The sequence below is a fragment of the Kitasatospora sp. NPDC057015 genome, assembly GCF_042673745.1.
Taxonomy (GTDB): Bacteria; Actinomycetota; Actinomycetes; order Streptomycetales; family Streptomycetaceae; genus Kitasatospora.
This window is the reverse complement of record NZ_JBHUSG010000010.1, coordinates 118319-175989: the sequence shown is the minus strand read 5'-3', so window position 1 is coordinate 175989 and position 57671 is coordinate 118319. Positions and strand designations below refer to the sequence as shown.

Genomic DNA, 57671 nt, shown 5'->3' with positions numbered 1-57671 from the left:
GGTCATCGGGCCGGTGCTGGTGCGCACCACCAGGTGGGTGGCCCGGCCGGCGACCACCACCACCCGCAGGTCGGCCGCCCGGCCCCGCTGCGGGGACTTCGGGATCCACTGCTCCACGTGCAGCCCGTCCGGAGCCAGCCGGTCCACGATCGCCGCGACCCGCTCCTCCTCCCGGTAGCGGCGCACCCGCAGGGAGTTGTGCAGTTCGTCGCCCTGCCAGGACACCGAGGTGGTGGCGCAGAGCCGCCCGCGCGGGCCGAACTCCAGCGCCAGCACCCCGGAGGCGGAGGAGGCGTGGGCCGGCTTCACGAAGACCCGGCGCAGCCCGGCCGCGGCCAGCCGCCCGGTGAGGTCCGCCCAGCCGGCGACGGGCCCGGCGCCCTGGTCGAGGGCGGCCGGCACGGGTACGCCCGCACCGGCCAGCAGCCGGTGCGTGGCCCGCTTGTCGAACATCACCGCGGTCTCCGCCGGATCGCTCAGCAGCGCGGCTCCGGGCGTCGCCCGGACGGCCCGCGCCACCCCGTCGAGCGCGGCGGTGAATCCGGCGTACCAGGCGGCCGTGCCCTCCACCCGGGTCGGCGCGTACCCGCGGCCCAGGGCGGCACCGCGCAGCAGCGCGTCCACCGCCTCGTCCTCGCCCGGCGAGTCGACCCGCAGCAGGGTGCCCGGCTCGATCCGGTACGCGCCGCGCAGCACGTCCAGCCAGGGCAGCACGGCGGGCTCGGGCAGCCCGGCGGCCCGCGCGGCGGCGCCGAACAGCGCCACCCGCCGGTGGCCGGGGTTGCCCAGCACGGTGAGCCGGGGCAGGGCCGCGGACGCCGTCACGGCCGCTGCCCGTCCGCCGTCCGTCCGCGGGCGCGGTGAGCGGTCACTCGCCGTTGGCGACGTAGGGGGAGTCGTCGCCCGACCCGTGCGGCTCCGAGAGGTCGACCGCCACGCCGGCCGCCCCCAGGGTGTCCAGCAGGCGCTGCTGCATCTGCTCGCCGAGGTAGTGGTGGTGCAGGTCGAGCGTGGCCAGGTGGGTCAGCGGCTGGCCGGAGAGCAGGGCGGCCGCGCCCTGGTCGGTGAGGGTGCCGAGGGCGAGGCTCAGCCCGGTCAGGCGGGCCACCACGGGTGCGCCGGCCAGGGCGCCGGCCAGCTCGTCCGCCAGCTGGCTGTTCTCCAGGCCGAGGTGGCGCAGCGCCGGCAGCCGGGTGCCGTCGAGCAGGGGTGCGAGGTCGTCGAGGGTGGTGTCCGCGCCGTACCACTCGGTGCCGAGCCAGAGTTCGAGCCGCTCCAGGGCGGGCAGCTCGCAGGCGGCGACCGCCTGGGCGACGGTGCCGGAGAGGCCGCCGGCCTCGAAGCGCAGGGCGCGCAGGTGCTCGTGCCGCACCGGCCGCAGGTACGGCGGCGCCAGCTCGCCGTACGTCGAGTACGCGCCGCGGACGACCAGTTCCTCCAGCAGCGGGTACGCCTCCAGCAGCGGGGTGAGGTCGGCCGGCTGGATCCAGGAGATCTCGTTCTCCTCGTAGGTCACCTCGCCGAGGAACACGCCGCGCAGGGCGGGCAGTCGCGGCGCGGAGCGCACGATCAGGGCGAGCGCCTCGGTGAGCGGCATCATCGAGTCGTCGCCCCACCAGGACCCGACGACCAGGGCCCGGACGGCGGTGCCGTCGACCGCCGCGAGGAAGGACTCCCACAGCTGCTCGAAGGTGTCGCTCGCGTCGTAGTCCAGGTGGAGCCGCCAGGCCACCTCACCGGCTGCGGGCAGCTGTTCGCCGTCGGCGAGCGCGCCCTCCAGGTTGAACACGGGCAGGCCGTGGAACTCCTCGATGTGCTTGCCGATGGCCATGGCGCTTCTCCTCAGGCGATGGGGGGCAGGGCCCCTGTCTACCAGCCCGCACCGACAGGGCCGACGGGCGGCCCGCCGGTCGGCCCCCGGGCGGGGCGGGTGCGCGGCGCCGCCCGCCGTGGAGGGGGTCCGGACGGTCCGTCGGTCCGCCCGTCGGGGCCGATGTCGGACCCGGGTCGTAGCGTCTGCCGCGTCGTCAGGACGCCGGCCCCGACAGCGGTGCGCCGGATCCGTGGAGCAGTCGTTCGAGGAGGCGCCGTGTACCGGCAGGGTGATGTGCTGATCGTCCCGGTGGAGGAGGCGGCGGTGCCGGCGCGGACGGCCGGGCTGCCCCGGCAGCCGCGGGACGCCCGCGGCCGGCTGGTGCTGGCCCTGGGCGAGGTGACCGGCCACGCGCACGCCGTGGTCGGGCCCGGTGAGCTGCGCCGCGAGCCCGGCCCCTTCGCCGCCGCCTGGCTGCACCTGCCGGAGGGCGGTCGGGTGGTGCACGAGGAGCACGCCGCGATCCCGCTCCCCAGGGGCTGGTACCGGGTGGTGCGCCAGCGCGAGTACACGCCCGGCGCCGTCCGGGTCGTGGCCGACTGATCCACCCCCCGCAGTGCAGCAGGTCCGCCCCGGAGGAAGCAGGAGACAGTGATGACCCAGCAGGCCTGGCAGACGCCGATCCACCCGACCGACAGCGGTGACGACACCGGGTGGTCCGCCGCCCCCGACACCGTCCCCGACAGTGCCCCCGTCGCCGCCCTCGACAGCGTGCGCACGGCCGCCGTGACCGCCGACTGGCGCCGGGTCGCCGCCGCCACCGCGCCCGCCGCCGCGGCGCCGGCGGACGGTGCGGCGGCGGAGGCGGGGGTCCGGGCGGCGTACCGGTCGGCCGGGCTCGCCGAGCCCGCCGTCGTCGTCCGGCTGGACTCGCCCCTGCAGGCGCTCGCCGCCGCCCTGCTCCTCGACGGCGGCGCGGCGGCGGTGCTGGCCGGCCCGGGCGCAGCCCGGGCCGCTCCGCTGCTGGCGGAGGCCGGTGCGCGACTGGCCGCCGCCGGGGTCGCGGCGGTGGCCGGAGCGGGCGGGCCGAGCGTGCGCGAGAGCGTGCGCACGGCGTCCTGGGAGCGGGCCCGCCGCCGGGTGCACGAGCGGCTCGGCGGCCCGGGCTGGGCCGCGCTCTGGGCGCTGACCGGCGGCTACCTGTGGCCGCAGACCCAGGACCTGGTCGGGCGGATCCGCGGTGTGCTGGGTGAGCGGCTGGCGCCGCAGGCCCGGGAGTGGGTGGGCCGCGCCGAGGAGGTACGGGCCGCCGACGCGGTCTCGGCCGTGCGGCAGACGCTGCTCGACGCCGTGCTCGGCCAGCACGACGCGCCCTGGCTGGCGGTCTTCGACGCGGCCGGTCCCGGCCTGGACGGCGAGTTCGCCGAGCTGTCCGGGCTCGCCGCCGTCGCCCGCAGCGCGGGCTGGTGGTGGCCCTACGAGCGGGTCGCGCTGGTCGGCGCCCGCCCGACCGAGCTGCACCGGGACGAGGCCGGCCGGCTGGACCGCGCGGACGGTCCCGCCCTCGCCCACGCCGACGGCTTCACCCTGCACGCCTGGCGCGGCATGCCGGTGCCGGCGGACTTCCTGGCCGGGCTGGGCGGCCTGACCGCCGAGCGGATCCGCACGGAGGAGAACGCCGAGCTGCGCCGGGTGATGCTGGAGCACTACGGCTACGACCGCTACCTCGCCGACTCCGGCGCCGAACCGCTGCACCGGGACGGGACGGGCGTGCTCTGGCGGATCCAGCTGCCCGACGACGAGCCCGTGGTCATGGTGGAGGTCGTCAACGCCACGGCCGAGCCGGACGGCACCTTCCGCACCTACTGGCTGCGGGTGCCGCCGACCACCCGGACGGCGCGGGCCGGCGTGGCGTGGACCTTCGGAGTCGCCGAGCAGGACTACCGGCCGCAGCGGGAGACCTGAGCCCGGCGCCGACCACCCGGCCCGGCACCCGCGGACCCGTCGACGGCCCTGTCGGCGATCCTGCCGGCGGCGCTGTCAACCGTACGGGCGACTGATTCACGGGCCCGGGCGCTTGGAGGAATTGATAGGAATTCGCCGACCCCGGCGGTCTGGTTCGCAGCCGCCGGCAGTTGATATACCTCGGATGCATAGACCGGGTGAGCTGTGCGGCCTGCCCGGTGACATGCGATGAACCAGGTGGTGACGGTCATATGAAGCTCCTCCGTGTCGGCCTCCCCGGCGCTGAGCGCCCGGTCGTACTGGGCCCGGACGGCACCGCGTACGACCTCTCGGGCCGGACGCCCGACATCGACGGCGCGTTCCTCGCCGGGCTCGACCCCGCCGAACTCGCCCGGGCGGTGGCCGGGGGCGAGCTGCCGGTGACCGACATCGCCGGGCAGCGGGTCGGGGCGCCGCTGACCCGCCCCGGCAAGGTCGTGGGTATCGGACTCAACTACCGCGACCACGCCCTTGAAGCGGGTGCGCAGATCCCCACCGAACCGGTGGTGTTCCTCAAGCCGGGCAACACCGTGGTCGGCGCCTACGACGAGGTGCTGGTGCCCCGCGGCAGCGAGAAGACCGACTACGAGGCCGAACTGGCCGTCGTGGTCGGGCGGACCGCCCGCTACCTGGAGACCCACCGGGACGCGGCGGCCGTCATCGCGGGCTACACGGTGGCGAACGACGTCACCGAGCGGGCCTTCCAGTTCGAACGCGGCGGGCAGTGGGACAAGGGCAAGTCGGCCGAGACCTTCACACCGCTCGGGCCCTGGCTGGTGACCGCCGAGGAGGTGGCGGACCCGCAGGGGCTGCCCGTCCGGACCTGGGTGAACGGCGACCTCCGGCAGAACGGCTCCACCGCCGAGATGATCTTCCCGGTGCTGGAGATCGTGCGATACCTCAGCCACTTCATGGTGCTGGAGCCCGGCGACGTGATCGTCACCGGCACCCCGGCCGGCGTCACGCTCGGCCACCCGGGCACGCCGTTCCTGCAGCCCGGTGACGTCGTCGAGATCGAGATCGACGGTCTCGGCCGCCAGCGGCAGGTGCTCGGCAAGGCCTGACCGGCCCGCCCACCGCCCGACCCCGCAGGCCCGATCCGGGCCTCATCCGGTCCCGCACCGGGCTTCATCCGGGCCTGATCCGGCACCGACCAGCCGGCCCCGCACCGCGCGGACACCCGGCCGCTCCACGACCCCGACCCCGGGCACGGGGGTCGGGGCCACACCCGGGCACCCCGTACCCGGCCCGACCGCTCGGACCCGCCCACCCGCGCCGGGACCGCGTCCCCGTGGTCCGGCCCCGCCGGCCTCAGCGCGCCGCCGCTCCCGTCCCGGCCGCCTCCACCGGGTCGGCCACTCCGTCGGCCACTCCGTCGGCCGCCCCGTCGGCCGTCCCGGGCGACAGCAGCGCCCGCAGCCGTCCGGCCAGCTCCGCCGCCGGGCCGTTCGCCCCCTCCCGCGCCAGGATCCCGGCCAGCACCATCGCGGTCTGCGGATCGTGCAGCGCCGAGGCGGCGCTCATCGCCACGAACTCGTCCACCAGCCAGTCCCGCAGCTCCGCCGGCGGGATCTGCCGGCCCTCGTCCAGCCAGGTCAGCGAGGCGCCCTCGACGACCGCGATCCAGGACCGGACCAGCATGGTCAGCCGGGGCCCGGCCTGCCGCACGCCCAGGTGCCGCAGCGTCCGGCGCAGCGCCGTCCGCCGGACCTCGTCCACGATCGCCGAGGTCCGCGCCGTCTCCACCACCGAGCCGCCGCGCAGCAGCGCCCCGTACCCGGCGTCGTGTTCGGCGACGAACGCGAAGTAGTGGTCGAGCACGGCCGCCAGCTGCTGCGTCGGCGTGCCCTCCTTGGGCACCGTGAACCGGCTGGTCAGCTCCTCCGCCGCGGTGCGCAGCGCGGCCTCGTACAACTGCTGCTTGCCGCCGGCGAAGTAGCGGTAGACCAGCGGGCGGGAGGCGCCGGCGGCCTCGGCGACGTCGTCGAGGGTGACCTCCTCGGGCGGCCGGGACGCGAACAGCTCCAGGGCGACGGCGATGAGCTGCTCGCGGCGCTGCGCCACCGGCAGCCGTCGGTAGCCGGCGCGCCGGGGGCGGGCTCCGGCGGGGGAGGGTTCGGGCGCTGAGCTGGCTTCCATGGCGGCCAGCGTAGTGGCGGACGGCGCGATCCGGCCCTGTCCGGAGGGGTCGCTCTCGATCACCCGGCACGCGCCGGGCGCCGCCGTGCCGAGTTGCGCCCGGCGGCACCCGAGCCTGCCCGAAGAGGCTTGCATTCGGGCCGCGCTGCGAAAGGATGTGCGGATGGTTGAAGAACTGATCAACGCTCACGAAGGCGGCACCACCCCCCGCCGCATCGCGGACGCCCACGTCCAGGCCCTCGCCGAGCTCGACCCGCAGACCGCGGTCTACCTCGGCCTCAACTCCGACGACGACAGACTCCCGGACTACTCCCCGGCGGGCGCTGCGGCGATCGCCGACCTCGCCCGCCGCACGCTGGCCGAACTCGACGCCGCCGAGGCCGCCGGCGCCGCGCACGACGACGCCGAGCGCCGCTGCGCCCGGCTGCTGCGCGAGCGCCTGACGGCCGAACTCGCCGTGCACGACGCGGGCGAGAGCTACCGCGCGGTGCGCAACCTCGGCTCGCCCGTGCACGACATGCGGGACATCTTCACGCTGATGGCCACCGACACCGAGCAGGACTGGGAGCTGATCGGCCGCCGGATGGCCCGCGTCCCGGTGGCGCTCGCCCAGTACCGCGGGACGCTGGAGGAGGGGATCGAGCGGGGTCTGCTGTCCGGCCCCCGCCAGGTCACCACGGTGGTCGGCCAGTTCGGCGAGTGGCTCGACTCGCAGACCCCCGGCGGCTGGTTCGGCGAGTTCGTCCAGGACGCACCCCAGACGCAGCGCGCCACGCTGACGGGGATCGCGGTGGCGGCGGCCGGCGCGCTGGCGGACCTGCGCGACTGGCTGCGCGACGTCTACGCGCCGGCCGCCGCCGACGCGCCGGACACCGCCGGCCGCGAGCGCTACGCCCGCTGGGTCCGCTACTGGACCGGCTCCGAGCTCGACCTGGACGAGGCGTACGGCTGGGCCTGGGAGCAGTTCCACGACCTGGAGGCCCAGATGCGGGCCGAGGCGGAGAAGGTGCGCCCCGGCTCGACGCCGATGCAGGCGATGAAGTGGCTGGAGTCGGACGGGCCCTCGATCAAGGGCGAGGAGGCGGCCCGGGAGTACCTCCAGGGCCTGATGGACCAGGCGATCGCCGACCTCCAGGGCACCCACTTCGACCTGGCCGAGCCGGTCACCCGGGTCGAGTCCCGGCTGGCCCCGCCCGGCAGCGCCGCGGCGCCGTACTACACCGCGCCGTCGCTGGACTTCACCCGCCCGGGCCGGACCTGGCTGCCGACGCTGGGCCGCGAGTCGTTCCCGGTCTGGGACCTGGTCTCCACCTGGTACCACGAGGGCGTTCCCGGCCACCACCTGCAGCTCGCCCAGTGGAACTACGTCGCGGACCGGCTCTCCACCTACCAGGTCAGCCTGGGCGGCGTGAGCGCCAACCTGGAGGGCTGGGCGCTGTACGCCGAGCGCCTGATGGACGAGCTCGGTTACCTGACCGACCCCGGCCACCGGCTCGGCTACCTGAACGCGCAGATGATGCGGGCGCTGCGGGTGATCGTCGACATCGGCATGCACGTGGGCCTGGACTTCCCGGCCGACTCGCCGTACCGGCCGGGCGAGCCGGTGCTGCCGGCGCACGCCCGGGAGTTCTTCGGGCTGTACTGCGGCCTGCCGGCGGAGTTCCTGGACAGCGAGCTGGTCCGCTACCTGGGCCTGCCGGGCCAGGCGATCGGCTACAAGCTCGGTGAGCGGGCCTGGCTGCGCGGGCGGGCGGCGGCGAAGGCGGCGCACGAGGCGCGCGGCGAGGTGTTCGACCTCAAGGCCTGGCACATGGCGGCGCTCTCCCAGGGGTCGCTGGGCCTGGACGACCTGGTCGCGGAGCTCACGGCCCTGTAGGCGGTCGGCGGTGGGGGCCCGTCGGCGGGATCGCGGCGGGGGGCTCCCACCCTGCGCCGCCCCGCCCGGGTCCGCCCCTGCCGGGTCTGCTCCGGCCGGGACCGCCCCGGCCGGGACCGCCCCGGCCGGGTACGCCTCGGGCCCCGGTCGCGGCTCCGTCCGGAGGACGAGGACGGGGGTTTAGCACTCCTGGGCCTTAAGTCCCATTTCAGTACATTTGAGCACATTTTTCCTTGCCAATCGGTCCTCCGAGAGTTTGGCTGGAAGGCGACTGCGTGCCCTCTCCGAACCCTCCGGAAGGCTCTCCCAGTGTCTTCGCAACCTCCCATCGACGGTCGACCGGCGGACTCCCGCCGGTGGTGGGCGCTGGCCGTCATAGCCATCGCCCAGCTGATGATCGTCCTCGACATCACCATCGTGAACATCGCACTCCCGTCGGCCCAGGCCGACCTGGGAATCAGCGACGCGGACCGGCAGTGGGTCATCACGGCCTACACGCTGGCCTTCGGCGGACTGCTCCTGCTCGGCGGCCGGCTCGGTGACCTCTTCGGCCGAAAACGGGTCTTCGTCATCGGTCTGCTCGGCTTCGCCGCGGCCTCCGCCCTCGGCGGCGGGGCCCAGGGTCCGACCATGCTCTTCGCGGCCCGCGCCCTCCAGGGAGCCTTCGGCGCCCTGCTCGCGCCGTCCGCGCTGGGCCTGCTCTCCACCACGTTCTCCGATCCCAGGGAGCGCAGCACGGCGTTCGGCATCTTCGGTGCCATCGCCGGCGGCGGCGCCGCGATCGGCCTGATCTCCGGTGGCCTGCTGACCGAGTACCTGAACTGGCGCTGGTGCCTGTTCGTCAACACACCGATCGCCATCGTGACCGCGATCGGCGCCTTCTACCTCCTCACCGCCGACCACATCGCCAAGGGCCGCCGGGTGAAACTGGACCTGCCGGGCGCCCTGCTGGGCTGCGGCGGTCTGCTGGCCATCGTCTACGGCACCTCCGAGGCCGTGACGCGGGGCTGGGGCGACTGGCTCGTCCTCGGCTCGCTGTGCCTGGGCGTCCTGATGCTGCTGCTCTTCGTAGTGGTGGAGAAGCGCACCCCGCACGCGCTGCTGCCGCTGCACATCGTCGCCGAGCGCAACCGTGGCGGCGGGGCCCTGTCGGTGGGCCTGGCCATGATCGGGATGTTCGGCGTCTTCCTGTTCCTGACCTACTACCTCCAGATCATCAAGGGGTACTCGCCGGTGATGACCGGCGTCGCGTTCCTGCCGATGACCGGAGCGATCGTGCTGAGCTCGACCGGCATCGCCGCGCGGCTGATGACCAGGGTGCCGTCCCGCAACCTGATCGCCACCGGTCTGCTGCTGGCCGCCGGCGGCCTGGCCGTACTGACCCAGATCACCGTCACCAGCGCCTTCGCGGCCACCGTGCTGCCGGGCGAGCTGCTGCTCGGCTTCGGCATGGGCATGGTGTTCATGCCCTCGATGAGCCTGGCCACCCTCAACGTCGCACCCCGTGAGACGGGCGCGGCGGCGGCCACCATCAACTCGGCCCAGCAGGTGGGCGGCTCCTTCGGTACGGCGCTGCTGAACACCATCGCGGCCAGTGTCACGGCGACCTACATCGCCTCCCGGGCGGCCGCGGACCCACTGGTCCAGGCGCAGGGCGCGGTGCACGGCTACGCCGTGGCCACCACGGTCGCGATGGTCATCCTGCTGGCCGCCGCCCTGATCGCGTTCCTGATGATCAACCACCGGCCGGCGCCGGGCGAGGCCGCCGGCGGAGCTCCCGTCGGAGCGGAGGCCGCGGCGGGCGCCGAGGCGGCAGCCGGCCGCCAGTCGCAGCCGGACTCGAAGGTCGCCCGTGCGGCAGGGCCGGAGCCGGCCCGGTCGCGCGCGGACGCCCCGGCGGCCGACTCCCCGACGGCGGGCTCCCGACGGCCCGACGCCCTGAACCCCGACCCGCTCAGATCGGAATCCTGAGACCGGACCGCACCACCGAGGCCCGCGGGCCCGGGGCGAGAGCCCCGGGCCCGTTCGGTGCCGTCGTCCCGGTGCCCTCGTCCCGGTGCCGTCGTTCGGTGCGGCGGTTTCGGTGTCCTCGTTCGGCGCCGTCGTTCGGTGCCCAGAGCGCTGACCGAGCGCTGACCAAGCGCTGACCGAGCCCGGATCGCGCGTGGACCGGCGGGTCCGTCCGGAGCGCCCACCCCGGTCGATTGAAAGTTGCAGAAAGATATTGCATGCGCTTCCTCCGGCTGCTTGACTCCTGCTGCGGATCAGCCGCGCGCACCAGCCGAGCATCCGATCAACAGCCGAAGGGGCCACCACCGTGCCTGAGTTCGACCTTCTCGTCGTCGGCGGAACCGGCGTCGACACCATCGTCAGGGTCGACCGGCTGGAGGTCCCGGACGGCGACTCGGTGTACGCCCCGCCGATCCGCGACTACGTCGCCCACACCGGCAACGGCGTGGCCCTCGGCGCCCACCGGCTCGGGCTGCGCACCGACTTCATCGACTTCCTCGGCGACGACCCGCAGGCCGAGCTGATCCTGGCCGAGTACGCCCGCCGCGGCCTGCCGTTCAGCCACCTCCAGTCCCCGTACGGGACGCCGCGCGCGGTCAACCTGGTGGACGCCGCCGGCCGGCGCTTCTCCTTCTACGACGGCCGCCACCCCGCCGACCTGCGCCTGCCGAGCGACTTCTACCTGCCGCACCTCCGGCGCGCCCGGCACGTCCACCTCTCGATCACCGGCCCCAACCGCGACATGTACGAGGACATCCGCCGGCTGGGCCTCAGCAGTTCCACCGACCTGCACGACTGGGACGGCCGCAACCCGCACCACCTCCACTACGCGGTCAACTCCGACCTGGTCTTCCTGTCCGTGGCGGGCTGCCGGGGCCGGCACGAGGAGGTCATGCGGCGGATCCTCGCCGAGGGCCGGGCCCGGCTGGTCGTCGCCACCGACGGCGCCGACGGCTGCCACCTGCTGACCCGCGACGAGCCCGCGCCGGTCCGGCACTTCCCCGCCGTCCCGCCGGCCGCGCCGGTGGTCGACACCAACGGCGCCGGGGACGCCTTCGTGACCGGCTTCCTGCACGCCTGGTTCGCCGGCCGGCCCGCCGAGGAGGCGGTGGTGAGCGGCGCGATCGCCGGCGCGTACGCCTGCACGAGCGCCGGCACCCACACCGACTTCATCTCCGCGCCGGACCTCGCGGAGGGCCTCGCCGGCGCCCTGAAGGGCCGCTGAGCGGCGGTTGTCCCGCGGGCGGCGGCCCGGGGCCGGAATTCTCATCGGACTCCCAGCGCAGCATCACAGCCCTCCCAGCTCGGCCCGGCACAGTCGGACGGTAAGCGAACCGACGGGCAGGACCGGGGGCAGGAGTGGGGCACCGGATGGGACAGCACCGGGCCGGGCAGCACGCCCGCCGCACACCGCGCCGGCGCGTCCTGCGGCCGGCCCTGGCGACCGCCTGCGCCGCGCTGGCCGTCGCCGCCGTCCTGGCCGGCGCCCACACCCTGACCTCGCGCGCCACCGCCGCGGCCCCGGGCGCGAGTCCGGGGGAGGTGGCGCTCACCGCCTCCGCCGCGCCGGCGGCGGGGGCGTCGGCGGTCGCCTCCCCGACCGGTACCCCGACCGGCACTCCGGCGGTGGCCCCGGCGACCGCCGAGCCGTCGCCCGCGCCGGCCCCGACGACTTCGACGACCACGGCGGCCGTCGAGCAGGGCGCCACCCGGGAGGCCCCCGCCGACGCCGACTCGGCCATGGTGGGCGCGCTGTTCCGGGGCACGGTGGCGGCCGGCCGGCACTTCTGCACCGCCAGCGTCGTGCACAGCCCCACCGGGAACCTGCTGCTCACGGCCGCCCACTGCCTGAGCGGCTCGGCCACCATGACGTTCGTACCCGGCTACCGCAACGGATCGGCCCCGTACGGCAGTTGGAAGGTGACCGCCGTCCACACCACCAGCGGCTGGGACAGCAGCCGGGACCAGGACGAGGACTTCGCGATCCTGGAGGTCGCCACCGACCACGGGCGTCGGATCGAGGACGTGGTCGGCGCCCACCCGCTGGGCACCGGCGAGGACTTCACCGCCCAGGTCCGCCTCTTCGGCTACCCCGACTCCCGCGAGAGCCCGATCACCTGCGTGAACGCCACCTCCCGCGAGGACACCTACCAGCGCGCCGTCGACTGCCCGTCCTACACCGGGGGCACCAGCGGCGGCCCGTGGATCAGCACCGCGACCGGCGCGGTGATCGGGCTGATCGGCGGCTACCAGGAGGGCGGCGACACCGCGGACACCTCGTACAGCGCCCTCTTCGACCACACGGTCGAGAATCTCTACGCCACGGCGGTCGCCGAGGCGGGCTGACGGACCGGCACGGGTGCGGGTGCGGCCGTCGACCCGCGGATCCTGATCCCCTAGGGTCCGGTACATGACAGCCTCGCTGAACGACGCCGTACGCAAGCTCCTGGACGCGCCGAACTCCGCGGTCCTCGCCACCCTGAACCCGGACGGCGCCCCGCAGACCTCGGTGGTCTGGGTCGGCCGCGAGGGGGACGACCTGGTCGTCTCCACCGCCGCCGGGCGCCGCAAGGAGAAGAACATCCGCCGCGACCCCCGGGTCAGCCTCACCGTCTACGACCCCGCGAACCCGGACGTCTACGCCGAGGTCCGCGGCACCGCCACCGTGACCGAGGACGAGGGACGCCGGCTCGCCGCGGCGCTCGCCGACCAGTACGAGGGCCCGGGCGCCGGGCAGGAGTACCTCGACCTGCCGGCCACACAGGTCCGCCTGGTCATCCGGATCACCCCGGCACGCGTCCTCGGCAGCGCCGCGACCTGAGGCCCGATCGGTGCCGGGGCGGCCGCGCCCCGGCACCTACGGCAACCGGCGTGCCGTCAGACGCACTTCGACCCGCGGTCGACCAGCACCACCGCACCGACCTTCTCGGCGGCCACGGTGAACTCGTACACCCAGCCCTGCGGCCCGCCGGCCGGCATCCGGTAGCGGCCGTCGCCGGTGAGTTCCAGGCCGCGCGCCGTGTAGGCCTGCTTGAGCTCCTCGACGGTGGAGCCGGCGCCGATCCCCTCGGCCGTCCGGGCGTCCGCCGGGGCGACCAGCTCGTGCAGTCCGCCCTTGCCGAAGGAGGCGCCGCCGGCGGCCGCGAAGGCCTTGTCCCGCGCCTCGCGCGCCGCCGCCACTTCGACCACGGCCCGGGCCGCGTCGGCCATCGCCCCGGCGGCCTCCGCCTGGCGGGCGGCGTCGTCGGCGGACTCCCGGGCCGAGGCGCCGGGCCCCGCCCGACCACTGTCCGCCTTCGCGGCGGCGGCGTCGGCCTTGGCGTCCAGGTCCTTGAGCTTGGCCTCGGCCGCCGTCTCGGCGGCCATCCTGACCGGGTCGGGCGCGGGCCCGCCCCGGTAGGAGAAGTCGACGCAGCCGCCCAGCGTGGACACCGGGGCGGCCGCCAGCTCGCCGCCGGCCAGCGCCGCCTCCTTGGCCGTGCCCGGGGCCAGCCCGCGGTACCCGGCGGCGCCGAACACCTCCGGCGCCTTGCCGGCCTTCGACTGCCCGGCGCCGCCCACCGCGGCGGGGCCCGCGGCCCCACCGCTGGAACAACCCACCGCGCCCGCCCCGACCAGTGCCACCGCGAGACCCAGGCCGATCATCCGCCCGGCCCCGCCGCCGGACATCCGTCCCGATACTGCCGTCATCACTGCTTCCCCCCACCGCATGCCGACGGGCCGGCACCCGCCGCCCGTTTCAAGATCATTATCCATGCCGGCAACACCACCGGGCCGGCCGGGGCAGCGGGCGGGCCGCGCGAACAGGCGCGCCGACCCGGCCACTTCGGGGCGGCGGCTCCGTTGGCCAGTCGGGTCCCGAGTCACCCGTACTGCCCCGGACATGGCGAAGGCCCACCTTCGCGGCAACTCACTGCTCGGCTGGGCCTCTTCAGTACTTCTCGCGAAGTGCCCCCGGTAGGATTCGAACCTGCGCACCCACCTCCGGAGGGCGGCGAGTGGGGACTGGGCGTGACCTGGGCCGATCCGGCATCTGAGAACAGCGACCACTTGGCTCGCGCGGTGCCTTGGTCATCTCTTGCTGACCGCAAGATCTGGTGCGCATCTGGCGCGAGCTGGAGCAACCAGTTTGGAAGACGGCTGCCCCGGATATGGCTGACCTGGCGACTCGCTGACCTGAGGGGGAGTGGGGTTTCGCCGTCAACCTCGTGTCTCCTGCCCTCTCAGCCCTGGTCGAACGGTGCAGAAGGCACGGGACAAGCCGAGGAGTTCCGGCGGGCCCTATGCCGGTGGCCCATGTGGGATCGCGCAGGCACGTGGGCTGCGAGCATGCCCAGAGGAGCCTCCCGATGGCAGGCAGCGCGGGTCTGGCCACTGTCACACCGTCACACTAGTGTTCGAGCATGACGGAAATTGAAGAACGCCCATGCCGTGCACCCCCAAGGATCTACGCTTCCGGTGGGAGGTGTGCCTATGGTGGCGGCAAGCGGGGCAAGCGGCACGAAAATGCCACGCCAGAGGCACATTGAGGCCGTAAACCCCAAAACAGTCACTGACATGATGGAGCTGCTTCAGCTCGGGTACGTGACCAGCGTGGCTGCTACGGCTGGGTGCACGATTGAGCGCGTGACTGCTGACCTGTGGGGCATGGATGTGGCCTTCGTGAGGCCGCCAGCCACGCCTCTTGAGGAGGAGGTGATGCTCCTTGCTCAGCTCAAGTGCACCACTCAGACCACTCCCGACCCTGCGAAGGAAACGTTCAGCTACCAGTTCACGAAGCGCCAGTACTTCGATCATCTAGTCAAGCCGCGCCGTAACTTCAAGTCAGTCCTAATCGTTATGACCGCACCGGCGGTGCAGGCGGACTGGACGGAGGCTACGCATGGCGGACTACTGACTCGCCGCGCCTGCTACTGGAAGCACTTGGAAGGCTTGAAAGCCGAGGAAAGTGTTCAGAAGCCTAGCGTCAGAATTTCGACCAGCGACATCTTCGACGCGCAAACCCTGATTAAGCTTATGGACCGAGTTGATAGGGGTGATCCGCTTCATGGCTGAGCCATCTGTCTCCGCTTTGGCGGATCGGGTCAACCCGGAGAAGCTTGCCGTCCTGTTGGAGGACTCGGGTTGGACGCTTGCGGGTGGGCGCCGGGGTATTTATCTTCGGCTCGCGCCACCTGGCGACAATCCGATCTGGGCCCGGGCTGCCAGCCTTCTTCTCCCGCTGGATCAGGAAGATCCGGACTATCCAGAAATAATGGGCGCCGCGCTTGATCAGATCGCACAGAATCACGATTTCTGGGCGCGGGTTGTCTTTCCGAAGCTGGCTGTCAATAGTTCTGATGAGTTCCGATTCCGGCGTGAATCTGCTGCGCCAAGTGGACTCATTGATTGGCGAAGCGGTGAGCGACTGATCGAGTCAGCTCGCCGCGCCATGGTAGCGGGCGCAAAGTACTACATGGGTCCAGGGCGGCATTTCGTAAATCGACACGGCCGATTTGCAAGTCGCTATCTCGATCAAGTTCTTATGGGTCAGACAGCTCCCGGCAGCTACATCGTCACGGCCTTCGTCCCACCGGCTGGTTACGTCCCCTTGAAGTCGGAGCCAGAGCCTGCATTTGAGGGATTGGGTTCAGTCTCATCACGCTCTGTGAGCGAAGCTGTCGTCAAAGCTGTTGAGGCAACCCTTGAAGCTGTCGAGCATTTTAGGAATACAGGAGCCCTCTCTGGCTTCCTGGACGGCGTGCAGAATGGCGTCTCGTATGAGATGACAAATGCACTTCTTGGGATGGCATCGATGTCAGATGGCGCCGATATCACCGTCGATTGGGACCCGGCTGTTCCGGTCGACGGCTCAGCGTCACTTCGCTATGAGCTGCAAGGTTCCGATGCTGAGGTTCTGAGTAAAGCTGCACAGCAGCTTTCGGAGGATGACGGGCCGCAGAACGTGACTGTAATCGGACGTGTGCACCTATTGGCAAAGAAGCAAGCAGGAAGTCCGGGAGTTTTCGGTGTGGAGTCAATTGGCTCTGGATCTCCGAAGAAGGTGCGCGTCAGGCTGGCTGACGAAGAGGACTATCATGCTGCCATCCGTGCACATGAGGAAGATCTTGGGATTCAAGTCAGTGGGCGGTTGGAAAAGGAAGGAAATCTTAGCTGGCTCTACAATGCTACCGTGATGCGGATTATTGGCCCTATTGAGGACTTGGAGTCCAAGAAGCGGTCAAGGAAGCGTCGGGCGCAAAAGGGCGAGCCGGGTCTGTTTGACTTGTCAGAGTGATTGTTCCTACTTGCTTGGCAAGATTCAAAGGGCGGCGGAGCGGTTTTGGTCGGTGTCCTGTCCGGGTTGGGCTGAGCACGATCGGGAGGCCGTCAGCTTGCCCGCGATCTCGGGCAGGTCTTGGACCTGGCCGCAATGTGCCCGAGTGGCCCCCGATCCTGCTCGACTCGGGTCCTAACCCGGACAGGTGCGTAAAACCTCGGAGCTGCCCTTCCTCAGCCATGGCAGGTTGGTACTGTGCCCTCGACGTAGCCGCGCAGGGCGTCCGCGTGTTCGGCAGTGCCGGCGCTCTCGGCGTCCATGGCTCCTCGCAGGGCTGCACCGACCAGGGCCTCGCGGTCGTCGGTGACCGCCACCGGGCCCCGCTCGTCGGCGTGCTCCAGGACGAGAGTGGAGTCGGCCAGCACCAGGTACTCGACGACCTCGTCCGCGAGCCGCACGGCGACGACCGTGGCCGACGGGGTGCCCGGGTGGGTGAGGTCGCAGGTGTCGGCGTGCAGCTCGGCGGTCAGCGTGATCGCGTCGGCGAGGCAGTCGGTCAGCGCGCGGTCTGGCTGGTTGGTGACGGCGGCGAGCAGGCTGACGCCGAGTCGGGAGACGTACCAGGCGACTCGATGGACGCAGCCGCACGCCGATCCGGCGGGCGTGCCGGCGCCGTCGAGCAGGACGACGGCGTTCGGACCGGCGACTGTGAAGTCCTCGTCGGGACAATCCGGTTCGGTAGTTCGTCGCTCTTCAGCGGCGTGACATCGACCTGGAGAAGGGCATCGTGCGGGTCCGTCGCCCGTCGTGCCCAGGCCGAACCCCAGACCGGCACTCTCAAGATCAAGAAGCCGAAGAGTGAGGCCGGGGTGCGACCGGTGGCCTTCCCCGACTCGATTCTGGCTGAGCTCGCCGAGCACCCGCGCTGGTTCTGCGAGGACGGTCCCACCGGCCTGGGCTTCGGCGGTCCCCCGCGGCGGGAGGCTGCGGTGCGGCGGTTTCCACAACGTGTGGACAACCATGCGGCGCAGGTCCGGTGCCGACGGCATCCGATTCCATGATCTTCGGCACACCGGGAACACCCTCGCGGCCGACATGGGCGCCAGTACGCCGGAACTGATGCACCGTATGGGGCACTCCACGACGGACGCGGCGCTCAGGTACCAGCACATGCGCGGGGGCGGCGGTCCGGCAGGCCCTGGGGAGGTGGCGGAAGCGTGCCGGTAAGCCCAGGCCCGCGGGGGAGCCGGACCCGTCTGGCGCGCAACTGGCACGGGCCCATCCGGCCCCGGAGCATGACGAAGGCCCAGGTTGACGGATGAAATCCGCTGACCTGGGCCTCTTCAGCACTTCTCGCGAAGTGCCCCCGGTAGGATTCGAACCTACGCACCCGCCTCCGGAGGGCGGTGCTCTATCCCCTGAGCTACGGGGGCCTGCTCCTCGTCGCGACCTTGCTGCGACGTGGAGAACATTACCAGGCCGTCGGCTCTGTCCGTGCACGGGTTTTGACGGCCGCGTCGCGGTCGGTCCCCGCGGGGGCGACGGAAGTGGGCAAAGCCCGGACGTGGTGGTGGGCGCGCGGCTACCCTCGGTGAGGTGTCTGGAGTGTCCGGGCGGGTCCTCGTGGTGGACGACAGCGAGGTGATCCGCCAGCTGATCAGAGTCAACCTGGAGCTTGAGGGCTTCGAGGTGGTGACTGCCGCCGACGGTGCCGAATGCCTGGAGGTCGTCCGCCGGGTGGACCCGGACGTGGTGACGCTCGACGTGATGATGCCGCGCCTGGACGGGCTGAAGACGGCCGCCCGGTTGCGCGCGGCGCCGCTCACCAGTCGGCTGCCGATCGCGATCGTCAGCGCCTGCACCCCGGCGGACCTGGACCGGGGTGAGTCGGTGGGCGTGGACGGCTACCTGGGCAAGCCCTTCGACCCGGCGGACCTGGTGGCCCTGGTGCACCGGCTGATGACGCTGCGCGAGGTGGGCGAGCGGGCGGCCGGTTTCGCCTACGGCTTCGGCGACGGTCCGGGCGGTCCGGGCGGGCCGGCTGGTCCGGGGGGTGGCGGCCCACTGGGAGGCCCCGGTGAATTCCGCTCTCAGCGAACAGAGCGGGGTTGACGGCCGGCGCCGTCGGCGCCGTGATTCTCAACGGCGTGCCGGTCGGGTGCCCGTGGGGCGGTTGAGGGCCGGCCGGCCCCCGCGTCTCAACGGGTAAACCGGGTGGCGGGCGGGCACCCCGTCTCGCCTACGCTTGGCGTCGTGACACCCGCAGAGCTTTCCCAAGCAGTCCAGGCCGCAGTGAGCGCCGTCGTAGAGGCGGGCGAGCTGACCGTCGCCGTGCCCGAGCACGTGACGGTCGAGCGACCCAAGAACAGGGACCACGGCGACTACGCCACCAACGTGGCCCTCCAGCTCGCGAAGCCGGCCGGTCGGCCGCCGCGAGCCGTCGCCGAACTGCTCGCGGCCCGCCTGCGAGAGCTGCCCGGTATCGCCGCCATCGACATCGCCGGCCCGGGCTTCCTCAACATCACCTTCGACGCCGCCACCCAGGGCGAGCTGGCCCGCACGGTCGTCGAGGCCGGCGCGGCGTACGGTCGCAACGAGGCGCTCAAGGGCCTGCGGATCAACCTGGAGTTCGTGTCGGCCAACCCGACCGGCCCGATCCACATCGGCGGCGTCCGCTGGGCGGCCGTCGGCGACTCGCTCGCCCGGGTGCTCAAGGCCACCGGCGCCGAGGTCACCACCGAGTACTACCTGAACGACGCCGGCGTGCAGATCACCAAGTTCGCCGCCTCCCTGCAGGCCGTCGCGAACGGCCTGCCCGCCCCCGAGGGCGGCTACGTCGGCGAGTACATCGTCGACATCGCCAAGGCGATCGTGGACGGCGTGCCGGGTGTCCTGGACCTGCCCGAGGAGGAGCAGCTCCAGGTCTTCCGCACCGAGGGCCTGTCGCTCATGGTCGCCGAGATCAAGCGCTCGATGGACGAGTTCGGCACCCACTTCGACACCTGGTTCTCGGAGAAGTCGCTGCACGACTCCGGCGCCGTCGAGAAGGCCATCGAGCGGCTGCGCGAGCAGGGCCACGTCTTCGACCGGGACGGCGCGATCTGGCTGCGCACCACCGACTTCGGCGACGACAAGGACCGCGTCCTGATCAAGGCCGACGGCGAGACCACGTACTTCGCCGCCGACGCCGCCTACTACCTCAGCAAGCGGGACCGCGGCAGCGAGGTCTCGGTCTACATGCTCGGCGCGGACCACCACGGGTACGTCAACCGGCTCAAGGCCATCGCGGCCTGCGCGGGCGACGACATGGACCGCAACATCGAGGTCCGGATCGGCCAGTTCGTCAAGATGCTCCGTGACGGTGAGGAGGTCCGCATGTCCAAGCGGGCCGGCAACATCATCACCATCGACGACGTGGTCGACTGGATCGGCGTGGACGCGGCCCGGTACACCCTGGCGCGCTCCTCCACCGACTCCACGATCACCCTCGACATCAACGTGCTGACCAGCCAGACCAACGAGAACCCGGTCTACTACGTCCAGTACGCGCACGCCCGGATGTGCGCGGTGTTCCGCAAGGCCGCCCAGCTGGGCGTGGACAAGGGCGCCTCGGCGGACTTCAGGCCGGAGCTGCTGGCCACCGAGTGGGAGTCCGACCTGCTCGGCCACCTCGGCGAGTTCCCGCGGGTGCTGGCCTCCGCGGGCGAGCTGCGCGAGCCGCACCGCGTCGCGGTGTACCTGGAGCAGCTGGCCGGCAAGTACCACCGCTTCTACGAGAACTGCCTGTTCCTGCCCAAGGGCGACGAGGAGCTGACGGACACGCACCGCGCGCGCCTGTGGCTGGTGGAGGCCGCCCAGACGGTGGTCGCCAACGGTCTCGACCTGCTCGGCGTCACAGCCCCCGAGCGGATGTAACCGCCCCACGTCGAGACGGGGCGGTGACGGTCGGACAGCGACCGTCGCCGCCCCTTTCCGTAAGCAGGAGCCCTCCACAGCAGGACCCCTCGCACGCAGGACCCCGCACGCAAGACCCCGTACGCAACGCAAGAGCCCTCGCAAGCAAGAGCCCCTGACGAGTCCAGAGCCACAGAGGATGAGGAAATGAGCCGCTCCGCACACCCCGCAGGCCCCCGCCACGGCGACGTGCTGCCCGAGGGCCACTACCAGGCCCCGCCGAGCGACCTGAACGCCCTCGACCCGAAGGTGTGGTCCCGCACCGTCGCGCGCGGTGAGGACGGCGTGGTGACGGTCGGCGGGCTGGACGTGAAGGCGCTGGCCGCCGAGTACGGCACCCCGGCGTACCTGCTGGACGAGCAGGACTTCCGGGCCCGGGCGCGGGCCTGGCGGGACGCCTTCGGTGAGGGCGCGGACGTCTACTACGCGGGCAAGGCCTTCCTCTCCAAGGCGATCGTCCGCTGGCTGCACGAGGAGGGGCTCAACCTCGACGTGTGCAGCCAGGGCGAGCTGGTGGTGGCGCTCGCCGCCGGGATGCCGGCCGCGCGGATCGCGCTGCACGGCAACAACAAGTCGGCGTACGAGCTGGAGCAGGCGGTCAAGGCCGGGGTCGGCCACATCGTGGTCGACTCCTACGAGGAGATCGCCCGGCTGTCGGCGATCGCGGCCGGTCAGGGCGTGCGCCAGGCGGTGCTGGTCCGGGTCACGGTCGGCGTGGAGGCGCACACCCACGAGTTCATCGCGACCGCCCACGAGGACCAGAAGTTCGGCCTGTCGCTGTCCGGCGGCGCCGCCGCCGAGGCGGTCCGCCGGGTGCTCGCGCAGCCGAGCCTGGAGCTGCGCGGCATCCACTCGCACATCGGCTCGCAGATCTTCGACATGGCGGGCTTCGAGGTCGCGGCCCGCCGGGTGGTGGCGCTGCTGTCCGAGGTGCGCGACGAGCACGGGGTGGAGCTGCCGGAGATCGACCTCGGCGGCGGCCTGGGCATCGCGTACACCAGCGAGGACGACCCGCGGGAGCCCGCCGAGATCGCGGTCGCGCTGGCCGAGATCGTCCGTCGCGAGTGCGCGGCTGCGAACCTCACGACCCCGCGGCTGAGCGTCGAGCCGGGCCGGGCGATCGTCGGCCCGACGGCGTTCACGCTGTACGAGGTGGGCACCATCAAGCCGCTGGAGGGCCTGCGGACGTACGTCAGCGTGGACGGCGGCATGTCGGACAACATCCGCACCGCGCTGTACGACGCCGAGTACTCCGTCGCGCTGGTGTCGCGCACCAGCGACGCCGAGCCGATGCTGGTCAGGGTGGTCGGCAAGCACTGCGAGTCCGGTGACATCGTGGTCCGCGACGCCTTCCTGCCGGCCGACCTGGCCGTCGGCGACCTGATCGCGGTGCCGGCCACCGGCGCCTACTGCCGGTCGATGGCGAGCAACTACAACCACGCCCTCAAGCCCCCCGTGGTCGCGGTCGCGGACGGTGCGGCGCGGGTGATCGTCCGGCGCGAGACGGAGGAAGATCTCCTGCGCCTCGATATCGGATGACGAAATTCTTGTCTCAGATCATGGAACGACCGTAGATCCCTGCGGAAAGTCCCGGAGACTGGTACGGACCGAAGGTCCGGCGGCCGTCCGAAATGGCCGCCGGAATACACGAAGAATGCAGAGCGGAGTCGGATGATGCGTACGCGCCCGCTGAAGGTGGCGTTGCTGGGCTGTGGTGTGGTGGGCTCCGAGGTGGCGCGCATCATGACGACGGACGCCGCCGACCTCGCCGCGCGTATCGGCGCGCCGGTCGAGCTCGCCGGCATCGCCGTCCGCCGGGCCGGCCGGGCCAGGCCGGGGGTGCCCGAGCACCTGATCACCACCGACGCCGAAGCCCTGGTCAACCGCGGTGACATCGACGTGGTGATCGAGGTCGTGGGCGGCATCGAGCCGTCCAAACACCTGATCCTCTCCGCGTTCAAGCAGGGTGCCTCGGTGGTCAGCGCCAACAAGGCGCTGCTCGCCAGGGACGGCAGCGAGCTGCACCGGGCGGCCGCGGACGCCGGCGTCGACCTGTACTACGAGGCCGCGGTGGCCGGCGCGATCCCGCTGATCCGCCCGCTGCGCGAGTCGCTCGCCGGCGACCGGGTCAACCGGGTGCTCGGCATCGTCAACGGCACGACCAACTTCATCCTGGACAAGATGGACTCCACCGGCGCCGGCTACTCGGAGGCGCTGGAGGAGGCCACCGCGCTCGGCTACGCCGAGGCCGACCCGACGGCCGACGTCGAGGGCTTCGACGCCGCCGCCAAGGCCGCGATCCTGGCCGGCATCGCCTTCCACACCAAGGTCACCGCGGCCGACGTGTACCGCGAGGGCCTGACCGAGGTGACCGCCGCCGACATCGCCTCCGCCAAGCAGATGGGCTGCGTGGTCAAGCTGCTGGCGATCTGCGAGCGTTCGGCCGACGGCGAGTCGGTCACCGCCCGGGTGCACCCCGCGATGATCCCGCTGTCGCACCCGCTGGCCTCCGTCCGCGAGGCGTACAACGCGGTGTTCGTGGAGGCCGAGGCGGCCGGCCGGCTGATGTTCTACGGCCCGGGTGCCGGCGGCGCGCCGACCGCCTCCGCCGTGCTCGGCGACCTGGTCGCGGTCTGCCGCAACAAGGTCGCGGGCTCGACCGGCCCCGGCGACTCGGTGTACACCCAGCTGCCGGCCAAGCCGATGGACGAGGTCGTCACCCGCTACCACGTCAGCCTGGACGTGGACGACCGTGCGGGGGTGCTCGCCCAGGTGGCGTCCACCTTCGCCGAGCACGGCGTCTCCATCGACACCGTGCGCCAGCAGGGACGCGACGGCGACGCCTCGCTCGTCGTGGTCACCCACCGCGCCACCGACGCCGCGCTCTCGGCGACGGTCGACAAGCTCCGCGCGCTCGACAGCGTGCGGGGAGTGGCCAGCATCATGCGGGTTGAAGGGGAGTAGGAAGCACCATGAACGCAGTGATCGACAGAGCTGCGCACACCCACCAGTGGCGCGGCCTCATCGAGGAGTACCGCGACCGGCTGCCGGTGAGCGACTCCACCCCGGTGGTCACCCTGCTGGAGGGCGGCACGCCGCTCGTCCCCGCGCAGGTGCTCTCCGAGCGCACGGGCTGCGAGGTGTACCTCAAGGTCGAGGGCGCCAACCCGACCGGGTCCTTCAAGGACCGCGGAATGACGATGGCGATCTCCAAGGCCAAGGAGGAGGGCGCGCAGGCCGTCATCTGCGCCTCCACCGGCAACACCTCGGCCTCGGCCGCCGCGTACGCGGTGCGCGCCGGGATGGTGTCGGCGGTGCTGGTGCCGCAGGGCAAGATCGCCCTCGGCAAGATGGGCCAGGCGCTGGTGCACGGCGCGAAGATCCTCCAGGTGGACGGGAACTTCGACGACTGCCTCACTCTCGCGCGTGAACTGTCCGAGAAGTACCCGGTGGCGCTGGTCAACTCGGTGAACCCGGTGCGCATCGAGGGCCAGAAGACCGCCGCCTTCGAGATCGTCGACATGCTGGGCGACGCCCCGGACATCCACGTCCTGCCGGTCGGCAACGCGGGCAACATCACCGCGTACTGGAAGGGCTACCGCGAGTACGCCGCCGACGGCCTCTCCTCCCGGCTGCCGCGCATGTGGGGCTTCCAGGCCTCCGGTTCGGCCCCGATCGTGGACGGGCACCCGGTGCTCAAGCCGCAGACCATCGCGACCGCGATCCGGATCGGCAACCCGGCCTCCTGGGACTTCGCGCTCGCCGCGCGGGACGACTCGGGCGGCCTCATCGACAAGGTGACGGATCGTCAGATCCTCTCCGCCTACCGGCTGTTGGCCTCGCAGGAGGGCGTCTTCGTGGAGCCCGCCTCGGCGGCCAGCGTGGCCGGCCTGCTGGCCAAGGCGGAGGCCGGACTGGTCGACCCGGGCCAGCGGATCGTCTGCACCGTCACCGGCAACGGCCTGAAGGACCCGGACTGGGCGGTGGCCGGCGCGCCGCAGCCGCCGGTCGTCCCGATCGAGGCGGAGGCCGCCGCCCGCAAGCTCGGGCTGCTGGACTGACGTCGCGAACCCGGTGGGCCGACTCTTTCGGGGGTCGGCCCACCGGCTTCTGCGGATGACACTTTTGTGTCAATTAGCCGGCCCAATTCGCCGTCATTCCGGCACGTATTCCGGCCAGAACCGGCAACACACCGGATCGGTGGGCCGCGGGGTGTACCGCTCTGGAACTTCTCTTCGATACTCTGGGTTCGGCCGTGTGGCACATGCCCCGGGCCCGACCCGTCCCCAGGGCCGCGGCATCGGCTGTGACCGCCCGCCCCCGCGGGGGCCCTGCGTGCAGACCCCGCGTCGTCCCACCCGCCGCCCGCGTCCGCCCGGGCTGCCCCCCGCCCCCCGCCGTCACCCCGCACCGACGCCCGCCCGGACACCGTCCGGCAGGGCACCACCGCGCGACAGCGCCTAGTTCTTCAGGAGGGTCCAGCCGATGGCCGGTCCTGCGTTCCGTGCCGCCGCCGTCCGGGTCCGGGTGCCCGCCACCAGCGCCAACCTGGGCCCCGGCTTCGACGCCTTCGGACTGGCCCTGGGCCTCTACGACGACGTGGTGGTCCGGGTCGCCGACTCCGGTCTCTCGGTGGACATCGCGGGCGAGGGCGCCGACAGCCTCGCCCGGGACGAGCGCCACCTGGTCGTCCGCTCGATGCGCGCCGCCTTCGACCGCCTGGGCGGCCAGCCGCGCGGCCTCGAGGTGGTGTGCGCCAACCGGATACCGCACGGCCGCGGCCTCGGATCCTCCTCCGCCGCCATCTGCGCGGGCATCGTCGCCGCCCGCGCCGTCACCATCGGCGGCCCGTCCGCCCTGGACGACGAGGCGCTGCTGGCCCTCGCCTCCGAGCTGGAGGGCCACCCCGACAACGTCGCCGCCTGTCTGCGCGGCGGCTTCACCATCGCCTGGACGGACGAGGACTCCGCCAAGGCCGTGACGCTGGAGCCCGCCGCCGAGGTCGTGCCGGTGGTCTTCGTGCCGTCCACCGAGGTGCTCACCGAGACGGCCCGCGGACTGCTGCCGAAGACCGTGCCGCTCGCCGACGCGGCCGCCAACGCCGGCCGGGCGGCGCTCCTCGTCGAGGCCCTGACCAGGCGGCCCGGCCTGCTGCTGGCCGCCACCGAGGACCGCCTGCACCAGGACTACCGGGCCTCCGCGATGCCCGACAGCGCCGGGCTGGTGGGCGCGCTGCGCGCGGAGGGCGTGCCGGCCGTGATCTCCGGCGCCGGCCCGACCGTGCTCGCGTTCACCGACGCGGAGGGCGCCGACAAGCTGATCGGGTTCGCCGGCCCGGGCTTCGCCGCCCACCGGCTCGAACTCGACCGCGTGGGCGCCTCGGTCCTCCCGCTCGACGTCTGAACCGGCAGGTCGCCGCGGGTGCGCGCACCCGCGGCGAGGCCCGACGGTACGGACACGATTGGCAAGCGCAAGGCTGGGGAATGTCTGAGGGGGTCGGTAGTGTTAACCTCATTGCTGCACCAGGTGCCCTCCGGGGCTCGGTGCGCCGCGTCCCGATCCCAGCACTCCGCTTCCGCGGAGTCAGGGCGATGCACGGGACCGCGATTCTCCGGGAGCCCGCCACAGCGCGTACGCAGCCTGCCTGCGCGATTGAGGCCGCATCCCGAAGCCGCGACGGCACCTGACTCCCACCCGCGGTCTCCAACCTGAGGCCCGGCCGGGCGGAACACGGGCGACCGTCTCGCAACGGGGGCCAGGGATTCGCAGGCAGTGGGATCCTCCGGCTCCATGGCGGGCAAGGAGGGCGCGGGCCGGCACGAGACCGGTCCACCGCGCAGACCGAGCACCACCCGTGCTTCACGCACCGCACCTCGCAGCTCTCTCCCGACTGGCACCTTCATTCGGGGGACCACAGCCTCGGGCCGACGCAGACGAGCGTCGGTCAGGACAGCACAACCGGTCGCCGAGCCAGACAGGCCGACGTCCGCTCCAGGGAAGGACCCTTAGTGAGCGACACCACCGATCTGATGGGCGCGCGCCCCGACGCCGAGGCGTCGGACGCAGCCGCGGCCCCTGCGGCCCCGGCACGACGCCGTCGCACCGCCGCCGCGGGCCTTGACGGTCTCGTCCTGGCCGAGCTGCAGAAGCTCGCCTCGACGCTGGGCATCAGTGGCACCGGGCGCCTGCGCAAGAGCCAGTTGATCGAGGCCATCAAGGAGAAGAGCGGCGGCGACCCGCTGCTCGCCGGCTCCGCGCCCGCCGTTCCGGCCGCCAAGCGCGCCGCGAAGGCCGCCCCGGCCGAGGCCCCGGCCGCCGAGCCGGCCGAGAAGCCCGCCCGTCGCAGCCGCGCCGCGGCCGCTCCGGTCGAGGCCCCGGCCGACGAGCCGCAGACCCAGATCGACATCCCGGTCCAGGCCGCGGCCGAGACCACCGCGCCGGCCCGTGCCGAGCGCACCCGCCGCCGCGCGACCTCCGCCGCCGGCGCCCCGACCGCCGACGAGGCGGCCGCCGCGTCGGTCGCCACCGAGGCCAAGCAGGCGGAGGCCGGCAAGGCCGAGGCCCGCCAGGCGGACGTCAAGCAGGGCGAGACCCGCGCGTTCGAGGGTCGTCAGGAGGACGGTCGCGGTGAGAGCCGCCGTGACCGCCGGGACCGTCGCGACCGCCGCGAGGGCGGCGAGCGCCAGGACGTCGCCGACGGGCAGGCCGGCCAGGACGGCGACGGCCGCGAGTCGCGCCGCGACCGCCGCAACCGCCGCGACCGGGCCGAGCGCCAGGGCGGCCAGGGCCAGCCGCAGTCCGGTCAGCAGTCCGGCGCCCAGGGCGACGCCCAGCCGAGCCGGCAGACCCAGCAGGGCGGCGGCCAGCCGCAGGTCCAGCAGGGCGGTTACGACGACGACGAGTTCGGCGACGGACGCCGCGGCCGCCGTGGCCGCTACCGCGACCGCCGGGGCCGCGGCACCCGCCGCGACGGCTTCGACGTCGGCCCGGCCGAGCCGCAGGTCGGCGACGACGACGTGCTGATCCCCGTCGCGGGCATCCTGGACATCCTCGACAACTACGCGTTCGTGCGCACCTCCGGCTACCTGCCGGGCAGCAACGACGTCTACGTCTCGCTCGCCCAGGTGCGCAAGAACGGCCTGCGCAAGGGTGACGCGATCACCGGCGCCGTGCGCCAGCCCAAGGACGGCGAGCGCCGCGAGAAGTTCAACGCCATGGTGCGGCTGGACTCCGTCAACGGCATGGACCCGGAGAGCGGCCGCGGCCGTCCCGAGTTCGGCAAGCTGACCCCGCTGTACCCGCAGGAGCGCCTGCGCCTGGAGACCGACCCGGGCGTGCTGACCACCCGGATCATCGACCTGGTGTCGCCGATCGGCAAGGGCCAGCGCGGTCTGATCGTCGCCCCGCCGAAGACCGGCAAGACGATGATCATGCAGGCGATCGCCAACGCGATCACCCACAACAACCCCGAGTGCCACCTGATGGTCGTCCTGGTCGACGAGCGTCCGGAAGAGGTCACCGACATGCAGCGGTCGGTGAAGGGCGAGGTCATCTCCTCGACCTTCGACCGCCCGGCCGAGGACCACACCGTGGTCGCCGAGCTGGCCATCGAGCGCGCCAAGCGCCTGGTGGAGCTGGGCCACGACGTGGTGATCCTGCTGGACTCGATCACCCGCCTGGGCCGCGCCTACAACCTGGCGGCGCCGGCCTCCGGCCGCATCCTGTCCGGTGGTGTCGACTCGACCGCGCTCTACCCGCCGAAGAAGTTCTTCGGCGCCGCGCGCAACATCGAGAACGGCGGCTCGCTGACCATCCTCGCCACCGCGCTGGTGGAGACCGGCTCCCGGGCCGACGAGGTCGTCTTCGAGGAGTTCAAGGGCACCGGCAACATGGAGCTCAAGCTCGACCGCAAGCTCTCCGACAAGCGCATCTTCCCGGCCGTCGACGTCGACGCCTCCAGCACCCGCAAGGAGGAGATCCTGCTGGGCAAGGAGGAGCTGGCCGTCACCTGGAAGCTCCGCCGGGTGCTGCACGCGCTCGACTCGCAGCAGGCCATCGAGCTGCTGCTGGACAAGATGAAGCAGACCAAGAGCAACGCCGAGTTCCTGATGCAGATCGCCAAGACGACCCCCGGGTCCGGCGACTGACCAGCAGCACGGTCGCACCACCCCGGAGCCCCGGGCCGCCCACGCGGCCCGGGGCTCCGGCGTTCCCCGCTCCGGCCGGGCCCGGGCCCGGGACCCGCCTCCCCGCCGTCCGGCCGCCTGACCGGGCGCCTTCGCTTATCCTCGAAAGAGTGGTCATATCGGCCATCCATCGTAAAACTCTCATAAGCCGCCTATGCGAGGACGGGACCAGATGGCTGATCACCGGACGGGCCGCAGCAGTCGCAGCCGGGCCCTGCGGATCGCCGCCTGCGGTCTCGTGGCGCTCGTCGTCCTCGGCGCCGGGGCGGCTGGCTACGCGTACTGGAAGTTCAACGGGAACCTCAAGAGCGTCGACATCGACGCCAGCCTGGGCACCGCCCGGCCCCCGGCGGCCACCGACGGCTCCTTCAACCTGCTGGTGCTCGGCTCGGACTCGCGGGCCGGCGGCAACGGCGCCCTGGCCGGCGGCGACACCACCGACACCGCCCGCTCGGACACCGCGATGGTGGTGCACGTCAACCAGGCGCACACCGGCGCCCAGGTGGTCTCCATCCCGCGCGACACCCTGGTCGCCCGCCCGGCCTGCACCGACGCCGCCGGCCGGACCGTCCCCGCCGTCCAGCGGGCGATGTTCAACAGCGCGTACGAGACCGGCGGCGCGGCCTGCGCGGTGAAGACCGCCGAGCAGCTGACCGGGCTGCGGATGAACCACTACGTCGAGATCGACTTCTCGGGCTTCGCGCACGTGGTCGACTCCATAGGCGGGGTCACCGTGACGACCACGGTGGCCATCCACGACAAGGACAGCGGCCTCGACCTCGCGGCCGGCACCCACCACCTCGACGGCGCCGCCGCGCTCGCCTTCGTCCGGACCAGGCACGGCATCGGCAACGGCAGCGACCTGGGCCGGATCGAACTGCAGAAGCAGATGCTGAAGTCCGTGCTGCAGCAGGTCGGCAGCATCGGACTGCTGTCCAACCCGGTCAAGCTGTGGTCCGTCGGCGACACGCTGACCAGCAGCATCACCACCGACTCCGACCTCGCCTCGGTGAACTCCCTGGTCGGCCTCGCGCAGTCGCTCAAGGACATCGGCCCGGAGGAACTGTCCATGGTCACCCTGCCGGTGGCGACGGCGCCCTCCGACCCGAACCGGGTGGTCTCCCAGCAGCCCCAGGCGGGGCAGCTGTGGACGGCCCTCAGGGGCGACCAGGCCATCCCGCAGGCCGTCCTGGCGGTGCAGCCGGGCAATCCGGCCACCTCGCCCTCCGGCGCCGCCACACCGCCCTCCGGGGCCTCCGCGGCCAGCTCGCCGGCGGCCGCCGTCCGTCACTAGGGAGCGCCGGCCGGGGCGGGCCGGACCGGGCCCGGGGCGGCTCCGGGAGGGCCCGGAATATCCCCGCACCGTCCCCGGTTTGGGAAGAAGCGGGCAGTCCTGGCAGACTGGTCCGTCGGTCCCGGTTCACGTGCGGCTAATCAGACGCCGACCCGGTGCCCTCCCGAACCTAGGAGAACCCCTTGAAGCCCAACGTTCACCCCACGTACGTGGTCACCTCCGTGACCTGCACCTGTGGCAACGAGTTCACCACCCGCTCGACCGAGACCAGCGGCGTCATTCGCGCCGAGGTGTGCTCGCAGTGCCACCCGTTCTACACCGGCAAGCAGAAGATCATGGACACCGGTGGCCGCGTCGCCCGCTTCGAGGCCCGCTTCGGCAAGGGCCACAGCGGCAAGCAGGCCTAGCGCTCCCACGGCGCCGGTCTCCGGTGTCCCCGTCCAGTACGGGGGCACCGGGACCGGCGCCGTTCGCGTCCCACCGCCGCACCCCCGCGCACAGCCGCCACCACAGACCGATCCGGAAGTAGGCCATCCCATGTTCGAGGCAGTCGAAGAGCTCCTCGTCGAGCACGCCGCCCTCGAGGAGCGGCTGGCCGACCCGTCCGTCCACGCGGACCAGGCGAACGCCCGCAAGCTCGCCAAGCGCTACGCCGAGCTCACTCCGATCACCGCCACCTACCGCGCCTGGCGCCAGGCCGGCGAGGACATCGAGGCGGCCCGCGAGTTCGCGGCCGAGGACCCGGACTTCATCGCCGAGGTGAAGGCCTCCGAGGCCCGCCAGGCCGAGCTGACCGAGGACCTGCGCCTGCTGCTGGTGCCCCGGGACCCGAGCGACGAGAAGGACGTCATCCTGGAGATCAAGGCGGGCGAGGGCGGCGAGGAGTCCGCGCTGTTCGCCGGCGACCTGCTCCGGATGTACCTGCGCTTCGCCGAGCGCATCGGCTGGAAGACCGAGATCATCGACTCCAACGAGTCCGACCTCGGCGGCTACAAGGACGTCTCGGTGGCCGTGAAGACCAGGGGCACCATCGAACCCGGCCACGGCGTCTGGGCCCGGCTGAAGTACGAGGGCGGCGTGCACCGCGTGCAGCGCGTGCCGGCCACCGAGTCCCAGGGCCGCATCCACACCTCGGCGGCCGGCGTGCTGGTCACCCCGGAGGCGGAGGAGGTCGAGGTCGAGGTCCACGCGAACGATCTGCGGATCGACGTGTACCGCTCCTCGGGCCCCGGCGGCCAGTCCGTCAACACCACCGACTCGGCCGTCCGGATCACCCACCTGCCGACCGGTATCGTGGCCTCCTGCCAGAACGAGAAGAGCCAGCTCCAGAACAAGGAGTCGGCCATGCGTATCCTGCGCTCACGGCTGCTGGCCGCCGCGCAGGAGGCCGCCGAACAGGAGGCCTCGGACGCGCGTCGTAGCCAGGTCCGCACCGTGGACCGCTCCGAGCGCATCCGGACGTACAACTACCCGGAGAACCGCATCTCGGACCACCGCACGGGCTTCAAGGCGTACAACCTGGACCAGGTCCTGGACGGCGAGCTGAACCCGGTGATCCAGTCGTGCGTGGACGCGGACGCGGCGGCCAAGCTCGCCTCGGCACAACAGAACTGAGCAACCCGGCCCGGATGCGACGACCGGGCTGTGCCGGAAGGGGTACGTACGGATGAACCTGCTGCTCGCCGAGGTGGCCCAGGCCACCCAGCGGTTGGCCGCGGCCGGCGTGCCCTCGCCGCGCTTCGACGCGGAGGAACTCGCCGCGCACATCCACAACGTCAAGCGCAGCCAGCTGCACACCGTGGCCGACGGCGACTTCGACGCGCGCTACTGGGAGGCCATCTCGCGCCGCGAGGCGCGCGAGCCGCTCCAGCACATCACCGGCCGGGCCTTCTTCCGGTACCTGGAGCTGGAGGTCGGCCCGGGGGTGTTCGTGCCCCGCCCGGAGACCGAGACCGTCGTCGAGTGGGCCATAGACGCCGTCCGGGACATGGACGTCGCCGAACCGCTGGTGGTCGACCTGTGCACCGGCTCCGGCGCCATCGCGCTGGCCCTGGCCCAGGAGCTGCCGCGCTCCCAGGTGCACGCCTTCGAGCTGGACGAGGGCGCGATGCGCTACACCCGGCGCAACATCGCCGCCAGCTCCGACCGCGCCCGGGTCACCCTGCACGCCGGGGACGCCACCCGCGCCTTCGAGGACGACCGCTCCTGGGACGGCCGCTTCGACCTGGTGATCAGCAACCCGCCGTACATCCCGCTCACCGAGTGGGAGTACGTTGCGCCCGAGGCCCGCGACCACGACCCGCAGATGTCGCTGTTCTCCGGCGAGGACGGCCTGGACACCATCCGCGGCATCGAGCGCGTCGCCGCCCGGCTGCTGCGCCCCGGCGGAGCGGTCGTGATCGAGCACGCGGACACCCAGGGCGGCCAGGTGCCGTGGATCTTCAACGAGGAGGGCGGCTGGACGGACGCGGCCGACCACCGGGACCTGAACAACCGTCCGCGGTTCACGACGGCCCGCAAGGCGTCGCTGTGAACACCGGGCACGGCACGACGGCCCGCCGGGCGTCGTCGTGAGGGCCGGGCACGGCGCGACGGCCCACGAGGCGCCGTGGTGACCGCCGGACACCCGGTGCCCGGCCGCAGCACCGCGACCGGGACCGACCGCTCCACCAGAACCGGACACCGCAGCACCGCGCCGGGGGTGTCATCGTGAACCCCGCCGCCAACGTCATGAGCCATTTCGGAAGGGGACCGCACCGATGAGCCGCCGCTACGACTGTGCCGACGCAGGGGACCGCGCCACCGGACTGCGCGAGGCCGCCGCGGCGATCCGCCGCGGTGAGATCGTCGTGCTGCCGACCGACACCCTCTACGGGGTCGGCGCGGACGCCTTCTCCCCGGACGCGGTCGCCGCGCTGCTGGCCGCCAAGGGCCGTGGACGCAACATGCCGTCCCCGGTCCTGGTCGGCTCGCCGACCACGCTGCACGGCCTGGTCACCGACTTCTCCGAGCAGGCCTGGGAGCTGGTCGACGCCTTCTGGCCGGGCGGTCTCACCCTGGTCGCCAAGCACCAGCCCTCGCTGCGCTGGGACCTCGGCGAGACCCGGGGCACCGTCGCCGTCCGGATGCCGCTGCACCCCGTCGCGATCGAGCTGCTGAACACCACCGGCCCGCTCGCCGTGTCCAGCGCCAACCGCACCGGCGGCCCGTCCCCGGCCACCTGCGACGAGGCCCAGGAGCAGCTCGGCGACGCCATCTCGGTGTACCTGGACGGCGGCCGGGCCGACCACGCCACCGCCTCCTCGATCGTCGACGTCACGGGCAAGGTCCCGGTCCTGCTGCGGGCCGGCGCGATCAGCGCCGAGCAGCTGAGGGAGGTCGTCCCCGACCTGGAGGCCGGCAGTTGACGGCGACCTCCCTGCACGCGGGGCCCGGCATATCGCCGTACCTGAGCGTGTCCCCCCGCCCGCTGGACCACTTCCGGATCCTCTTCGTCTGCACCGGGAACATCTGCCGCTCGCCGATCGCCGAGCGGCTCACCCGGCGTGAGCTGGACACCCGGCTCAGCCCCCGGGTGGCCGGCCGGATCCTGGTGGAGAGCGCCGGGACCTGGGGCCACGAGGGCGCCCCGATGGAGGCGCACGCCGCGACCGTCCTGGACGAGTACGGCGCGGACAGCGGCGGCTTCACCGGCCGCGAGCTGCTGGACGAGCACGTGGTCGAGGCGGACCTGGTGCTCACCGCGACGCTGGACCACCGCGCCCAGGTGATCTCGATGGGCCACGCGGCCGGGCTGCGCACCTTCACGCTGAAGGAGTTCACCCGGCTGGTGCGCCGGATCGACCCGGGCACCCTGCCCGACCCGCGGCGCGGCGCCGACGTCACCGAGCGGGCCCGCGCACTGGTCCGGGCGGCCGCCGCGCTGCGCGGCTGGCTGCTCGCGGCGTCCCCCGAGTCGGACGAGGTCGACGACCCGTACGGCGCGCCGATCGGGATGTTCCGCAACTGCGGCGAGGAGATATTCCACGCCGTGGATCCGGTCGTCACCGCGCTGACCGGGGTCCGGGCACCGCGCTGAGCGGCTCGCACGTCACCGGCCGCGGCAGCCCTGCGCCCTGACGGGTGCACCCTCCCCGCGTCGGCATGACGCCTCCGCGGGCCGGTCCTACGCTGGAGGAGCCGCCCCCTGCCGGGAGTGCCCCCACCCGCGACGCCGCCGGGAGTTCCGCCATGACCGTCACCGATGCCTCGACCGGCCGCTCAGACACCGGACTCCCCGACACCGGACTTCCCGACAGCGGCGGTGCCGCCGTCGTCGCGGACGGGCCGGTCGGCGGCGCCGTCGGATGGCAGGCCCCGCAGGTGCTGCGGCAGGCCGATCCGCAGCTGGCCGACCTGCTCTCGGCCGAAGCCGAGCGGCGGGCCGAGAGCGTGCAGCTGCTCGCGGGGGAGAACCTCACCAGCCCGGCCGTGCTGGCCGCGCTCGGCGGCCCGCTGATCGACAAGTACGCCGAGGGCTACCCGGGCCGGCGCCACCACACCGGCTGCACGCTGGCGGACGCCGCGGAGCTGCTGGCCGTCGACCGGGCCCGCCAGCTGTTCGCCGCCCCGCACGCCAATGTCCAGCCCCGGTCCGCGACTTCGGCCATGCTGGCGGCGTACGCGGCGCTGCTGCGGCCCGGCGACGTGGTGCTGTCGATGTCGCTGGAGCACGGCGGGCACCTCAGCTGCGGCTCGCGCGCCAACTTCTCCGGCCGGTGGTTCGAGTTCGTCGGCTACGGCGTCCGCGAGCAGGACGGCCTGGTCGACCTGGACCAGGTCCGCGAGCTGGCCCGCCTGCACCGTCCGAAGGCGATCATCGCGGGCGGCATCTCCTACCCCCGCCACCTGGACTGGGCGGGTTTCCGGGAGATCGCCGACGAGGTCGACGCCTATCTGATCGCCTCCGCCGCGCAGACCGCCGGCCTGGTGGCCGCGGGAGTGGCCCCCTCGCCCGTCCCGTACGCGGACGTCACCGTCGCGGCCACCCACAAGCTGCTCCGCGGCCCGCGCGGCGGCCTGCTGCTCTGCACGGCCGAGCTGGCCGACCGGGTGGACCGCGCGGTCTTCCCGTTCACCCAGGGCGGCGCGGCGATGAACGAGGTGGCCGGCAAGGCGGTGGCCTTCGCCGAGGCGGCCACCCCCGCGTACCGGGACTACGCCCGCCGCACGGTCGACGGCGCCCGGGTGCTGGCCGCCGCGCTGGCCGGGGCGGGCCTGCGCCCGACGACCGGCGGCACCGACACCCACCTGGTGACGGCCGACGTCTCCCCGCTCGGCCTCAGCGGCGCGGAGGCCGAGCGCAGGTGCGCCGCGGTGGGCCTGATGCTGGGCAAGTGCGCGCTGCCCTACGATCCGGCGCCGGTCGCGGAGGGTTCGGGGATCCGGCTGGGCACGGGTGCGGTCACCGCGCAGGGGATGGGCGAGGCGGAGCTCGCCGAGATCGCCGCGCTGATCGGGCAGGTGCTCGAAGGCGGTCCGCAGGCCCGGATCGGGGCCCGGGTGCGGGAGCTCGCGTGGCGGTTCGCCGGTCGGGGCTGAGGGCCGGATCGGGCCTCGTACCGGCCGCGCGCGGGGGTCGGAGCGGGCCCGGAAACCGCCCGGCCGGCGGCCCGAACGGGGATCCGTACCCGTCAGCGCGAACCGCGATGCACAAGGACGGCGTCCAACTCAATAAGGTATGTGCCGTGGCGACGCACCTCGAACCCCGGAAGAGCACGGGAGTACCTTCGGTATTCACCCGTCGGACTGTGACGCTGGAGGCGCGTGGTGCGTGAGTATCTCCTGGTGCTGTTCTGCACCGCGGCCGTCACCTACCTCCTGACCGGACCGGTCCGCAGGTTCGCCATCCTGGCCGGCGCCATGCCCCCGGTCCGCGCCCGTGACGTGCACCGCGAGCCGACTCCCCGGCTCGGAGGCATCGCGATGTTCGGCGGACTCTGCGCCGGCATCCTGGTCGCCTCCCAACTCGACAACCTGAGCAAGGCCTTCGTCGAGGGGTCGGACATCAGGGCGCTGCTCTCCGGCGCCGGGATCATGTGGATCCTCGGCGTGCTGGACGACAAGTGGGGCGTCGACGCACTGGTCAAGCTGGGCGGCCAGATGATCGCCGCGGGCGTGATGGTGTGGCAGGGCGTCACGGTGATCTCGCTGCCGCTGCCCGGCTACGGCACGGTGGCGGTCGGCCCGACCCAGGGCATGGTCATCTCGGTGGCCCTGGTCGTCATCATGGTCAACGCGGTGAACTTCATCGACGGCCTGGACGGCCTGGCGGCCGGCATGGTCTGCATCGCCGCGGGAGCCTTCTTCCTCTACTCGTACCGCCTCTGGTACGGCTACACGATCACCGCCGCCGCCCCCGCGGTGCTCTTCAGCGCCCTGCTGATCGGGATGTGCCTGGGCTTCCTGCCGCACAACCTGCACCCGGCGCGGATCTTCATGGGTGACTCCGGCTCGATGATGCTCGGCCTGATGCTGGCCGTCTCGGCGATCTCCATCACCGGCCGGGTCGACCCGGACCTGCTGACCGACCGCACCGAGTCGCTCGCCGTCACCGTGCACACCCTGGTGCCCGTCTACATCCCGCTGCTGCTGCCGCTGACCGTCATCGCGCTGCCGCTGGCCGACCTGCTGCTCGCGGTGGTCCGCCGCACCTGGGCGGGGAAGTCGCCGTTCGCCGCGGACAAGCAGCACCTGCACCACCGGCTGCTGGAGGTCGGGCACTCGCACAGCCGGGCCGTGCTGATCATGTACTTCTGGGCCGCGCTGATCGCCTTCGGCACGGTGGCCTTCTCGGTCACCGACACCGGCCGGACCGTGGTGCTGACCATCGCCGGGTTCTGCCTGCTGGGCATCGTCGTGCTGCTGATCCCGCGGTTCCGTCCGCACGCCCCGCAGGCCGTGCAGGCCTTCGTGCCGCCGCGCTACCGCCGGGCCGGGGCCGACGCGGACGCCGAGCGGGGCCCGGCGCTGGACGGCGCGGAGGGCGAGCCCGGTGCGGCGCCGACCGCCGCGGACTCCGAACCGGGTACGGCATTGGCCGGGGACAAGGCGCCGGCCGGGGCGCGGGGCGAGGACGCGGGCGCCGCGGCGCCCGCCATGGCGGAGCTCTCGGCGAAGGACAAGGACCTGCTCGTCCGGCTCGGCACCGGCGCGTCCGCGGTGAGCGGGCGCGGGCGTGGGCGGGGCTCGCGCGAGGGCTGACCGGCGCGTGTGATGGTGTGTCAATCTGCTTCACCCGTACGGCGGCACTACTGGGCCATCGGTGTGACAGGTACCACACGTTCATGGTAAAGCTCTCATCAAATAGTTTGTGATACCGTTCACGAGTACCGAGAAACGCGCCGAAAGACCTGACAGGTGGAGGACTTCCGTCCCTGGTCGGGTCTCCCTCGACGGGCTCGCCGCCAAGCGGCCGGCCTGCGGCGATTCCTCCGGTAGGTGCCATCCACCGCATTGTGCGCCCGTCCCCCGTTTCCCCGACATGCCGCCGGAGTTGCCGACATGCCGTCCCCCGACGCCCGGATCCTTCGCGGCGCCGCAATCCCCACTGCGGTCGCCGGAGTCATCGCCATGGCGATCTCGACCGCGGTCGTGGGTGGCAAGGGGCTGCTCGGCGCACTCTTCGCGACCCTGCTGGTGATCGTCTTCTTCGCCTCCGGACAGCTCGCCCTGGATCGGCTGACCAGGAACAACCCGCAGATGATGATGGCTGCGGGCCTGCTGGTCTATACCACTCAGATCCTGCTGGTGGCGATCGTTCTCGCGGTGTTCAAGAAAACGACGCTCTTCGACACCAAGGTCTTCGGCTTCACGCTGCTCGGCTGCGCTCTGATCTGGACGGGTTTCCAGGTGCGCGGCGCGCTGAAGGCGAAGATCTACTACGTCCAGCCCGACGCCTCCGAAAACAAGGCCGACAAGCCCGGTGACTCGGGGCGTCAACAGTGACGAGCCCCAACTGTCCCCCCAACGAGGGGGGCGGTGTTTATGCGGTACTGACGGGCTGCTATCGTCCGTCGCAACAACGGAGTACGGGAAGAGGCCAGGTCCATCCGCCAGACGGACGGATCGCCCCCCGGACCCGCGCAGTCTTCGATGATCCCGCGACGGTGCCCGACACCGCCGCGCCGGGTCGGCGAGAAACCCATCAAGTTCCAGTGCCGCACCGTGGCCGCAGGCCACGCCGACACACCGAGGTTGCCGTAACCATGCGTCACGACGAAGGAGTCCGTGGTGAGTGCTGACCAGCTCACGCCGCTCGCCTCAGAGGCTGGCTGCCACCTGTTCTCCGGCTGCGGCTTCCCGGCCCCCGGTCTGAACGAGTTCCAGTTCGAGCCGATCTTCACGATCGGGAGCGTCGACTTCAACAAGCCGATGCTCCTGTCGATGATCGCAGCCCTGCTGGTCATCGGCTTCTTCTGGGCGGCGTTCGCCAGGCCGAAGCTCCTCCCCGGCAAGCTGCAGCTGGTCGGCGAGATCGGCTACGACTTCGTCAAGCGCAGCATCGTGCTGGAGACGATCGGCAAAAAGGGCGAGAAGTACGTCCCGATGCTGGTCTCGATGTTCTTCTTCGTCTGGATCATGAACATCATGTCCGTGATCCCGTTCGCCCAGTTCCCCGTGACGGCGGCGATCGGATTCCCGGCCGGCCTCGCGGCCGTGGTCTGGGTGACGTACATGGGCCTGACCTTCAAGAAGCACGGCTTCGTCGGCGGTCTGAAGAACCTCTGCTGGCCGTCGGGCATCCCCGGCTGGGTCATGTTCATCCTGGTGCCGATCGAGTTCTTCTCGAACATCTTCGTGCGCCCCTTCACGCTCGCGGTCCGAGCCTTCGCGAACATGTTCGCCGGCCACCTGCTGATCGTGATGTTCTCCATCGCCTCCTGGTACCTGCTCAGCCCGAGCCTCGGTGCGCTCTACGGCTCCGCGTCGTTCATCGTCGCGGTCGGCCTCACCGGCTTCGAGCTGCTGGTCCAGTTCCTGCAGGCCTACATCTTCGTGATGCTCGCCAGCAGCTACATCGCCGGTGCCCTCGAAGAGGCGCACTGAGCCCCGCAGCCTTCCGGCTGCGCCCTCCCGATCTCCCGGTGGCCAACCACCACCGGTTCTCCACCCCGCAAAGGATTAGCAGAGATGTCCGCTCTCGCTGAGGTTTCCGGTTCCGTCGCTTCCATCGGCTACGGCCTCGCCGCGATCGGCCCCGGCATCGGTGTCGGTCTGATCTTCGGCAACGGTGTGCAGGCCATGGCTCGTCAGCCCGAGGCTGCCGGCCTGATCCGCTCCAACATGTTCATCGGCTTCGCTCTGACCGAGGCGCTCGCGCTCATCGGCATCGTCATGCCGTTCGTGTTCGGTGTCTGATTCCGGCACATCGGTAGCCCTTTTCGACGAAAGGTTCTGATATGAGCCCCGTGGTCTTCCTTGCGGAGGAGGGGGAGAAGATGAATCCTCTCCTCCCCGCATGGCCCGAGGTCATCATCGGCCTGCTCTGCTTCTTCATCGTCTTCGGCCTCCTCGGCAAGAAGCTCCTGCCCAGCATCGAGAAGGTGCTGGCGGACCGCCGGGACGCCATCGAGGGCGGTATGGAGCGAGCCGAGGTCGCTCAGCGCGAGGCTCAGGCCCTGCTCGAGCAGTACCGCGCCGAGCTCGCCGAGGCGCGTCACGAGGCCGCCCGGATCACCGAGCAGGCCCGTGAGCAGGGCGCTGCCCTGGTCGCGGAGATGCGCGAGGAGGGCCAGCGTCAGCGCGAGGCCATCGTCGCCGCGGGCCACGCCCAGATCGAGGCGGACAAGAAGCAGGCGACTGCGGCCCTGCGTTCCGACGTGGGTTCGCTCGCCTCGCAGCTGGCCTCCCGCATCGTCGGCGAGTCCCTTGAGGACTCCGCCCGGCAGAGCGGCGTGATCGACCGTTTCCTTGAGGACCTGGAGGCCAAGGCCGCCGCGTCCACGGCGGCTGCCAAGTGATCGGCGCAAGCCGTGAGGCCCTCGCAGCCGGGCGGAAGAACCTCGACAGCCTGACCGACTCCACCTCGGTGGACGCGGCCGCGCTGGCCGAGGAGCTCGCCGCCGTCACGGTCCTGCTGGACCGCGAGGTGTCGCTGCGCCGTGTCCTGACCGACCCCTCGCGGTCCGGTCAGGACAAGGCCGCGCTGGTCGGCTCGCTGTTCGCGGGCCAGGTCTCGGGCGTGACCGTCGACCTGGTGTCGGGCCTCGCCCGCTCCCGCTGGTCGGGCGCGCGTGACCTGGTGGACGCCACCGAGGAGCTCGCCGCGTACGCCGAGGTCATCGCCGCCGACAAGGCCGGTGCCCTGGACGACGTCGAGGACGAGCTGTTCCGCTTCGGCCGGATCGTCAGCGGCTCGCACGAGCTGCGCAGTGCGCTCACCGAGCCGAAGGCCGGTGCCGCCGCCAAGGCCGCGCTGGTCGTCAAGCTGCTCGGCGGCCGGGCCAACCCGGGCACCGTCCGGCTGGTCACCGGCCTGGTCGCGAACCCGCGTGGACGTAGCCTTGAGCAGGGCCTCGAGTCCTACTCGAAGCTCGCCGCCACCCGGCGCGGTCGCGTGGTGGCCGTGGTCACCAGCGCGGTGCCGCTGTCGGACAGCCAGAAGGAGCGCCTGTCGGGCGCCCTCGGCCGGCTGTACGGCCGCCAGGTCCACCTGAACATCGACGTCGACCCCGCGGTCCGCGGCGGTGTCCGGGTGCAGATCGGCGACGAGATCATCGACGGGACCGTGTCGAGCCGCCTCGAAGGCGCTCGCCAGGCCCTCGAAGGCTGAGCACCGAGCAACATCCGACCCTCGGTCGGGCGCCGGCCCCGCATGGCGGGAGCCGGTAAATCGTACGGCCGGTTCGCAACGACCCGGCCGAGAGTCGAATACTTGCGGCCCTCAATGGCGGGCCGAGGATCGCAAACTAGGAGAGCAGGGAAGCCTGATGGCGGAGCTTACGATCCGTCCGGAGGAAATCCGGGACGCGCTGGCCGACTTTGTCCAGTCGTACCAGCCGGACGCCGCCTCGCGTGAAGAGGTCGGCACGGTTACTGATGCGGCGGACGGTATCGCCCATGTCGAGGGCCTGCCCTCGGTCATGGCCAACGAGCTGCTGAGGTTCGAGGACGGCACGCTCGGCCTCGCGCTGAACCTCGACACCCGCGAGATCGGTGTCGTCATCCTCGGTGAGTTCTCGGGGATCGAGGAGGGCCAGACGGTGCACCGCACCGGCGAGGTCCTCTCCGTTCCGGTCGGCGAGGGCTACCTCGGCCGCGTCGTGGACCCGCTGGGCAACCCGATCGACGGCCTGGGCGACATCGCCTCCAGCGGCCGCCGCGCCCTGGAGCTGCAGGCCCCCGGCGTCATGGTCCGCAAGTCGGTCCACGAGCCGATGCAGACCGGCATCAAGGCCATCGACGCGATGACCCCGATCGGCCGCGGCCAGCGCCAGCTGATCATCGGCGACCGCCAGACCGGCAAGACCGCGGTGGCGATCGACACGATCATCAACCAGCGCGACAACTGGCGCTCGGGCGACCCGAAGAAGCAGGTCCGCTGCATCTACGTCGCCGTCGGCCAGAAGGGCTCGACCATCGCGTCGGTCCGTGGCGCCCTGGAGGAGGCCGGCGCGCTGGAGTACACCACGATCGTGGCTGCTCCCGCCTCCGACCCCGCGGGCTTCAAGTACCTCGCCCCGTACACCGGCTCGGCCATCGGCCAGGAGTGGATGTACGACGGCAAGCACGTCCTCATCATCTTCGACGACCTGTCGAAGCAGGCCGAGGCGTACCGCTCCGTGTCGCTGCTGCTCCGTCGTCCGCCGGGCCGCGAGGCCTACCCGGGTGACGTCTTCTACCTGCACTCCCGCCTGCTGGAGCGCTGCGCGAAGCTCTCCGACGAGCTGGGCGCGGGCTCGATGACCGGTCTGCCGATCATCGAGACCAAGGCCAACGACGTGTCGGCGTACATCCCGACCAACGTCATCTCGATCACCGACGGCCAGTGCTTCCTGGAGTCCGACCTGTTCAACGCCGGCATCCGCCCGGCCGTGAACGTCGGCATCTCGGTCTCCCGCGTCGGTGGCTCGGCCCAGATCAAGGCCATGAAGTCGGTCGCCGGCCGCCTGCGCCTGGACCTGGCCCAGTACCGCGAGCTGGAGGCGTTCGCCGCCTTCGGTTCCGACCTGGACCCGGCCTCCAAGGCCCAGCTGGAGCGCGGTGCGCGCATGGTCGAGCTGCTCAAGCAGGGCCAGTACCAGCCGTTCCCGGTCGAGGAGCAGGTCGTCTCCATCTGGGCCGGCACCACCGGCAAGCTGGACGACGTCCCGGTGGCGGACATCCGCCGCTTCGAGCGCGAGTTCCTGGACCACCTGCGGACCTCGAAGAAGGACCTGCTGGCCGGCATCGTGGAGACCTCCAAGCTGGAGGACGGCACGATCGACGCGCTGACCGAGGCGATCAAGGCCTTCAAGCTGGGCTTCACCACCGCCGACGGCAAGCTCCTCGGCGAGCAGGCCTGAGTCCGGTAGCGAGGGAAAGGACGTAACGACCCATGGGAGCACAGCTTCGGGTCTACAAGCGCCGGATCCGCTCTGTCACCGCGACGAAGAAGATCACCAAGGCGATGGAGATGATCTCCGCGTCGCGCATCGTCAAGGCGCAGCGCGCGGTGGCCGCCTCCACTCCGTACGCCGATGAGCTCACCCGGGCGGTGACGGCGGTGGCCACCCGGTCCAACGCCAAGCACCCGCTCACCACCGAGAACCCGGCGGCGTCCCGCGCCGCGGTCCTGCTGATCACGGCGGACCGCGGCCTGGCCGGCGGCTACTCGACCAACGCCATCAAGCAGGCGGGCGCTCTCACCGAGCGCCTGCAGGCCGAGGGCAAGGACGTGGTGACGTACATCGTCGGTCGCAAGGGCGTCTCGTACTACAACTTCCGCCACCGCGAGGTAGCGCAGTCGTGGACGGGATTCTCCGACAAGCCGACCTACGGTGACGCGAAGACGGTGGCCGGCGCGCTGATCGAGGCGTTCACGGCGGAGAACGGCGGGGTGGACGAGCTCCACCTGGTCTCCACCAAGTTCGAGTCGATGCTCACCCAGACCGCCGTCGAGGCCCGGCTGCTGCCGCTGAAGCTGGACGAGGTCCAGCTCAGCGACGAGAAGCCGGCCAAGGCGGAGATCTTCCCGCTGTACGACTTCGAGCCGTCGGCCGAGGGCGTTCTCGACGCACTGCTGCCGCGGTACGTCGAGAGCCGGATCTACAACGCGCTGCTGCAGTCGGCCGCCTCGGAGCACGCCGCCCGGCGTCGTGCGATGAAGTCGGCTACCGACAACGCGGAAGAGCTCATCAAGGCGCTCACGCGGCTTGCCAACTCGGCCCGACAGGCCGAGATCACCCAGGAAATCAGCGAGATCATCGGCGGCGCCAACGCCCTCGCCGACGCTAACGCGGGGAGTGAATAAGACATGACCACCACTGTTGAGCCGACCACGGCGACGGGCCGCGTCGCGCGGGTCATCGGCCCGGTCGTCGACGTGGAGTTCCCCGTCGACGCGATTCCCAACATGTACAACGCGCTGAAGCTCGACGTCGAGACGTCGGACGGCGGCACGAAGACCCTGACGCTCGAGGTCGCCCAGCACCTCGGCGACGGCCTGGTCCGCGGCATCTCGATGCAGCAGACCGACGGCGTCGTGCGCGGCACGGTCGTGCGTGACACCGGCAAGGCCATCGAGGTCCCGGTCGGCCAGGTCACCAAGGGCAAGGTCTTCAACGCCCTCGGTGAGGTCCTGAACGTCGACAAGGACGAGTTCGAGTCCCAGGTCGAGGTCCGCTGGCCGATCCACCGCAAGGCCCCGGCCTTCAAGGACCTCGAGTCCAAGACGGAGATGTTCGAGACCGGCATCAAGGTCATCGACCTGCTCACCCCGTACGTCCAGGGTGGCAAGATCGGTCTGTTCGGTGGTGCCGGTGTCGGCAAGACCGTTCTGATCCAGGAGATGATCTACCGCGTCGCCGAGAACTTCGGTGGTGTGTCGGTGTTCGCCGGTGTCGGCGAGCGCACCCGTGAGGGCAACGACCTCATCCACGAGATGGTCGACTCGGGCGTTCTGGACAAGACCGCGCTGGTCTTCGGCCAGATGGACGAGCCGCCGGGCACCCGCCTGCGCGTCGCCCTGTCCGCTCTGACGATGGCGGAGTACTTCCGTGACGTCGAGCAGCAGGACGTCCTGCTCTTCATCGACAACATCTTCCGGTTCACCCAGGCCGGTTCCGAGGTGTCGACCCTGCTCGGCCGCATGCCCTCCGCGGTGGGCTACCAGCCGAACCTGGCCGACGAGATGGGCCTCCTCCAGGAGCGCATCACCTCGACCCGCGGTCACTCGATCACCTCGATGCAGGCGATCTACGTCCCCGCGGACGACCTGACCGACCCGGCGCCGGCCACCACCTTCGCCCACCTCGACGCGACGACGGTTCTCTCCCGTCCGATCTCCGAGAAGGGCATCTACCCGGCCGTCGACCCGCTGGACTCCACGTCCCGCATCCTGGACCCGCGCTACATCGCGCAGGACCACTACGACACGGCGCTCCGCATCAAGGGGATCCTGCAGAAGTACAAGGACCTCCAGGACATCATCGCGATCCTCGGCATCGACGAGCTGGGCGAGGAGGACAAGCTCACCGTCCACCGTGCCCGTCGGATCGAGCGCTTCCTCTCGCAGAACACCTACGTGGCGAAGCAGTTCACCGGTGTCGAGGGTTCGACCGTGCCGCTGTCGGAGACCATCGAGGCCTTCAACGCGATCGCGGACGGCAAGTACGACTCCGTCCCCGAGCAGGCCTTCTTCATGTGCGGTGGCATCGAGGACCTCGAGAAGAACGCCGCCGAGCTCGCGAAGAAGTAGTCGCGACCGGCCGGTAGCAGTCGAGTGACCGTGAGGGGTGGCCCCGAGCCCTGGGGACCACCCCTCACGGCGCACTCACTGTGATTCCGGTCATCTCCGTGCCGCCGGTTTCATCTCCGGGGCGCGGGCCCGTTATTCTTACCGAAACTCCCGAGTAATCGGGCGTTGCAAGAGCCTAGGAGCCCACGTTGGCTGAGCTGCACGTCGAGCTGGTCGCAGCCGACCGCAAGGTGTGGTCCGGTGCGGCCACCATCGTTGTCGCCCGTACGGCCTCCGGTGACACCGGCATCATGCCGGGCCACACCCCGGTGCTGAGCGTGCTGGAGTCCGGCCCGGTGACGATCCGGACCACCGACGGCAACGTCGTCGTGGCCGCCGTCCACGGCGGTTTCATCTCCTTCGCCGACAACAAGCTTTCTCTGCTCGCGGAGATCGCCGAGCTGGCGGACGAGATCGATGTCACCCGCGCGGAGCGCGCGCTCGACCTCGCCAAGGGCGAGAGCGACGCGCACGCCGAGCGACGCGCCGAGGTCCGCCTCGTCGCGGCAGGCCGCCGCAAGGCTGCCTGAACCCAGTCAGACCGACGGTCCCGGGGACGCGCGAGCGTGACCCCGGGACTGTCGTATCAGTTGGTAGGACAGTGCGGCCGACCGTCACGGCCGATTCGGGGTACGCAGGTAGCGAGGAGGTCGGTGAGCATGGTCCTCGCCCTTGTGGTGTGTGCGGCGGTCGTGGCGCTCGGCGTTGCGGGCCTGGTGGCGTTCGCCGTACGCCGGCGGGTGATCCAGCGGGTCGGAGGAACCTTCGACTGCAGCTACCGGCTCAAAATGCCGGCCGACGCCTCCACGCAGCCCGATCTCGACGAGAACGGCAAACCCACCTCCGCCCCGGTCCCGCAGACCGACGGCAAGGGGTGGGTTTTTGGTATCGGCCGCTACAGCGGCGACTCCATCGAGTGGTTCCGGGTCTTCTCCTACGCCCCCCGCCCCCGCCGGGTCCTGCCGCGCCGCGAGATCGAGGTGCTCGGCCGCCGCTACCCCGAGGGCCAGGAGGAGCTCGCCCTGCTCTCCGGCTCCGTCGTCCTGCGCTGCCTTCACAACGGCGCCCCCCTGGAGCTCGCCATGAGCGACGACGCCCTCACCGGCTTCCTCGCCTGGCTCGAAGCCGCCCCGCCCGGGCAGAGAGTCAACGTCGCGTAGCGACGGGACTCTCGGGGTGGGGGTCCCCCCGGCCGGAGGCTGGGGGAGGGTCAACGTCGCGTAGCGACGAGACTCTCGGGGTGGGGGTACCTCCCGGCCGGAGGCTGGGGGAGGGTCAACCTCGAACCACTGGATCACTCGTTCGAGGGCCCGGGTGGGAATCCCTCCCGGAGTGCGGATCGACGCGCCTAGCGTGTGCGGTGTTGGTTGTGCCACGGCACTGCGCCCGCCCACACTGTACGGAGGAGGTGTGTTCTCGATGACCGCTATGGCCCGTGAAGCAGATCTCGACCTTGGCGACCGTCCCGACCTCGAAGAGGTCCTGTGGCAGGCATGGCTAGCACTGGAACTCCCCGAGGGCTTTCACGCCGAGATCGTCGAGGGGTTCATCGAGGTGTCGCCGACCGGACGTTTGACCCATGCTCTTGCGGCCAACCGTCTCCGACGAGGCTTGGACGCCTTCCTGAGCGGGAGCGGCTCCGCCGGATACCAGGACACGAACGTGATCCACGGCAAGAAGGCATGGATTCCCGATGTGCTGGTGGCGGCCGAGGAATACGAGGCCGACCCGAATCAGCTCGGTATCGCGGGCGGGGATGTCCAGCTCGTCGCCGAGGTGGTGTCGCGCGGGCACGAGGACCGTAAGCGGGACCGGGTACGCAAGCGCAGGGAGTACGCGCGTGCGGGCATCCCGGTCTACGTCGTCATCGATGACTTCGACGGGGACGGGCACGTCACCGTCCTGACCGACCCGCATCCCGACCGGGCGACGTACGAGGCCGAGACCCGCGTCCCCTACGGGACCGAGGTCACCGTCCCCGAGGGCCCCGCGAAGGGCTTTGTGATCGGCGTCGCAATCACGGGTGAGCCCCGCCGGGCCTGAGTAGTCTGCTGCTCATGGTCAATCTGACGCGCATCTACACCCGTACCGGCGACGACGGCACCACGGCGCTGGGCGACATGAGCCGCACCACCAAGACCGACCCCCGGTTGATCGCCTACGCGGACACCAACGAGGCGAACGCGGCGATCGGGGTGGCCATCGCGGCCGGCGGGCTGGCCGAGGACGTGTCGGCGGTGCTGACCCGGGTCCAGAACGACCTCTTCGACGTCGGCGCCGACCTCGCGACCCCGGTGGTCGAGGACCCGAAGTACCCGCCGCTGCGGGTCCTGCAGACGTACATCGACCGGCTGGAGGCCGACTGCGACCTCTACCTGGAGTCGCTGGAGAAGCTCCGCAGCTTCATCCTGCCCGGCGGTACGGCCGGCGCCGCGTACCTGCACCTGGCCTGCACCGTGGTCCGGCGGGCCGAGCGGGCCACCTGGGCGGCGATCGAGGTGCACGGCGACAGCGTCAACCCGCTCACCGCCAAGTACCTGAACCGGCTCTCCGACCTGCTGTTCATCCTGGCCCGGGCCGCCAACAAGGAGCAGGGCGACGTGCTCTGGGTGCCGGGCGAGAACCGCTGACCCCGCGCCCGCCGGCCCCGCGCCCGCCGGCTCCGCCGCTCAGCGCGGCTGCTTGGGGAAGACCGTGTAGCTGGCCGCGACGACCAGGCTGACGCCCGTCACCCAGGCCATCCGGAGGTACCAGGCGGTGAGCGCGTCGCTTCGGTCCGAGTCGCCCGCCAGCAGGATCATCGCGGCGATCAGGGCGACGGTGACGGCGGCGCCCAGCAGCGTACGGCCGAAGATCCGCCACTCGTGGACGGCCCGCGCCCGGCCGTACTTCGGTGCGCCGGGCGGTTTCGGGCCGCCCGCGAAGCGGTGGGCCGCCCGGGCGTCGGCCCAGCGGACCAGGGAGTGCCCGTAGGCGGCCGTGAAGCCCACGTAGGCGGCGGCCAGGCCGTGGGTCGCGCTCGCGGTGGCGCCGTGCCGCAGGTCCAGCACGGTCGCGCCGACCACGACCAGGTCCACCAGCGGGAGGCCGAGCAGCAGCGCCGCACCCAGCCGGCGCAGGCCGAGCAGGTAGCGGGCGGCCAGGCCCGCGGCGAGCACGAGCCAGAAGCCGACCTCGCCGGCCACGACGACGGTCACGATCACGGTCGGCTCCTCTCTCCCGCGCTGGTTCCGGTGGTCGGTTCCAGCCTCGGGGATCCGGCCGGCCGGGTCGTCGTCACCAGTACCGAACGGGCCCTGCATCCTTCGATGTACGACGGATCGTCCCCCCGGTCCGCGCGCACGGCCCCGCCGGGTGATTGGGTGGGGTCCGTGACCGGATTCAGCCTCACCCCGCGCCAGGAGGACCGCACGATCGCCCTGGCGGGGCTGCTCGGCGGCCTGGTACTGATCGCCACCGGCGCGTACGACAACTCCGCGATGGTCCCGCGCTGGCTGGCGGTGCTGCCGCTCTGCCTGATGGCCGCCCTGGAGCTGCTGCGCCGGAGCCATCCGGTGTGGACGGTCTGCCTGGGCGGGCTGGTCTTCGCCGGCAACATCTTCGCCGGGTCGGTGGTGGCCACCGTCATCATGTACACCGACCTGCTCTACGCCGCCGTGCTCTACGGGCCCAAGCGGATGCCGCTGATCCTGCAGCTCACCGGCGCCGGATCGACCCTGGTGCTGAGCAGCCTGACCCTGCTCTACGGCACCGTCTCGGCCGCGCTGCTGGTGGCCGTCTTCGCGGCGCTGGTCTTCCTCGCGCCGGTCTGGACGGCCGATCTGCTGCGTCGGCACCGGGACGAGGCCGACGCCGAGCGGCTGCGCGCGCAGCAGACCGCGCTGCTCTCCGAGATGGACCGCCGGGGCGCGGTGGTCGCCGAGCGCGCCCGGATGGCCCGGGAGCTGCACGACGTCATCGCCAACCACCTCTCGGCCATCGCGATCCACGCGACCGGCGCACAGTCCCTGGCCCGCCGCCAGCAGCGGCCGCAGGACGACCCGCTGGTCGAGGTGCTGGCGGTGATCCGGGAGAACAGCGTGCAGGGGCTGACCGAGATGCGGCGGATGATCGGGCTGCTGCGCTCCAGCGGCGGCGGCGAGGCCGAGGAGTCGTACGCGGCGCCCGAACTCGACGCGGTGGACACCCTGCTGGAGAACGCCAGGGCGGCGGGCCAGGACGCCGGGCTGGCCTTCGAGGCGCACGAGCTGGGCGAGCGAGGGGACTTGGCGGTGCCGGTCGGGCTGGCCGCCTACCGGATCGTCCAGGAGTCGCTGACCAACGCCCTCAAGCACGCGGCGCCGGGCACCGTCCTGCTCCGGCTGACCTACCGGGCCGAGGAGCTGGAGATCGAGGTGGAGAGCCCGTACCGGGTGGGGGAGGGCCGGGTGCTGCCCGGAGCCCGGGCCGGGCTGGTGGGCATGCGGGAGCGGGCGGCCCTGCTCGGCGGGCGGTTCGAGGCCGGGGCGCACGGCGACCGTTGGCGGGTCCGCGCGGTGCTGCCGCGCGGGCTGGTGGCGCAGGGGAAGGAGCGGGGATGACGATCCGGGTGCTGGTGGCCGAGGACCAGGCGGCGGTCCGGGCCGCACTGGTGATGATCCTGGGCGCCGAGCCCGGGATCGAGGTGGTCGGGCAGGCGGCCGACGGGGAGGAGGCCGTGCGCCTCGCGCTGGAACTGCGGCCGGACGTGGTGCTGATGGACATCCAGATGCCCCGTCTCGACGGTGTCTCGGCGACCCGCCAGGTGGTGGCGGCCGGCGCCGCCGAGGTGCTGGTGCTGACCACGTTCGACCTCGACGAGTACGTCTACGGGGCGTTGCGCGCCGGGGCGGCGGGCTTCCTGCTGAAGGACCTGGAGGCGGACACGCTGATCGAGGGCGTCCGCACGGTGGCCCGGGGCGACGGCATGCTGGCCCCCTCGGTGACCAGGCGGCTGATCGGCACCTTCGCCCGCCCGGGGCGCCTGGTGGGTGCCGAGGCCAGGGCCGCGGTGGAGGCGTTGACTCCGCGCGAGCGCGAGGTGCTGTCCTGCATGGGTGCGGGCCTGTCCAACGGCGAGATCGCGCTGCGGCTGGAGATGGCGGAGGCGACCACCAAGACGCACGTCAGTCGGATCCTGGCCAAGCTGGAGCTGCGCAGCAGGGTCCAGGCGGCCATCCTGGCGCAGGACTTGGGGCTCGTCGCGCCCTGACGGGCGGCCCGGCGCCCGACCGCGCCCGACTGCGGCCCTCCGCGGGCCCGGCCGGGCCGCGTCGGGGGCTCAGCCGCGCCGCAGGGCGGCCCTGGCGGCGGCCTCGTCGGCGGGCCAGACCATCAGCCGCGGGCCCTCGGCCGTCGGCACCAGGGTGTGCCGCAGTCCGGCCGCGTCGAGCCGCGCGGCGAGTCGGCCGGCCTGCTCGGAGTCGGCGGGGGCGGCGACCGGGACGAGCAGGCCGTACTCCTCGGGGGCGCCGGTGCGCGGGCGCCGTTCGACCAGGGACTTCCCGCTGCCGTAGGTCCAGCGCAGCAGCAGGATCAGTACCGCCATCAGCGCGGCGGTGAGCGCCATGGACGCCAGACCTCGCACGGGTTGGTCCCTTCGCCGGTGCGTCCGTCCGGACGCAGATCACACCGGCCAATCTCACCACGAGGCCTGCCGGGGCGTTAGAGTCCGGCGGTGAGCGGCGCGGCTCCGGGGGGTGACCCCTGCCCTGGGCCGCCTTCAGGCACCGCCCTGAGCCGTCGGCCCGAGCACCGGGCCCCGGCGGCGGAGGGCGGTCAAACGGCACCCCGGGAGACCAGCCATGAGCAACGTACCCAGCAAGCAGATCGCCGTGATCGGCGCCGGACTGATGGGCGCCGGGATCGCGCAGGTCGCCGCGCAGGCCGGTCACCCGGTCGTGCTGCGGGACGTCACCGAGGAGGCGCTGCGCCGCGGCCTGGACGGCATCCGGGCCTCGTACGACAAGTTCGTCTCCAAGGGCAAGCTCGGCGCGGAGCAGGCCGAGGCGGCGCTCGCCCGGATCACCACCACCACCGACCTGGGCGCGGTGGCGGACGCGGACATCGTGGTGGAGGCCGTGTTCGAGCGCCTGGACGTCAAGGAGGGCGTGTTCCGGGAGCTCGACAAGATCGCCAAGGAGGGCGCGGTGCTGGCCTCCAACACCTCGGCCATCCCGATCACCCGGATCGCCGCCGCGACCGAGCGCCCGGAGTCCGTGGTCGGCGTGCACTTCTTCTCGCCCGTCCCGCTGATGAAGCTGGTCGAGCTGGTGCGCGGCTACAAGACCAGTGACGAGACGCTGGCCGTGGTCCGCGAGTTCGCCGAGGGGGTGGGCAAGGAGGTGGTCGTGGTCAACCGTGACGTGGCCGGCTTCGTCACCACCCGTCTGATCACCGCGCTGGTCGTCGAGGCCGCCAAGCTGTACGAGTCGGGCGTCGCCTCGGCCGAGGACATCGACACCGCCTGCCGGCTCGGTTTCGGCCACCCGATGGGCCCGCTGCAGACCGCCGACCTGACCGGCGTGGACATCCTGCTGCACGCCGCGCGCAACATCTACGAGGAGACCCAGGACGAGAAGTTCGCCGCGCCCGAGATCATGGCGCGGATGGTCACGGCGGGCGACCTCGGCCGCAAGAGCGGCCGCGGCTTCTACCCGTACGGGAGCTGACCCCCGCACCCCCGGAGCGGGGGGCCGGCGACGGGCGGGCCCGGGTGGATCGCACATCGTACGGCCCGCCCGCCCGGGGGCGGGTGAGTTTCCTCACGCAGGTGCCGCAGACGGGTGATATGGGCGGTAATCGAGCGTAGGTATGGGGACTTACTGCGTATATTCCCTCGGACGAGTGAAGTTGGTTCAGGTCTGGTCCGCGGCAGCAACCTGCGGAGCTGGTTCACCGTCAGATGAGGGGGAGCCCCGGTGCGAGCGCCGGGGTCCGGAGCGCGGGGCGGGTGCCCGCCCGGACCGCCCGGCCCGAACGCCCGTCGGACTCGAAACCGCCGGACCCGGACCGGCCGGAACCCCGTCGGTCGGAGCCGTCCGGCCGGCGCCGTACCGACCCGGAACGACAAGGCGACCTGCGGCCGGCAGCCCCTGGCGGGTGGCCGACGGCAGGCCGAGGCCCGTGGGCAGGCCTACGAGCGGAGGAGGAGAGCATGCGCATCATCGGTGACCACACCGCACTGGCCCTCGAAGGCCACCTCGACGTGCGCAGTGCCGCCGACGCCAGGGTCCTGCTGCACCAGGCCGTCGACGGCGGCCAGGGCGACCTCGTGCTGGACCTCGGCCGGCTGGAGTCCTGGGACGCCACCGGCCTGGGCGTCATCATGGGCACCCACCGCCGGGCCGGCCGGCTCGGCCGCCGGCTCGTCCTGCGGGCCGTGCCCGCGCAGCTCCAGCGCCTGCTGGTGGCCACCCGGCTGCACCGGATCCTGGCGGTCGAGGGCACCGTCCCGGACGTCCGCGGCGCCACCCTCCCCGGGCTCGGCCCGGTGACCGGACAGCCGGTCGCGGCCCCGCTGCTCTGAGTCCCGCTGCTCCGGGCCCTGCTGCTCCGGGCCCCGCTGCTCTGAGTCCTGCTGCTCCGGGCCCTGCTGCTCCGGGCCCCGCTGCTCCGAGTCCTGCTGCTCCGGGCCCCGCGCCGCCGGCGGGCCCGCCGTGTCGAGCGCCCCGCCGCGCGCCGCTCACGCCCGTACGTTCCCCGGTCCGCCGCCGCTCCGCCGCCTCCCGGTCGGTGCGCCGCGGGGCCCGCCCCCGGCGGTCGGCACGCCCCCGGGAGCAGTCGCCGCGTACATGTCGGATGCGAACGGGGCAGTTCCCGGAGCGTCCGGGCGCCCCCGTGAGGGGCCCGCGCTGCACGGACCGGCACGGATGTGCGAGAGTCTGCGGTCAGGAGACGGCCGCCGGGGACTCAACAGCCTGCCCGTGCAAGGCCAGTCGAACGTCGTCAGCGCCCCGGCCACCGGCCGGGCGTCCGAGCATGGGCGGAGCGATACGTGGGACAGCCAACCGGTGACTTCCGGCAGGAGAGCGTGCGGCCGCGTACCGGCGAACTGGTCTCCGGCGACCTGCTGGTGACCGTCGGCTCGACGGACGGATCCGAGGCCCGGCCGTGCCCCGACGACTGGCGGCCCCGCCCGCGGCGGGTGCAGCGCGGCGACCTGAGCCGCGCGCCGATGGGCCCCAGCCCCGCCGTCGGCCCGCTGGCCCTCGGCGCCGGCCCCGCCGACCTGCCGCTGCTGGACCGTGAGCGGGACGTCGCCCAGCTCCTCGGCAAGTTGGCCGAGGGCCGCTCGATACGCCTGGTCGGCCAGGCCGGCTCCGGGCGCAGCGCCCTGCTGTCCGCCGTGGCCGCCGCCGCCGGCGAGCTCGCCCCCGACGGTGTCGTCCAGCTCTGCGGCCACCGCCGGAACTCCGCCGACCTCCTCCAGGCGCTGTTCTCGGCCACCCACCACGCGCCCGGGTTCCGCCCGGACCCCAAGCAGCTCGCCCGCCACCTCGCGACCGTCGGCGCGGTGGTCGTGGTGGACGAGGTCGAGTCCGCCGGCGAGGAGTTGGAGGCCCTGCTGGCCGCCGCCCCCGACTGTGCGTTCCTCGTCTCGGTGGCCCCCGACAGCCCCGCCCTGGCCCTGGACTCCCGCCTGGAGGACCACCTGGTCGCGGGGCTGTCCCGTCCCGCCTGTCTGGCCCTCACGGCCCGGCTGGCCGGGCGCGCCCTCGACGAGGCCGAGCGGGCCTGGGCCGTCGACCTCTGGTTCGAGTCCGAGGGCCTGCCGCTGCGCTTCGTCCAGGCGGCCGCCCTGCTGCGCCAGCGCGACGTCGCGGTGGACGCCCTGGTGGCGGCCGAGGAGGATCGTCGGGGCGTCTTCGGCGCGGTCGAACACCCCGTCGTGGACGAGGACCCGGCCGTCCGGGAGGCCGAACTGCGGCGCACCGTACCGCTGCCGACGGTGGCCGAGAGCGCCGCGCCGGCGCTGCGGCTGGCGGAGGGCCTCAGCGAGTCCGCGCAGGCCGTGCTGCGGCTGTCGGTGGCGCTCGGCGGCGAGTGCCCGACCGCGCCGCACCTGCCCGCACTGATCGACGTCGGGCAGGGTGAGAGCGCCCTGCACGAGCTGGCCGACTGCGGGCTGGCCGTCTCCATCGGCGGCCACCACCGGCTCACCGCCGGCGCGTTGGAGCTGCTGGAGCCGCACTGGCCGGCCGCCGACAGCACCAGGGGCGCCGCCACCCACTTCTCCTGGTGGGTCGGCCACAGTTCGGTGAGCACCGAGCAGGTCGCCGCCGAGGCCGAGGTGGTGATCGGCGCGATGCTCGCCGACCGGGCCGCCAAGCGCCCCGAGGCCGTCCTGCGGCTGGCCCGCGCAGCGGCGCCGGCCCTCGCCCTGGCGCTGCGCTGGGGAGCGTGGGAGCGGGCCCTGCAGCTCGGCCTGGAGGCCGCCCGCGCGGTCGGGTCGGGCCCCGACGAGGCCTGGTTCCACCACGAGCTCGGGGTGTACGCGCTCTGCCGTCAGACGCCCGAGCGGGCGGTGGCCGAACTGGAGGCGGCGGTCGGCCTGCGGGTCGCGCTGGGCGAGCAGCGCGGTACCGCCGCGGCCCGGCGGATGCTGGATCTGCTGCGGACGGACACCCTGGCGCTCACGGCGGCGGACGGCGACCTGCCGGTGGTCACCCGACGGCCCGTCATCCGGGCGATCGCGCAGGTGCCTTGGCGGTTCGGCATGATCCCGAAGGGCGGCGGCCGGAGCCGGACGGTCATGGCCGCCTCGGCGGCGGTGCTGGCGCTCGGCGTCCTGGGTACGGCGGTCGGGCTGAGCGTGGCCGGAACGGACACCCCCAGGGGCGGTACGCCCGCCCGCAACGGCGCTCCGGACGAACCGGGCAGCCTGACCGGCGACTTCACGATCCCCGCGCCGAGCTCCTCGGGCAGCGGGGAGGCCTCGCCCACGGGGACGGACTCGCCGTCCCCCGAGGCCTCGGAGACCGAGGCGAGCCCGTCGCCCTCGGGTTCGGCGTCCGCCTCGCCCTCGCCGAAGAAGTCCACGAAGTCGCCGAGCCCCGGGGCGTCCAGTCCGTCGGCGCCGGGGACGACCCCGCAGCCGCCGGTGGTGCCGCCGGTCCAGCCGACCCAGCCTCCGGTGCCGAGCTCCACCCCGTCGCCCACGGCGAGCGCCTCGCCGAGTCCGAGCCCGAGTCCGAGCTCGACCGCGTCCACGTCGCCGACCCCGTAGGGGCCCGGCGGGTCAGAACAGCTTGAGCTTGTCGTCCTCGATGCCGCGCAGCTCGTCGTAGTCCAGCACCACGCAGCCGATGCCCCGGTCGGTGGCCAGTACGCGGGCCTGGGGCTTGATCTCCTGCGCGGCGAAGACGCCCTTCACCGGGGCGAGCAGCGGGTCCCGGTTGAGCAGCTCCAGGTAGCGGGTGAGCTGCTCGACGCCGTCGATCTCGCCGCGGCGCTTGATCTCGACGGCGACGGTCGCGCCGTCGGAGTCCCGGCAGAGGATGTCGACCGGGCCGATCGCGGTCGGGTACTCGCGGCGGATCAGCGCCCAGCCGCTGCCGAGCACCTCCATCCGGTCGGCGAGCAGCTCCTGGAGGTGCGCCTCGACGCCGTCCTTGACGAGTCCGGGGTCCACCCCGAGTTCGTGCGAGGAGTCGTGCAGCACCTCCTCCAGCGTGATGATCAGCTTTTCGCCGGCCTTGTTGATGACCGTCCAGGTGCCGTCCGCCTCCTTGAGGGTGCAGGGCGGCGACATCCAGTTGAGCGGCTTGTAGGCGCGGTCGTCGGCATGAATGCTGACGCTGCCGTCGGCCTTGACCAGGATGAGCCTGGTGGCGGACGGCAGATGGGCGGAGAGCCGACCGGCATAGTCGACTGAGCAACGGGCAATTACGAGACGCACGGTCGACCACGCTAGCCCACCGGGGCCGTTTGATGCGATTCCGGTACGACGGGGTGAAGAAACCCGGGAGGCGGCGACCATGGAGGTTCGGCGATCCGACCGGTTGCTCGCCGCACTCTGGCGCGCTTACCCACAGGCGGCTACGGTGTGTGACTGAGCGCTTGCGGAAGAGTCGTCGACGGGGACGGAGGCACGGGGATGGGGACGTGGGATGCGAGATCCGGCTGAATCAGGCCAAATCTGCTCCGGCGGGGTGCGATTTCATGGGAAATCAGCGGATTCGCCGGTCCCGCCGGCCAATGGCTGACACGCTGTTCCGAGCGGCTGCCGCCCCCACCCGGCGGAGCCGACCAGGGGTGGCCCGGCACCGCTCGTCCGCCGGTTCGCCGGTGCGGCGGGAGCGGCAGGTCGGGCCGGCGGTACCGGCCGGTGTCCGTCCCCATCCGTCGCAGTACTTCCGACCACCGGTTTCCACCGCAGGCCCTCATCGCAAGCCCTCGCACCTGTTCCTCGCACCCCTCCGGCCCGGTGATCGCGCACGACCGGCGATCCGAAAGGGCCGATGATCGCGCACCATCAGGCGATCGACCACCGACCACGATCGTGCACGAACCGGCGATCGGGACCAACGGGAACCACCGGAACAACCTGAGCACGGCACGGCACCATCCGAACAGAACGCACCACCACCCGGGCGCCGCGCGCGGGTGGACCGCGAGAGGAGAACCCATGTCGCTCGACGTCTCACCGGCCCTCCTGGAGAAGGCCGAGCGGGGCGAGGTCGACGAGCGGGAATTCGTCGACTGCGTCCGCGTCTCCCTGCCGTACGCCTGGGAGCTGATCAGCTCGCTGGTCGCCCAGCTGAAGGTCGACGGCACCGACTTCGCCGACAACCACGTCCCGCCGCCCAGCGAGCAGGCCCGCGGCCAGCTGCTGCGCGCCCTCGCCAGTGACGCCATCCGGGGGGCCCTGCAGCGGCACTTCGGCGTCCAGCTGGCCTTCCAGAACTGCCACCGGGTCGCGGTCTTCGCGCCGTCCGAGAACAACGTGGCGCGCCACCAGCGCTTCACGTCCGTCCGGGAGCAACTGCTCAACCAGTCCGAGGAGCTGCGGGACTGCTGATCCGTCCCGGGGCGGACCCAACGGCCCGGGCCGCCCCGCTCCAGCTCCGAGCGCGCCGAGCGCGTCACCGGAGGCGGGGCGGGGCGGCCCGGGCGCCCGCACGTTCAGGACAGCTGCGGGAGCACCTCGGAGCCGAGCCGGGCGATGTTGTGCAGGGTGGCCTCGCGGTCGCCGCTGCCCTCGGCGAGGAGGGCGAAGCGCCGGATGCCGGTGCGCTCCGCGGTGGCGAGCAGCCGGTCCGCGCACTGCCGGGGCGTGCCCACCGCGTGCAGGTCGCAGAGCAGCGCGGTGTACTCGTGCGGGTCGCGCATCTTGCGCTCGCGCCCGTCCACCGTGCGGTGCGCGCCGAGCCCGTACTCGAACCAGCCGGGCATCGAGCGCAGCAGGGTGGCCCGCGCCGTCGAGTGGCCGTCCTCGACCTGGGCGACGCCCGCCGCCACGTGCTCCCCGCGGACCCGGGCCAGCTGCTCCTCGGAGCGGCCGCAGGCCCGCCAGGCCGTCTCGTACAGCGCGAGCATCTGCTGCTTGTCCTCGTCCCCGGAGTGCATCCCGAGCAGCATCGGCAGACCCCGCTCGGCCGCCAGCCGGACGCCGCCGGGGGAGGTGCAGGCCACCACGACCGGCGGGCCCGTCAGGGGCCCGGCGACGGGCGCCTCGGCCGCCGGCCGCCGCCCGGGGCGGATCCCGTCGACCCGCTGGCGGGGCAGCCGGCGGGCCAGGCCCGGCAGCTCGGCCCGGCCGGTCTCCAGACCGAGCCAGGAGGAGAGCCCGGGACGGCGCGGCGAGCCGCCCGCCTGCGGCACCACGGCCACCTCGGGGAAGGTGAACTCCGGGCCGGACCCGCCCACCCTGCTCTCGCGCAGCCACCGCAGCAGCAGGTCCAGCCGTTCGGGGAAGCCCTGCTCGTAGGCCTCCAGCCCGCTGCCGAACACGTCGAGGTCGATCCACGGGCCGCCGCGTCCCACGCCGAGCGTGAACCGTCCGCCGGAGGTGAGGTGCAGCAGTGCGGCCTGCTCCCCGAGCGCGACCGGGTGCCGCGTCGAGAGCACGCTCACCGCCGTTCCGACCCCGATCCGGCGGGTCCGCCCGAGCAGCATCGCGGCGAGCGTCGCGGCGTCC

52 protein-coding genes and 1 tRNA gene (2 of these 53 running past the window's edge) are annotated in these 57671 nt (G+C 72.3%); 43 read left to right on the top strand and 10 right to left on the bottom strand.

The features are described 5' to 3' along the window. Positions 1-825 carry the 5' portion of an STM4014 family protein gene (locus ACFTWP_RS12995; protein WP_380264539.1) on the bottom strand. It extends 372 nt beyond the left edge of the window, so the window shows 825 of its 1197 coding nt (coding positions 1-825); its start codon is at positions 823-825; its stop codon lies beyond the left edge, outside the window. Between the two features lie 43 nt (positions 826-868). Further along, entirely contained in the window at positions 869-1831 is a 963-nt protein-coding gene (locus ACFTWP_RS12990; RefSeq protein ID WP_380264538.1) for an STM4015 family protein, read from the bottom strand. 258 nt (positions 1832-2089) lie between these two features. On the opposite strand from ACFTWP_RS12990, the gene ACFTWP_RS12985 reads away from it, so the two are divergent. The 3 genes from ACFTWP_RS12985 to ACFTWP_RS12975 all read left to right on the top strand — a co-directional run bounded on the left by ACFTWP_RS12985 (position 2090) and on the right by ACFTWP_RS12975 (position 4881). After that, entirely contained in the window at positions 2090-2416 is a 327-nt protein-coding gene (locus tag ACFTWP_RS12985; protein WP_380264537.1) for a hypothetical protein, read from the top strand. A 51-nt stretch (positions 2417-2467) separates the two neighbouring features. Beyond that, positions 2468-3778, top strand: coding sequence for a DUF6745 domain-containing protein (locus ACFTWP_RS12980; protein WP_380264536.1), 1311 nt, complete (start codon positions 2468-2470; stop codon positions 3776-3778). A gap of 251 nt (positions 3779-4029) precedes the next feature. Beyond that, positions 4030-4881, top strand: a complete 852-nt coding sequence (locus ACFTWP_RS12975) for a fumarylacetoacetate hydrolase family protein (protein WP_380264535.1) — start codon at positions 4030-4032, stop codon at positions 4879-4881. 247 nt (positions 4882-5128) lie between these two features. On the opposite strand, the gene ACFTWP_RS12970 is transcribed toward ACFTWP_RS12975, so the two are convergent. Next, entirely contained in the window at positions 5129-5956 is an 828-nt protein-coding gene (locus tag ACFTWP_RS12970; RefSeq protein ID WP_380264534.1) for a TetR/AcrR family transcriptional regulator, read from the bottom strand. 163 nt (positions 5957-6119) lie between these two features. Here ACFTWP_RS12970 and ACFTWP_RS12965 point away from each other — a divergent pair, with 163 nt between their 5' ends. The 5 genes from ACFTWP_RS12965 to ACFTWP_RS12945 all read left to right on the top strand — a co-directional run bounded on the left by ACFTWP_RS12965 (position 6120) and on the right by ACFTWP_RS12945 (position 12663). Beyond that, positions 6120-7832, top strand: coding sequence for a DUF885 domain-containing protein (locus tag ACFTWP_RS12965; protein WP_380264533.1), 1713 nt, complete (start codon positions 6120-6122; stop codon positions 7830-7832). 393 nt (positions 7833-8225) lie between these two features. After that, positions 8226-9803 (top strand): MFS transporter, encoded by a 1578-nt coding sequence (locus ACFTWP_RS12960; protein WP_380264591.1) that lies wholly within the window; start codon positions 8226-8228, stop codon positions 9801-9803. 346 nt (positions 9804-10149) lie between these two features. Next, positions 10150-11067: a carbohydrate kinase family protein gene (locus ACFTWP_RS12955; protein ID WP_380264532.1), complete on the top strand. Its 918-nt coding sequence runs from the start codon at positions 10150-10152 to the stop codon at positions 11065-11067. Between the two features lie 146 nt (positions 11068-11213). After that, positions 11214-12188 carry a trypsin-like serine peptidase gene (locus tag ACFTWP_RS12950; RefSeq protein ID WP_380264531.1) on the top strand — a complete coding sequence of 325 codons (975 nt, stop codon included), beginning with the start codon at positions 11214-11216 and terminating at the stop codon, positions 12186-12188. A gap of 64 nt (positions 12189-12252) precedes the next feature. Next, positions 12253-12663: a PPOX class F420-dependent oxidoreductase gene (locus tag ACFTWP_RS12945; protein ID WP_380264530.1), complete on the top strand. Its 411-nt coding sequence runs from the start codon at positions 12253-12255 to the stop codon at positions 12661-12663. 56 nt (positions 12664-12719) lie between these two features. Here the strand turns inward: ACFTWP_RS12945 and ACFTWP_RS12940 are convergent, their stop codons facing one another. After that, positions 12720-13532 (bottom strand): hypothetical protein, encoded by an 813-nt coding sequence (locus ACFTWP_RS12940; RefSeq protein WP_380264529.1) that lies wholly within the window; start codon positions 13530-13532, stop codon positions 12720-12722. Positions 13533-14399: 867 nt separating this feature from the next. Here ACFTWP_RS12940 and ACFTWP_RS12935 point away from each other — a divergent pair. Both ACFTWP_RS12935 and ACFTWP_RS12930 read left to right on the top strand, forming a co-directional pair. After that, complete coding sequence (locus ACFTWP_RS12935; protein ID WP_380264528.1) at positions 14400-14897, top strand: DUF4365 domain-containing protein; 498 nt, start codon at positions 14400-14402, stop codon at positions 14895-14897. Then, positions 14878-16119: a hypothetical protein gene (locus ACFTWP_RS12930; RefSeq protein WP_380264527.1), complete on the top strand. Its 1242-nt coding sequence runs from the start codon at positions 14878-14880 to the stop codon at positions 16117-16119. Before ACFTWP_RS12935 ends, ACFTWP_RS12930 begins: the two co-directional genes overlap by 20 nt. A 215-nt stretch (positions 16120-16334) precedes the next feature. Here the strand turns inward: ACFTWP_RS12930 and ACFTWP_RS12925 are convergent, their stop codons facing one another. Further along, complete coding sequence (locus ACFTWP_RS12925; protein WP_380264526.1) at positions 16335-17021, bottom strand: hypothetical protein; 687 nt, start codon at positions 17019-17021, stop codon at positions 16335-16337. 441 nt (positions 17022-17462) lie between these two features. Beyond that, positions 17463-17534: transfer RNA gene (locus tag ACFTWP_RS12920), tRNA-Arg, on the bottom strand. A gap of 163 nt (positions 17535-17697) precedes the next feature. On the opposite strand from ACFTWP_RS12920, the gene ACFTWP_RS12915 reads away from it, so the two are divergent. From ACFTWP_RS12915 to ACFTWP_RS12785, 27 genes are all read left to right on the top strand, one after another. Then, a complete protein-coding gene (locus tag ACFTWP_RS12915; RefSeq protein WP_380264525.1) occupies positions 17698-18213 on the top strand; it encodes a response regulator in 516 nt (171 codons plus the stop codon). A 102-nt stretch (positions 18214-18315) separates the two neighbouring features. Then, positions 18316-20016 (top strand): arginine--tRNA ligase, encoded by a 1701-nt coding sequence (gene argS / locus ACFTWP_RS12910; RefSeq protein ID WP_380264524.1) that lies wholly within the window; start codon positions 18316-18318, stop codon positions 20014-20016. Between the two features lie 186 nt (positions 20017-20202). Beyond that, on the top strand, positions 20203-21594 hold the full coding sequence (lysA, locus tag ACFTWP_RS12905) for a diaminopimelate decarboxylase (RefSeq protein ID WP_380264523.1): 1392 nt from the start codon (positions 20203-20205) through the stop codon (positions 21592-21594). Positions 21595-21726: 132 nt separating this feature from the next. Beyond that, entirely contained in the window at positions 21727-23019 is a 1293-nt protein-coding gene (locus ACFTWP_RS12900) for a homoserine dehydrogenase (RefSeq protein WP_380264522.1), read from the top strand. Positions 23020-23027: 8 nt separating this feature from the next. Then, entirely contained in the window at positions 23028-24116 is a 1089-nt protein-coding gene (gene thrC / locus ACFTWP_RS12895) for a threonine synthase (RefSeq protein WP_380264521.1), read from the top strand. Between the two features lie 424 nt (positions 24117-24540). Beyond that, complete coding sequence (thrB, locus tag ACFTWP_RS12890) at positions 24541-25458, top strand: homoserine kinase (RefSeq protein ID WP_380264520.1); 918 nt, start codon at positions 24541-24543, stop codon at positions 25456-25458. A gap of 605 nt (positions 25459-26063) precedes the next feature. Then, positions 26064-28202, top strand: a complete 2139-nt coding sequence (gene rho, locus ACFTWP_RS12885) for a transcription termination factor Rho (RefSeq protein WP_380264519.1) — start codon at positions 26064-26066, stop codon at positions 28200-28202. A 211-nt stretch (positions 28203-28413) separates the two neighbouring features. Beyond that, positions 28414-29535, top strand: a complete 1122-nt coding sequence (locus tag ACFTWP_RS12880) for an LCP family protein (protein ID WP_380264518.1) — start codon at positions 28414-28416, stop codon at positions 29533-29535. A gap of 182 nt (positions 29536-29717) precedes the next feature. Further along, positions 29718-29942 carry a 50S ribosomal protein L31 gene (rpmE, locus tag ACFTWP_RS12875; protein ID WP_380264517.1) on the top strand — a complete coding sequence of 75 codons (225 nt, stop codon included), beginning with the start codon at positions 29718-29720 and terminating at the stop codon, positions 29940-29942. A gap of 130 nt (positions 29943-30072) precedes the next feature. Next, entirely contained in the window at positions 30073-31149 is a 1077-nt protein-coding gene (prfA, locus tag ACFTWP_RS12870; protein ID WP_380264516.1) for a peptide chain release factor 1, read from the top strand. A 52-nt stretch (positions 31150-31201) separates the two neighbouring features. Next, positions 31202-32068: a peptide chain release factor N(5)-glutamine methyltransferase gene (prmC, locus tag ACFTWP_RS12865; RefSeq protein ID WP_380264515.1), complete on the top strand. Its 867-nt coding sequence runs from the start codon at positions 31202-31204 to the stop codon at positions 32066-32068. Positions 32069-32294: 226 nt separating this feature from the next. Then, the gene (locus ACFTWP_RS12860) at positions 32295-32942 is read left to right on the top strand and encodes an L-threonylcarbamoyladenylate synthase (RefSeq protein ID WP_380264514.1); all 648 of its coding nucleotides are present in this window, start codon (positions 32295-32297) and stop codon (positions 32940-32942) included. Between the two features lie 11 nt (positions 32943-32953). Next, positions 32954-33613, top strand: coding sequence for a protein-tyrosine-phosphatase (locus tag ACFTWP_RS12855; protein ID WP_380264590.1), 660 nt, complete (start codon positions 32954-32956; stop codon positions 33611-33613). A 152-nt stretch (positions 33614-33765) separates the two neighbouring features. Then, positions 33766-35115, top strand: a complete 1350-nt coding sequence (glyA, locus tag ACFTWP_RS12850; RefSeq protein ID WP_380264513.1) for a serine hydroxymethyltransferase — start codon at positions 33766-33768, stop codon at positions 35113-35115. Positions 35116-35343: 228 nt separating this feature from the next. After that, complete coding sequence (locus ACFTWP_RS12845) at positions 35344-36777, top strand: MraY family glycosyltransferase (protein ID WP_380264512.1); 1434 nt, start codon at positions 35344-35346, stop codon at positions 36775-36777. 300 nt (positions 36778-37077) lie between these two features. Next, positions 37078-37521 carry a hypothetical protein gene (locus tag ACFTWP_RS12840; protein ID WP_380264511.1) on the top strand — a complete coding sequence of 148 codons (444 nt, stop codon included), beginning with the start codon at positions 37078-37080 and terminating at the stop codon, positions 37519-37521. 285 nt (positions 37522-37806) lie between these two features. Continuing rightward, complete coding sequence (gene atpB / locus ACFTWP_RS12835) at positions 37807-38622, top strand: F0F1 ATP synthase subunit A (RefSeq protein WP_380264510.1); 816 nt, start codon at positions 37807-37809, stop codon at positions 38620-38622. A gap of 84 nt (positions 38623-38706) precedes the next feature. Further along, positions 38707-38934, top strand: a complete 228-nt coding sequence (atpE, locus tag ACFTWP_RS12830) for an ATP synthase F0 subunit C (RefSeq protein WP_355650837.1) — start codon at positions 38707-38709, stop codon at positions 38932-38934. A 41-nt stretch (positions 38935-38975) separates the two neighbouring features. Beyond that, positions 38976-39536, top strand: a complete 561-nt coding sequence (locus ACFTWP_RS12825) for a F0F1 ATP synthase subunit B (RefSeq protein ID WP_073926121.1) — start codon at positions 38976-38978, stop codon at positions 39534-39536. Continuing rightward, positions 39533-40348, top strand: coding sequence for a F0F1 ATP synthase subunit delta (locus ACFTWP_RS12820; protein WP_380264509.1), 816 nt, complete (start codon positions 39533-39535; stop codon positions 40346-40348). Before ACFTWP_RS12825 ends, ACFTWP_RS12820 begins: the two co-directional genes overlap by 4 nt. 157 nt (positions 40349-40505) lie before the next feature. Then, complete coding sequence (gene atpA / locus ACFTWP_RS12815) at positions 40506-42080, top strand: F0F1 ATP synthase subunit alpha (protein ID WP_073926119.1); 1575 nt, start codon at positions 40506-40508, stop codon at positions 42078-42080. Between the two features lie 32 nt (positions 42081-42112). Further along, on the top strand, positions 42113-43027 hold the full coding sequence (locus ACFTWP_RS12810; protein WP_380264508.1) for a F0F1 ATP synthase subunit gamma: 915 nt from the start codon (positions 42113-42115) through the stop codon (positions 43025-43027). 3 nt (positions 43028-43030) lie between these two features. Continuing rightward, entirely contained in the window at positions 43031-44473 is a 1443-nt protein-coding gene (atpD, locus tag ACFTWP_RS12805; RefSeq protein ID WP_191289505.1) for a F0F1 ATP synthase subunit beta, read from the top strand. 188 nt (positions 44474-44661) lie between these two features. Beyond that, positions 44662-45042 carry a F0F1 ATP synthase subunit epsilon gene (locus ACFTWP_RS12800; RefSeq protein WP_380264507.1) on the top strand — a complete coding sequence of 127 codons (381 nt, stop codon included), beginning with the start codon at positions 44662-44664 and terminating at the stop codon, positions 45040-45042. Between the two features lie 129 nt (positions 45043-45171). Continuing rightward, a complete protein-coding gene (locus tag ACFTWP_RS12795; protein ID WP_380264506.1) occupies positions 45172-45672 on the top strand; it encodes a DUF2550 domain-containing protein in 501 nt (166 codons plus the stop codon). A 259-nt stretch (positions 45673-45931) separates the two neighbouring features. Next, positions 45932-46555, top strand: coding sequence for a Uma2 family endonuclease (locus ACFTWP_RS12790; protein ID WP_380264589.1), 624 nt, complete (start codon positions 45932-45934; stop codon positions 46553-46555). A 14-nt stretch (positions 46556-46569) separates the two neighbouring features. Beyond that, entirely contained in the window at positions 46570-47142 is a 573-nt protein-coding gene (locus ACFTWP_RS12785) for a cob(I)yrinic acid a,c-diamide adenosyltransferase (RefSeq protein WP_380264505.1), read from the top strand. A 39-nt stretch (positions 47143-47181) separates the two neighbouring features. On the opposite strand, the gene ACFTWP_RS12780 is transcribed toward ACFTWP_RS12785, so the two are convergent. Then, a complete protein-coding gene (locus ACFTWP_RS12780) occupies positions 47182-47715 on the bottom strand; it encodes a hypothetical protein (RefSeq protein ID WP_380264504.1) in 534 nt (177 codons plus the stop codon). A 168-nt stretch (positions 47716-47883) separates the two neighbouring features. Here ACFTWP_RS12780 and ACFTWP_RS12775 point away from each other — a divergent pair, with 168 nt between their 5' ends. Both ACFTWP_RS12775 and ACFTWP_RS12770 read left to right on the top strand, forming a co-directional pair. After that, positions 47884-49092: a sensor histidine kinase gene (locus ACFTWP_RS12775; protein ID WP_380264503.1), complete on the top strand. Its 1209-nt coding sequence runs from the start codon at positions 47884-47886 to the stop codon at positions 49090-49092. Further along, on the top strand, positions 49089-49742 hold the full coding sequence (locus ACFTWP_RS12770) for a response regulator (RefSeq protein WP_380264502.1): 654 nt from the start codon (positions 49089-49091) through the stop codon (positions 49740-49742). The genes ACFTWP_RS12775 and ACFTWP_RS12770 overlap by 4 nt, the downstream gene beginning before the upstream one ends. Positions 49743-49811: 69 nt before the next feature. Here the strand turns inward: ACFTWP_RS12770 and ACFTWP_RS12765 are convergent, their stop codons facing one another. Then, positions 49812-50099 (bottom strand): hypothetical protein, encoded by a 288-nt coding sequence (locus tag ACFTWP_RS12765; RefSeq protein WP_380264501.1) that lies wholly within the window; start codon positions 50097-50099, stop codon positions 49812-49814. Positions 50100-50334: 235 nt separating this feature from the next. Between ACFTWP_RS12765 and ACFTWP_RS12760 the strand changes: the two genes are divergently transcribed. From ACFTWP_RS12760 to ACFTWP_RS12750, 3 genes are all read left to right on the top strand, one after another. Continuing rightward, on the top strand, positions 50335-51201 hold the full coding sequence (locus tag ACFTWP_RS12760; RefSeq protein ID WP_380264500.1) for a 3-hydroxyacyl-CoA dehydrogenase family protein: 867 nt from the start codon (positions 50335-50337) through the stop codon (positions 51199-51201). A gap of 485 nt (positions 51202-51686) precedes the next feature. Beyond that, complete coding sequence (locus ACFTWP_RS12755; protein ID WP_380264499.1) at positions 51687-52058, top strand: STAS domain-containing protein; 372 nt, start codon at positions 51687-51689, stop codon at positions 52056-52058. A gap of 468 nt (positions 52059-52526) precedes the next feature. Continuing rightward, entirely contained in the window at positions 52527-54758 is a 2232-nt protein-coding gene (locus ACFTWP_RS12750) for an ATP-binding protein (protein WP_380264498.1), read from the top strand. A 12-nt stretch (positions 54759-54770) separates the two neighbouring features. Here ACFTWP_RS12750 and nucS read toward each other — a convergent pair whose 3' ends face one another. After that, positions 54771-55430 (bottom strand): endonuclease NucS, encoded by a 660-nt coding sequence (nucS, locus tag ACFTWP_RS12745; RefSeq protein ID WP_380264497.1) that lies wholly within the window; start codon positions 55428-55430, stop codon positions 54771-54773. Between the two features lie 729 nt (positions 55431-56159). Here nucS and ACFTWP_RS12740 point away from each other — a divergent pair. Beyond that, positions 56160-56552 carry an SCO5389 family protein gene (locus ACFTWP_RS12740; protein ID WP_380264496.1) on the top strand — a complete coding sequence of 131 codons (393 nt, stop codon included), beginning with the start codon at positions 56160-56162 and terminating at the stop codon, positions 56550-56552. A 104-nt stretch (positions 56553-56656) separates the two neighbouring features. Here ACFTWP_RS12740 and ACFTWP_RS12735 read toward each other — a convergent pair whose 3' ends face one another. Then, positions 56657-57671 carry the 3' portion of an LLM class flavin-dependent oxidoreductase gene (locus ACFTWP_RS12735; RefSeq protein WP_380264587.1) on the bottom strand. Its footprint extends 158 nt past the window's final position, so the window shows 1015 of its 1173 coding nt (coding positions 159-1173); its start codon lies beyond the right edge, outside the window; the stop codon is at positions 56657-56659.

Bases quoted from the DNA above. Each gene is read 5' to 3' on its own strand.
- ACFTWP_RS12980 (WP_380264536.1), top strand. From the start codon at position 2,468: ATGACCCAGCAGGCCTGGCAGACGCCGATCCACCCGACCGACAGCGGT.
- ACFTWP_RS12880 (WP_380264518.1), top strand. From the start codon at position 28,414: ATGGCTGATCACCGGACGGGCCGCAGCAGTCGCAGCCGGGCCCTGCGG.
- prfA (WP_380264516.1), top strand. From the start codon at position 30,073: ATGTTCGAGGCAGTCGAAGAGCTCCTCGTCGAGCACGCCGCCCTCGAG.
- ACFTWP_RS12945 (WP_380264530.1), top strand. From the start codon at position 12,253: ATGACAGCCTCGCTGAACGACGCCGTACGCAAGCTCCTGGACGCGCCG.
- ACFTWP_RS12785 (WP_380264505.1), top strand. From the start codon at position 46,570: ATGGTCAATCTGACGCGCATCTACACCCGTACCGGCGACGACGGCACC.
- ACFTWP_RS12970 (WP_380264534.1), bottom strand. From the start codon at position 5,956: ATGGAAGCCAGCTCAGCGCCCGAACCCTCCCCCGCCGGAGCCCGCCCC.
- ACFTWP_RS12825 (WP_073926121.1), top strand. From the start codon at position 38,976: ATGAGCCCCGTGGTCTTCCTTGCGGAGGAGGGGGAGAAGATGAATCCT.
- prmC (WP_380264515.1), top strand. From the start codon at position 31,202: ATGAACCTGCTGCTCGCCGAGGTGGCCCAGGCCACCCAGCGGTTGGCC.
- ACFTWP_RS12755 (WP_380264499.1), top strand. From the start codon at position 51,687: ATGCGCATCATCGGTGACCACACCGCACTGGCCCTCGAAGGCCACCTC.
- ACFTWP_RS12790 (WP_380264589.1), top strand. From the start codon at position 45,932: ATGACCGCTATGGCCCGTGAAGCAGATCTCGACCTTGGCGACCGTCCC.
- ACFTWP_RS12990 (WP_380264538.1), bottom strand. From the start codon at position 1,831: ATGGCCATCGGCAAGCACATCGAGGAGTTCCACGGCCTGCCCGTGTTC.
- ACFTWP_RS12900 (WP_380264522.1), top strand. From the start codon at position 21,727: ATGATGCGTACGCGCCCGCTGAAGGTGGCGTTGCTGGGCTGTGGTGTG.
- ACFTWP_RS12950 (WP_380264531.1), top strand. From the start codon at position 11,214: ATGGGACAGCACCGGGCCGGGCAGCACGCCCGCCGCACACCGCGCCGG.
- ACFTWP_RS12760 (WP_380264500.1), top strand. From the start codon at position 50,335: ATGAGCAACGTACCCAGCAAGCAGATCGCCGTGATCGGCGCCGGACTG.
- ACFTWP_RS12975 (WP_380264535.1), top strand. From the start codon at position 4,030: ATGAAGCTCCTCCGTGTCGGCCTCCCCGGCGCTGAGCGCCCGGTCGTA.
- ACFTWP_RS12770 (WP_380264502.1), top strand. From the start codon at position 49,089: ATGACGATCCGGGTGCTGGTGGCCGAGGACCAGGCGGCGGTCCGGGCC.
- atpA (WP_073926119.1), top strand. From the start codon at position 40,506: ATGGCGGAGCTTACGATCCGTCCGGAGGAAATCCGGGACGCGCTGGCC.
- ACFTWP_RS12810 (WP_380264508.1), top strand. From the start codon at position 42,113: ATGGGAGCACAGCTTCGGGTCTACAAGCGCCGGATCCGCTCTGTCACC.
- glyA (WP_380264513.1), top strand. From the start codon at position 33,766: ATGACCGTCACCGATGCCTCGACCGGCCGCTCAGACACCGGACTCCCC.
- ACFTWP_RS12840 (WP_380264511.1), top strand. From the start codon at position 37,078: ATGCCGTCCCCCGACGCCCGGATCCTTCGCGGCGCCGCAATCCCCACT.
- ACFTWP_RS12940 (WP_380264529.1), bottom strand. From the start codon at position 13,532: ATGACGGCAGTATCGGGACGGATGTCCGGCGGCGGGGCCGGGCGGATG.
- ACFTWP_RS12935 (WP_380264528.1), top strand. From the start codon at position 14,400: ATGATGGAGCTGCTTCAGCTCGGGTACGTGACCAGCGTGGCTGCTACG.
- ACFTWP_RS12860 (WP_380264514.1), top strand. From the start codon at position 32,295: ATGAGCCGCCGCTACGACTGTGCCGACGCAGGGGACCGCGCCACCGGA.
- atpD (WP_191289505.1), top strand. From the start codon at position 43,031: ATGACCACCACTGTTGAGCCGACCACGGCGACGGGCCGCGTCGCGCGG.
- atpE (WP_355650837.1), top strand. From the start codon at position 38,707: ATGTCCGCTCTCGCTGAGGTTTCCGGTTCCGTCGCTTCCATCGGCTAC.
- lysA (WP_380264523.1), top strand. From the start codon at position 20,203: ATGAGCCGCTCCGCACACCCCGCAGGCCCCCGCCACGGCGACGTGCTG.
- thrC (WP_380264521.1), top strand. From the start codon at position 23,028: ATGAACGCAGTGATCGACAGAGCTGCGCACACCCACCAGTGGCGCGGC.
- thrB (WP_380264520.1), top strand. From the start codon at position 24,541: ATGGCCGGTCCTGCGTTCCGTGCCGCCGCCGTCCGGGTCCGGGTGCCC.
- ACFTWP_RS12765 (WP_380264501.1), bottom strand. From the start codon at position 50,099: ATGGCGCTCACCGCCGCGCTGATGGCGGTACTGATCCTGCTGCTGCGC.
- ACFTWP_RS12965 (WP_380264533.1), top strand. From the start codon at position 6,120: ATGGTTGAAGAACTGATCAACGCTCACGAAGGCGGCACCACCCCCCGC.
- ACFTWP_RS12960 (WP_380264591.1), top strand. From the start codon at position 8,226: ATGATCGTCCTCGACATCACCATCGTGAACATCGCACTCCCGTCGGCC.
- ACFTWP_RS12795 (WP_380264506.1), top strand. From the start codon at position 45,172: ATGGTCCTCGCCCTTGTGGTGTGTGCGGCGGTCGTGGCGCTCGGCGTT.
- ACFTWP_RS12740 (WP_380264496.1), top strand. From the start codon at position 56,160: ATGTCGCTCGACGTCTCACCGGCCCTCCTGGAGAAGGCCGAGCGGGGC.